50 protein-coding genes, 1 pseudogene and 1 riboswitch (2 of these 52 cut by a window edge) are annotated in these 57,083 nt (G+C 72.5%); of the genes and pseudogenes, 20 read left to right on the forward strand and 31 right to left on the reverse strand.

The window, feature by feature from the left end; genetic code table 11:
- Window positions 1–102: part of an MFS transporter coding region (locus ASD62_RS18395; RefSeq protein ID WP_157581654.1), annotated on the reverse strand (this coding region is incomplete at its 5' end). 1,100 nt of the annotated region lie to the left of the window's left edge; the window shows 102 of its 1,202 annotated nt.
- Between the two features lie 197 nt (window positions 103–299).
- Here ASD62_RS18395 and ASD62_RS18400 point away from each other — a divergent pair.
- The 4 genes from ASD62_RS18400 to ASD62_RS18415 all read left to right on the forward strand — a co-directional run bounded on the left by ASD62_RS18400 (window position 300) and on the right by ASD62_RS18415 (window position 3,932).
- Complete coding sequence (locus tag ASD62_RS18400) at window positions 300–1,235, forward strand: M48 family metallopeptidase (RefSeq protein ID WP_056917672.1); 936 nt, start codon at window positions 300–302, stop codon at window positions 1,233–1,235.
- The gene (locus ASD62_RS18405) at window positions 1,232–2,221 is read left to right on the forward strand and encodes a phosphotransferase family protein (protein ID WP_056917673.1); all 990 of its coding nucleotides are present in this window, start codon (window positions 1,232–1,234) and stop codon (window positions 2,219–2,221) included. The genes ASD62_RS18400 and ASD62_RS18405 overlap by 4 nt, the downstream gene beginning before the upstream one ends.
- A 30-nt stretch (window positions 2,222–2,251) precedes the next feature.
- Window positions 2,252–2,851 carry a type II toxin-antitoxin system PemK/MazF family toxin gene (locus ASD62_RS18410; RefSeq protein WP_056917674.1) on the forward strand — a complete coding sequence of 200 codons (600 nt, stop codon included), beginning with the start codon at window positions 2,252–2,254 and terminating at the stop codon, window positions 2,849–2,851.
- A gap of 214 nt (window positions 2,852–3,065) precedes the next feature.
- Entirely contained in the window at window positions 3,066–3,932 is an 867-nt protein-coding gene (locus ASD62_RS18415; protein WP_056917675.1) for a lysozyme, read from the forward strand.
- Window positions 3,933–4,057: 125 nt separating this feature from the next.
- On the opposite strand, the gene rpsT is transcribed toward ASD62_RS18415, so the two are convergent.
- From rpsT to ASD62_RS18430, 3 genes are all read right to left on the reverse strand, one after another.
- Entirely contained in the window at window positions 4,058–4,318 is a 261-nt protein-coding gene (gene rpsT / locus ASD62_RS18420) for a 30S ribosomal protein S20 (RefSeq protein ID WP_056917676.1), read from the reverse strand.
- A gap of 198 nt (window positions 4,319–4,516) precedes the next feature.
- Entirely contained in the window at window positions 4,517–5,488 is a 972-nt protein-coding gene (gene holA / locus ASD62_RS18425) for a DNA polymerase III subunit delta (RefSeq protein ID WP_235530792.1), read from the reverse strand.
- Window positions 5,489–5,519: 31 nt separating this feature from the next.
- Window positions 5,520–5,999, reverse strand: a complete 480-nt coding sequence (locus ASD62_RS18430) for an XdhC family protein (protein WP_056917677.1) — start codon at window positions 5,997–5,999, stop codon at window positions 5,520–5,522.
- 18 nt (window positions 6,000–6,017) lie between these two features.
- Here ASD62_RS18430 and ASD62_RS18435 point away from each other — a divergent pair, with 18 nt between their 5' ends.
- Window positions 6,018–6,368 carry a hypothetical protein gene (locus tag ASD62_RS18435; protein ID WP_056917678.1) on the forward strand — a complete coding sequence of 117 codons (351 nt, stop codon included), beginning with the start codon at window positions 6,018–6,020 and terminating at the stop codon, window positions 6,366–6,368.
- 24 nt (window positions 6,369–6,392) lie between these two features.
- Here the strand turns inward: ASD62_RS18435 and ASD62_RS18440 are convergent, their stop codons facing one another.
- Both ASD62_RS18440 and ASD62_RS18445 read right to left on the reverse strand, forming a co-directional pair.
- Window positions 6,393–8,675, reverse strand: a complete 2,283-nt coding sequence (locus tag ASD62_RS18440) for an ATP-dependent DNA helicase (protein WP_056917880.1) — start codon at window positions 8,673–8,675, stop codon at window positions 6,393–6,395.
- 57 nt (window positions 8,676–8,732) lie between these two features.
- On the reverse strand, window positions 8,733–9,782 hold the full coding sequence (locus ASD62_RS18445; RefSeq protein WP_056917679.1) for a GNAT family N-acetyltransferase: 1,050 nt from the start codon (window positions 9,780–9,782) through the stop codon (window positions 8,733–8,735).
- Between the two features lie 70 nt (window positions 9,783–9,852).
- Here ASD62_RS18445 and ASD62_RS18450 point away from each other — a divergent pair, with 70 nt between their 5' ends.
- On the forward strand, window positions 9,853–12,480 hold the full coding sequence (locus ASD62_RS18450; protein WP_082553373.1) for an RNA helicase: 2,628 nt from the start codon (window positions 9,853–9,855) through the stop codon (window positions 12,478–12,480).
- A 96-nt stretch (window positions 12,481–12,576) separates the two neighbouring features.
- On the opposite strand, the gene ASD62_RS18455 is transcribed toward ASD62_RS18450, so the two are convergent.
- Genes ASD62_RS18455 through hflX form a run of 3 tightly spaced genes read right to left on the reverse strand, consistent with a single transcriptional unit; the run spans window position 12,577 to window position 15,428 of the window.
- Window positions 12,577–13,452, reverse strand: coding sequence for an SDR family oxidoreductase (locus tag ASD62_RS18455; RefSeq protein WP_056917680.1), 876 nt, complete (start codon window positions 13,450–13,452; stop codon window positions 12,577–12,579).
- Window positions 13,453–13,474: 22 nt separating this feature from the next.
- Window positions 13,475–13,963: a GNAT family N-acetyltransferase gene (locus ASD62_RS18460; protein WP_056917681.1), complete on the reverse strand. Its 489-nt coding sequence runs from the start codon at window positions 13,961–13,963 to the stop codon at window positions 13,475–13,477.
- 13 nt (window positions 13,964–13,976) lie between these two features.
- The gene (gene hflX, locus ASD62_RS18465; RefSeq protein WP_056917682.1) at window positions 13,977–15,428 is read right to left on the reverse strand and encodes a GTPase HflX; all 1,452 of its coding nucleotides are present in this window, start codon (window positions 15,426–15,428) and stop codon (window positions 13,977–13,979) included.
- Between the two features lie 84 nt (window positions 15,429–15,512).
- Between hflX and ASD62_RS18470 the strand changes: the two genes are divergently transcribed.
- Window positions 15,513–16,133 (forward strand): class I SAM-dependent methyltransferase, encoded by a 621-nt coding sequence (locus ASD62_RS18470; RefSeq protein ID WP_056917683.1) that lies wholly within the window; start codon window positions 15,513–15,515, stop codon window positions 16,131–16,133.
- A gap of 52 nt (window positions 16,134–16,185) precedes the next feature.
- On the opposite strand, the gene dapF is transcribed toward ASD62_RS18470, so the two are convergent.
- From dapF to recA, 7 genes are all read right to left on the reverse strand, one after another.
- Window positions 16,186–17,049 carry a diaminopimelate epimerase gene (gene dapF / locus ASD62_RS18475; RefSeq protein ID WP_056917882.1) on the reverse strand — a complete coding sequence of 288 codons (864 nt, stop codon included), beginning with the start codon at window positions 17,047–17,049 and terminating at the stop codon, window positions 16,186–16,188.
- Window positions 17,042–17,983, reverse strand: coding sequence for a tRNA (adenosine(37)-N6)-dimethylallyltransferase MiaA (gene miaA, locus ASD62_RS18480; RefSeq protein ID WP_056917684.1), 942 nt, complete (start codon window positions 17,981–17,983; stop codon window positions 17,042–17,044). Before miaA ends, dapF begins: the two co-directional genes overlap by 8 nt.
- A gap of 10 nt (window positions 17,984–17,993) precedes the next feature.
- Window positions 17,994–18,590, reverse strand: a complete 597-nt coding sequence (gene def, locus ASD62_RS18485) for a peptide deformylase (protein WP_056917685.1) — start codon at window positions 18,588–18,590, stop codon at window positions 17,994–17,996.
- Window positions 18,591–18,611: 21 nt separating this feature from the next.
- A complete protein-coding gene (gene miaB, locus ASD62_RS18490; RefSeq protein ID WP_056917686.1) occupies window positions 18,612–20,129 on the reverse strand; it encodes a tRNA (N6-isopentenyl adenosine(37)-C2)-methylthiotransferase MiaB in 1,518 nt (505 codons plus the stop codon).
- A 97-nt stretch (window positions 20,130–20,226) separates the two neighbouring features.
- Window positions 20,227–21,015: a YoaK family protein gene (locus ASD62_RS18495; RefSeq protein ID WP_235530793.1), complete on the reverse strand. Its 789-nt coding sequence runs from the start codon at window positions 21,013–21,015 to the stop codon at window positions 20,227–20,229.
- 56 nt (window positions 21,016–21,071) lie between these two features.
- Window positions 21,072–21,719 (reverse strand): regulatory protein RecX, encoded by a 648-nt coding sequence (locus tag ASD62_RS18500; RefSeq protein WP_056917687.1) that lies wholly within the window; start codon window positions 21,717–21,719, stop codon window positions 21,072–21,074.
- A 33-nt stretch (window positions 21,720–21,752) separates the two neighbouring features.
- A complete protein-coding gene (gene recA / locus ASD62_RS18505; protein WP_056917884.1) occupies window positions 21,753–22,814 on the reverse strand; it encodes a recombinase RecA in 1,062 nt (353 codons plus the stop codon).
- 271 nt (window positions 22,815–23,085) lie between these two features.
- Between recA and ASD62_RS18510 the strand changes: the two genes are divergently transcribed.
- Both ASD62_RS18510 and ASD62_RS20530 read left to right on the forward strand, forming a co-directional pair.
- Window positions 23,086–23,493: a hypothetical protein gene (locus ASD62_RS18510; RefSeq protein ID WP_056917688.1), complete on the forward strand. Its 408-nt coding sequence runs from the start codon at window positions 23,086–23,088 to the stop codon at window positions 23,491–23,493.
- Entirely contained in the window at window positions 23,469–25,940 is a 2,472-nt protein-coding gene (locus ASD62_RS20530; RefSeq protein WP_056917689.1) for a caspase family protein, read from the forward strand. The genes ASD62_RS18510 and ASD62_RS20530 overlap by 25 nt, the downstream gene beginning before the upstream one ends.
- Window positions 25,941–25,948: 8 nt before the next feature.
- Here the strand turns inward: ASD62_RS20530 and ASD62_RS18520 are convergent, their stop codons facing one another.
- From ASD62_RS18520 to ASD62_RS19945, 7 genes are read right to left on the reverse strand one after another with little or no spacing between them, the layout of a single operon-like run.
- On the reverse strand, window positions 25,949–26,416 hold the full coding sequence (locus ASD62_RS18520; RefSeq protein WP_056917690.1) for a GNAT family N-acetyltransferase: 468 nt from the start codon (window positions 26,414–26,416) through the stop codon (window positions 25,949–25,951).
- Window positions 26,417–26,471: 55 nt separating this feature from the next.
- The gene (locus ASD62_RS18525) at window positions 26,472–27,326 is read right to left on the reverse strand and encodes an ABC transporter permease (RefSeq protein WP_056917691.1); all 855 of its coding nucleotides are present in this window, start codon (window positions 27,324–27,326) and stop codon (window positions 26,472–26,474) included.
- On the reverse strand, window positions 27,323–28,168 hold the full coding sequence (locus ASD62_RS18530; RefSeq protein WP_056917692.1) for an ABC transporter permease: 846 nt from the start codon (window positions 28,166–28,168) through the stop codon (window positions 27,323–27,325). Before ASD62_RS18530 ends, ASD62_RS18525 begins: the two co-directional genes overlap by 4 nt.
- Complete coding sequence (locus ASD62_RS18535) at window positions 28,168–29,103, reverse strand: ABC transporter ATP-binding protein (protein ID WP_056917693.1); 936 nt, start codon at window positions 29,101–29,103, stop codon at window positions 28,168–28,170. The genes ASD62_RS18530 and ASD62_RS18535 overlap by 1 nt, the downstream gene beginning before the upstream one ends.
- Window positions 29,104–29,136: 33 nt before the next feature.
- Entirely contained in the window at window positions 29,137–30,177 is a 1,041-nt protein-coding gene (locus ASD62_RS18540) for a nitronate monooxygenase family protein (RefSeq protein WP_235529271.1), read from the reverse strand.
- Window positions 30,174–30,395, reverse strand: coding sequence for a DUF3046 domain-containing protein (locus ASD62_RS18545; protein WP_056917694.1), 222 nt, complete (start codon window positions 30,393–30,395; stop codon window positions 30,174–30,176). Before ASD62_RS18545 ends, ASD62_RS18540 begins: the two co-directional genes overlap by 4 nt.
- Window positions 30,396–30,420: 25 nt before the next feature.
- The gene (locus ASD62_RS19945) at window positions 30,421–32,370 is read right to left on the reverse strand and encodes a glycoside hydrolase family 3 N-terminal domain-containing protein (protein WP_082581060.1); all 1,950 of its coding nucleotides are present in this window, start codon (window positions 32,368–32,370) and stop codon (window positions 30,421–30,423) included.
- Window positions 32,371–32,479: 109 nt separating this feature from the next.
- On the opposite strand from ASD62_RS19945, the gene ASD62_RS18555 reads away from it, so the two are divergent.
- Both ASD62_RS18555 and ASD62_RS18560 read left to right on the forward strand, forming a co-directional pair.
- A complete protein-coding gene (locus ASD62_RS18555; RefSeq protein WP_056917695.1) occupies window positions 32,480–37,267 on the forward strand; it encodes an ATP-dependent helicase in 4,788 nt (1,595 codons plus the stop codon).
- 69 nt (window positions 37,268–37,336) lie between these two features.
- Complete coding sequence (locus ASD62_RS18560) at window positions 37,337–38,203, forward strand: Fpg/Nei family DNA glycosylase (RefSeq protein WP_056917696.1); 867 nt, start codon at window positions 37,337–37,339, stop codon at window positions 38,201–38,203.
- A 22-nt stretch (window positions 38,204–38,225) separates the two neighbouring features.
- Here ASD62_RS18560 and ASD62_RS18565 read toward each other — a convergent pair.
- The 5 genes and pseudogenes from ASD62_RS18565 to rimO form a co-directional block, all read right to left on the reverse strand.
- A pseudogene (locus ASD62_RS18565) lies at window positions 38,226–38,675 on the reverse strand (GrpB family protein).
- 43 nt (window positions 38,676–38,718) lie between these two features.
- The gene (locus ASD62_RS18570) at window positions 38,719–39,018 is read right to left on the reverse strand and encodes a helix-turn-helix domain-containing protein (protein ID WP_056917698.1); all 300 of its coding nucleotides are present in this window, start codon (window positions 39,016–39,018) and stop codon (window positions 38,719–38,721) included.
- Between the two features lie 105 nt (window positions 39,019–39,123).
- Window positions 39,124–39,675, reverse strand: a complete 552-nt coding sequence (locus ASD62_RS18575; protein WP_369796246.1) for a CinA family protein — start codon at window positions 39,673–39,675, stop codon at window positions 39,124–39,126.
- 8 nt (window positions 39,676–39,683) lie between these two features.
- Window positions 39,684–40,346, reverse strand: a complete 663-nt coding sequence (gene pgsA, locus ASD62_RS18580) for a CDP-diacylglycerol--glycerol-3-phosphate 3-phosphatidyltransferase (protein WP_235529272.1) — start codon at window positions 40,344–40,346, stop codon at window positions 39,684–39,686.
- Window positions 40,343–41,902 (reverse strand): 30S ribosomal protein S12 methylthiotransferase RimO, encoded by a 1,560-nt coding sequence (gene rimO / locus ASD62_RS18585; RefSeq protein ID WP_056917887.1) that lies wholly within the window; start codon window positions 41,900–41,902, stop codon window positions 40,343–40,345. Before rimO ends, pgsA begins: the two co-directional genes overlap by 4 nt.
- A 33-nt stretch (window positions 41,903–41,935) precedes the next feature.
- Here rimO and ASD62_RS18590 point away from each other — a divergent pair, with 33 nt between their 5' ends.
- Window positions 41,936–43,138 carry a dipeptidase gene (locus ASD62_RS18590; protein WP_056917699.1) on the forward strand — a complete coding sequence of 401 codons (1,203 nt, stop codon included), beginning with the start codon at window positions 41,936–41,938 and terminating at the stop codon, window positions 43,136–43,138.
- On the opposite strand, the gene ASD62_RS18595 is transcribed toward ASD62_RS18590, so the two are convergent.
- On the reverse strand, window positions 43,135–43,797 hold the full coding sequence (locus tag ASD62_RS18595; RefSeq protein ID WP_056917888.1) for an ion channel: 663 nt from the start codon (window positions 43,795–43,797) through the stop codon (window positions 43,135–43,137). The genes ASD62_RS18590 and ASD62_RS18595 overlap by 4 nt on opposite strands.
- 88 nt (window positions 43,798–43,885) lie before the next feature.
- On the opposite strand from ASD62_RS18595, the gene kdpF reads away from it, so the two are divergent.
- From kdpF to ASD62_RS18630, 7 genes are all read left to right on the forward strand, one after another.
- A complete protein-coding gene (kdpF, locus tag ASD62_RS20870; RefSeq protein WP_235529273.1) occupies window positions 43,886–43,984 on the forward strand; it encodes a K(+)-transporting ATPase subunit F in 99 nt (32 codons plus the stop codon).
- On the forward strand, window positions 43,984–45,633 hold the full coding sequence (gene kdpA / locus ASD62_RS18605; protein ID WP_056917701.1) for a potassium-transporting ATPase subunit KdpA: 1,650 nt from the start codon (window positions 43,984–43,986) through the stop codon (window positions 45,631–45,633). Before kdpF ends, kdpA begins: the two co-directional genes overlap by 1 nt.
- The gene (kdpB, locus tag ASD62_RS18610) at window positions 45,630–47,657 is read left to right on the forward strand and encodes a potassium-transporting ATPase subunit KdpB (protein ID WP_056917702.1); all 2,028 of its coding nucleotides are present in this window, start codon (window positions 45,630–45,632) and stop codon (window positions 47,655–47,657) included. Before kdpA ends, kdpB begins: the two co-directional genes overlap by 4 nt.
- 5 nt (window positions 47,658–47,662) lie before the next feature.
- The gene (gene kdpC / locus ASD62_RS18615) at window positions 47,663–48,253 is read left to right on the forward strand and encodes a potassium-transporting ATPase subunit KdpC (protein WP_157581638.1); all 591 of its coding nucleotides are present in this window, start codon (window positions 47,663–47,665) and stop codon (window positions 48,251–48,253) included.
- A 51-nt stretch (window positions 48,254–48,304) separates the two neighbouring features.
- Complete coding sequence (locus tag ASD62_RS18620; protein WP_056917703.1) at window positions 48,305–50,815, forward strand: ATP-binding protein; 2,511 nt, start codon at window positions 48,305–48,307, stop codon at window positions 50,813–50,815.
- Complete coding sequence (locus ASD62_RS18625) at window positions 50,812–51,489, forward strand: response regulator (protein ID WP_056917704.1); 678 nt, start codon at window positions 50,812–50,814, stop codon at window positions 51,487–51,489. Before ASD62_RS18620 ends, ASD62_RS18625 begins: the two co-directional genes overlap by 4 nt.
- Before the next feature lie 109 nt (window positions 51,490–51,598).
- Window positions 51,599–52,240, forward strand: a complete 642-nt coding sequence (locus tag ASD62_RS18630) for a hypothetical protein (RefSeq protein WP_157581639.1) — start codon at window positions 51,599–51,601, stop codon at window positions 52,238–52,240.
- A gap of 66 nt (window positions 52,241–52,306) precedes the next feature.
- Here ASD62_RS18630 and ASD62_RS18635 read toward each other — a convergent pair whose 3' ends face one another.
- Both ASD62_RS18635 and ASD62_RS18640 read right to left on the reverse strand, forming a co-directional pair.
- The gene (locus tag ASD62_RS18635; protein ID WP_235530794.1) at window positions 52,307–53,647 is read right to left on the reverse strand and encodes a multidrug effflux MFS transporter; all 1,341 of its coding nucleotides are present in this window, start codon (window positions 53,645–53,647) and stop codon (window positions 52,307–52,309) included.
- Between the two features lie 11 nt (window positions 53,648–53,658).
- Window positions 53,659–56,430, reverse strand: a complete 2,772-nt coding sequence (locus ASD62_RS18640) for a DNA translocase FtsK (protein WP_082581061.1) — start codon at window positions 56,428–56,430, stop codon at window positions 53,659–53,661.
- A 431-nt stretch (window positions 56,431–56,861) separates the two neighbouring features.
- A riboswitch (SAM riboswitch) is annotated at window positions 56,862–56,974 on the forward strand.
- Window positions 56,975–57,016: 42 nt separating this feature from the next.
- On the opposite strand from ASD62_RS18640, the gene ASD62_RS18645 reads away from it, so the two are divergent.
- Window positions 57,017–57,083, forward strand: the 5' portion of a protein-coding gene (locus tag ASD62_RS18645) for an aminotransferase class V-fold PLP-dependent enzyme (RefSeq protein WP_082581062.1). Its footprint extends 1,415 nt past the window's final position; only the first 67 of its 1,482 coding nucleotides appear in the window; it begins with the start codon at window positions 57,017–57,019; the stop codon falls past the right edge of the window.

The raw sequence follows: 57,083 nt of genomic DNA on the forward strand, positions 1-57,083 counted from the left end.
CGTCGGCGACCTCGGGGAGCAGGCCCATCGTGACGAACTCGGTCGTCCCGATCGCGAACCCGCCGATGGCGAGCGCGAGCAGCGCCAGGTTGGTGTGGCTCGNNNGGACCCACCGGGTCGCTCGGCTCGGTGGTCAGTGCGGCGGGCACGGGCGGAGCGGACTCGGTCACAGCGGTGCAACGGATCGTGCGTCGTGGTGCATTCCCCGACTGTCCCACGACCTGTACCCGCCTCGACGCGAGCCGTCAGCGGTCGAGACATAGCATCGACCCCGACGCCGACCACACATCGAGGGGACCATGGCCGAGCAGACCCACGCACCACAGCCGCAGCCGAGCCAGCCGCACCCGCTGGACCAGTTCGGGTCACCCGCCGGTCCCACCGGCCCAGCGGGGCCGTTCGCTCCCCCGGGGTTCCGCCGTCGGGTGCGCTCCCACCTGCGCCACCCGCTGGAGAACCTCTGCCTGGTGCTGGTCATCATCGGTTCGGTCGTCGTCTGGTCGTTCTGCGCCTACGAGATCTCCTCGGCGATCATCGACCGCCGGAGCCCCGACCCGTATGCCGTGCTCCTCCTCGCCGCGCCGGTCCTCGTCTACTTCCTCCGTGGCCAGCTCTACGCCCAGCAGCGGCTGACCGGCGTGAAGATCAGTGAGACCCAGTACCCCGAGGCGCACCGGATGCTCCTCGACGCCTGCGCCCACTACGGCCTGCCGAAGGTCCCGGACGCCTACGTCGTGCTGGGCAACGGCATGATCAACGCCGCGGCCTCGGGACACGGGTTCAAGCGGTTCATCTTCCTGTACAGCGACCTGTTCGAGATCGGTGGCGAGGCCCGGCAGCCCGACGCGCTGCGCTTCATCATCGGCCACGAGGTCGGCCACATCGCCGCAGGTCACACCAGCTACTGGCGGGTCGTCGCGATCAGCGGCGCGCAGTGGGTGCCGTTCCTCGGGTCGACGCTGAGCCGCAGCCAGGAGTACACCGCGGACAACTTCGGCTACTCCCTCGTGCCGCAGGGCAGCGCCGGTGCGATGTCGACCCTCGCCGCCGGCAAGTACCTCAACCGCACCGTCGACGTGAACGCCTTCGCCGACCGCGCGACCACGGAGAAGGGCTTCTTCGTCTGGCTGGTCAACGCCCTGGCCAGCCACCCCGTCCTCGTCTGGCGCTCGCACGCGTTGCGGGACCGCCGTCGCCCGGGTCGGCTGCTGTGGCGCCCGAGGAGCAACGCGTGACGGTGCAGGTCGACTACCTGCGCACCTCCCGTCGCCCCCAGTTCGCCGACCTCCCCGCAGACGTCCGGGCCCTGCTCGCCGAGGTGGCCGGGTCACCGGTCGCGTCGGCACGGCCCAGCGTGACCTCGGGCTTCACCGGGGCGTTCGCCGCCCTGCTCGACCTCGCCGACGGCCGACGGGTGTTCGCCAAGGCGGCCGGGCCGGCGGCACCGCACGCGCGTGTGGCCATCCCGCAGGAGGCCCTGGTGCTGGGCCGGCTCGAACGCTTCGAGGGACGTCTGACCGCACCGGCCCTCGTCGGTGCTGCCGGCCTGGAGGACTGGCAGGTCGTGGTCGTCGAGGCCATCGACGGGCGGATGCCGGGCGTGCCCTGGACCGACGCCGAGGTCGACGTCGTCCACGACGCCTGCCTGCGCCTGGCCGCCGTCCCGCCCGAGGACGTCGCCGCCCTCACCCCGTCGTCCCTGGCCGCCGACGTCGGAGGTGACGAGGTGGCCCTGACCACGCTCGACGAGCTCGCCGCCGGCAGGCGGGACTGGCCCGAGTCCGTGCCGCCGGTTCGGCCCGAGCTGATGCGCGAGGTGGCCCGGCTCGGGCACCTCGCCCGCCGGCTGCTCGAGGGCGACCGGCTCGTCCACTGCGACCTGCGTCCCGACAACCTGCTGCTGGACACCGCAGGGCAGGTGCGCATCGTCGACTGGAACTGGGTCACCCGTGGTCCCGCTTGGACCGACTTCGTGAGCCTCTGGCCGCTGATGGCCAGGGACGGCATCGACGTGGACCGGCTCTGCCGGGAATCACCGCTCACCCAGGACACCGAACCCGAGGCCATCGACGCGTTCCTGGCCGTGCTGGCCGGATACCTCCTGAGCCACGCCGGGAACCCTGCCCCACCCGCCACCCTCAACGCGATCCGCGACCACCAGCGGTTGCTGGGGCGGCTGTGCCTCGACTTGCTCGCGCAGCGGCGCGGCTGGGCGGGCTGACCGAGCGCCCGTCCCGGTAGCGTGACGGCCATGGCACGACGCGGGCTCGGCGAACAGCTGGCACAGATCCTCGGGCGGGCGGTCGGCGACGGCGCCCGCAGCTGGCTGCGGAGCCGCACGGGATCCAGGAGCAGCACCCCCGGCCGCGGCACCACTGGTCGTACCCCCGCCCGCCGCACGCCCGGGGGCGGCACGGCCCGCGGAGGCACCGTCCCCGCCGCGGGCGGGTCCTACCCCGGGGACTTCAGTGGCGTCCCCGACCTGAGGTATGCCGCCAACCCCGATGGCCGACCGGACCCGGGTGAGATCGTGTGGACGTGGGTGCCCTACGAGGAGGACCACAGCCAGGGCAAGGACCGTCCGGTGCTGCTCGTCGGCCGTGACGGCGGGTGGCTGCTCGCCCTGATGCTCACGAGCAAGGACCACGATCGTGACGCCGCCCAGGAGTCACGCCGGGGTCGGCACTGGCAGGACATCGGCAGCGGAGCGTGGGACCGGGCCGGTCGCCCCAGCGAGGTGCGGCTCGACCGCGTCATCCGGGTCGACCCCGCCGCCGTGCGTCGCGAAGGCGCCACCCTGGACCGCGCCAGGTTCGACGCCGTGGCCGCCGCCGTGCGCGCCCTCGGCTGAGCCCGGAGCACCGCCGAACCCCTTTCGCCGCCCACCGGGCTCGGTCACCCCGGGCTCGGTCACCCCGTGCCCGGCCGCCCGGGGGCCGGTGCGGCCCACCTTGGGCGAGTCCTGACCTGCACCGGGGGAACCCCTCACGCTTCCTTGACCCCGTCGGAGCGCTGGCGTTTGTACCTTTTGCGGTGTTCGTCCACCTGCCACCGAGGGGAACCCCATGAAGCGTCTTCGCCGGCACCGAGCCATCGCCCTGGCTGCCGCGGCTGCTGCGCTGGTCGCGGCCACCGCCGCCACGGCCTCACCGTCGTCGGCCAGCCCGACCAGCACGCCACGGCCCACCGACCACGCCAGGGGAGCCGGCATAGTGCGCGGCGGTGACGCGTACATGGGGTGGTCGCAGGACTCCACGGGCAGGACCGAGCCCACCGCGCAGCAGGCTGCCCGGGCCTCGAGCCTGGCGGCCGCCACCCAGACGCCCGGCATCGACGGGTCCAAGTGGCAGGGCAACGTCGACTGGGCGAGCTACTGGGGCCAGGGGAAGAAGTTCGCCTACGTCAAGGCCACCGAGGGCACGACGTACCAGAACCCGTACTTCGCCCAGCAGTACAACGGGTCCTACGGCGTCGGGATGGTCCGCGGGTCCTACCACTTCGCCCTGCCGGACAACTCCTCAGGCACGGCCCAGGCGGACTGGTTCGTCGACGACGGCGGAGCCTGGTCCGGCGACGGGAAGACGCTCCCGGGCGTGCTCGACATCGAGTACAACCCCTACGGCGCCACCTGCTACGGGCTGAGCCAGGCCTCGATGAACAGCTGGATCGCCGCCTTCACCTCGCGCTACAAGGCACGGACCGGACGGGACGCGGTCATCTACTCGACCACGAGCTGGTGGAGCACCTGCACGGGCAACACGAGCCAGTTCGCGTCGACGAACCCGCTGTGGATCGCGCGGTACAACACCACCGTCGGGACGCTCCCGGCCGGCTGGTCCTACTACACGTTCTGGCAGTACAGCGACACCCCGGTCGACCAGGACTACTTCAACGGCGACCTCGCCGGCCTGCAGAGGCTGGCACTCGGCTGAGCCGGAACTCCGCTCCGGTTGGGTGCCCAGCCGGTCGTCCCGTCGGCTGGGCACTCCGGCAGGGACGACGAAGGGGCCCGGTCACCATGTGGTGACCGGGCCCCTTCGTGATGTCAGGGACTCGATCAGATCGAGTTGGCCTTCTTCGCCATGGCCGACTTCTTGTTGGCGGCCTGGTTGGCGTGGATGACGCCCTTGCTCACGGCCTTGTCGAGCTTGGTCGAGGCAGCCTTGAGCGCCTCCGCTGCCGCGTCCTTGTCGCCCGCAGCAGCGGCCGTCTGGAACTTGCGGATGAAGGTCTTGAGCTCGCTCTTGACGGCCTTGTTGCGCTCGGTCGCCGTGCGGTTCGTCTTGATCCGCTTGAGCTGGGACTTGATGTTTGCCACGTGTGTCTCTCTTGGTTGGTCGGTGGTTGCCGTTAGAGGGCGGCAGAAGCATCTCGGGACCGGGCGTGGGGCACCCGTGGTTGAGACGCTCTGGGTGGTGCTTGCATGCGCACACGACCATGCGCGCACGCGACGGGTAAATCTACCAGCGAGGAGCCTCCACCCCCAAAACGTCCCTCGGCCCGACGGACCCGCAGGTCAGCGGCCGTTCCGCGCGGAGGTGATGGTGAGGATGGCGCGCTCGACGGCGTAGACGGGGTCACGACCGCCGCCCTTGACCTCGAAGTCCGCCAGCGCGACGGCCTGGATCGAGTCGGCCAGGCCCTCCGGACCCCAGCCGGACAGTCCCCGGCGGGCCTTGTCGACCTGCCACGGCGCCATACCGAGGTCGCGCGCGACGTCGGCGGAGCGCCCGCGGCCGGCGGCGCCGACCTTGACCAGCTGGCGCAGCTGCTGGGCGAGGACCGCCACGATCGGGACGGGGTCGACGCCGGTGGCGATGGCGTGGCGCAGCAGGCGCAGGGCCTCCCCCGCGTTGCCGGCCACCGCGGCGTCGGCGACGCGGAAGCCGCTCGCCTCGACCTTGCCACCGTGGTACTTGGCGACGAGCTGGTCGTCGATGGTTCCCGTGGTGTCGGCGACGAGCTGCGAGCAGGCGGCAGCGAGCTCGCGGACGTCCTTGCCCACGGCCTCGATGAGCGCCCGCACGGCATCGGGCGTGGCCTTGCGGCCTGCCCGGCGGAACTCGTGCATCGCGAAGTCGGTCTTGTCGCGGTCGGACTTGATGGCCGGAGCCTCGACCAACCGGGACTGCGACTTCTTGATCGTGTCGAGCACCTTCTTGCCGCGCTGACCCGTCTTGTGGGTGACCACCAGCGTCACGTCCGCCTCCGGGGCGGCGAGGAAGGCGAGGAGGTCCTCCTGCAGCTCGTCCGGGGCCTCGTCGAGGTCGTGCACGACGATCGCCTTCGAGCCGCCGAACAGCGATGGGCTCGCATGCATGCCCAGCGAGCCTGCCTCGTAGGTGGCGGCGTAGAGACGCACGACCTCGAGGTCCGGGTCACCCTGGCGGAGCTCGTCGAGGGTCGAGGCGAGCGCGCGGTCGGCGATCACCTGCTCCGGGCCGGTGATGAGCACGAGCGGCGGCACGGAGGTCGCGGTGGTGGTCACGGGGTCAGCCTGCCACGGCCCGGGGACAGCCTCAGCCGCCCGGGCAGTACGCCTCGCCGGGTGCGAGCTCGGGGTGGATGGCCCCGTCCCGGTCAGCCACAGACGTGACCGCCGTGCCCGCGCCGCGGCGTACCGCCACGACCTCCGCGAGGATCGCCACGGCGATCTCCCCCGGCGCCTGCGCGCCGATGTCGAGGCCGATGGGGGCGTGCAGGGTCGCCAACGAGTCCTCGGACACGTCGTGGGCGAGCAACCACTCCCTGCGCCGCGCCTGGGTCTTCCGCGACCCCATCGCCCCCACGTATGCCGTGCCGGCTGCGAGCGCGTCGCGCAGGACCGGTCCGTCCACTCCTTCGTGGTGACTGGTGACCACGACGGCATCGTGCTCGGGTCCTACGGCCACCTGCTCGGCCGACACCGTGGTGGTCCAACCCATCGGCACGCACAGGGCGGTCAGGGCCTCGACGACCGGTCCGTCTCCGACGAGCAGCAGGTGCGGGGTGTCGTCCATGGGGCCAGTATCACCCGTATGGCGAAGTACACGGTGAACTCCGCGGCCGTCGACCACGTGACCCTCCTGATCGAGGCCCGGCAGTACGTCCTCGACAGCAACTGGGGGGACGTCCAGCCCGACGCCGAGGCCCAGAACGCCTACCTCGAGAAGCACGACTGGGAGGCCTACGGCGCCTGGCACCTCGGGCTCACCGAGGGGGCGAACGACGAGACGAAGGCGCGCTACGCGTTCGTGGCAGGCGACTTCCGACGGGTGCACCGCAGCGCGCTGATCGCCTGCGTGTACCGCGCCTCGGAGTGGCGGCACAAGGACGTCGAGCTTGCGGCCCACGACCTCCTGCAGCTCCTCGACCGCACCTCCGGCTGAGCCGGGTCCGAGCCCGTGCTCGGGTCAGTCGAACTTCATCGCGGCAGCGCCGGTCTCGAGGCCGAGCCCCTTGAGCCGGGCGGCGATGACGTCCTCGGGCAGCTCGAGGCTCTCGGCGAGCTCGGCGAGGTCCAGGCCCAGCTCGACCCCGTCGCGCAGCTCCTCGTCGGACTCCGGCGTCCAGGCGAAGCCCTGGGTCACCGCGGTCCGGGACGTGTCGGCGGGTGGCGGGTCCTGCGCGACCGGGCGGGGGTCCGCGGCCGGCTCGGCCGGACGCGGGTGCTCTGCCGCGTCCTCACCCGTGCGTCCCATCGTCGTCCCGGCGACCGCGCCGGTGACGCCGCGCAAGGCCGGCTCGTGCACGGTCAGCGGTGCGGCCGCCGTCTCGTCGAGGCGCTTGAGGGCGGCCAGCACCCGGTCGCGGTCGGTCGTCGGCCAGAACGGGGGCAGCGACTTCTGGAGGAACCCGGCATACCGCGCCGTGATCATGCGGGAGTCGAGGAAGGCGACGACCCCACGGTCGTCGGCGCGGCGGATGAGGCGACCGGCCCCCTGGGCGAGGCGCAGGGCGGCATGCGTCGCCGAGACGGCCATGAACCCGTTGCCACCCATGCGGGCAATGGCCTGCGAGCGCGCGGACGACAACGGGTCGTCGGGTCGCGGGAACGGGATGCGGTCGATGATGACGAGCTGGCACGACGACCCGGGGACGTCGACGCCCTGCCACAACGTCAGGGTGCCGAAGAGGCAGGTCTTCGGGTCGCGCGCGAACTGCCGCACCAGCGTGGTGATCTGGTCCTCGCCCTGGCAGAGGAACCCGATCTCGCCGTCGAAGCGCTCGCGCATCGCCTCGGTCGCGTCACGGGCCGCGCGCATCGACGAGAACAGGCCGAGCGCCCTGCCGCCGGAGGCGCGGATCAGCGCCTCGATCTCGTCGAGGGTCTGCTCGCTGATGCCGTCGCGCCCCGGCGCGGGGAGGTGCTGGGCGACGTAGGCAATGGCCTGCTGGGGGTAGTCGAACGGGCTGCCGACGTCGAGACCACGCCACTCGGGCGCCCCCTCGCCCCGCAGGCCCATCGTCCCGGCCACCGCGTCGAACGTGCCGCCGAGCTCGAGCGTCGCCGACGTCATGACGACGGTGCGGTCACCGAAGACCTTGTCGCGCAGCAACATCGCCACGCTCATGGGCGCCACCCGAAGGATCGATCCGCGGCGCGGGTCGCGGTTGAGCCAGACGACGTCGAGGTCCCGCTCCTCGAGGATGCGGGAGGAGTTCTCGAACACCTCCTCGATCGCGGCCTGCGCGACCTTGCGGGCCCCGTCGGCCTCCACCCCCTTCTCGGGCTTCAGCTCGGTCATCACCTGCCGTGAGGTGTCGCGCACCCGGGCGAGGGCCATGGCCAGCGAGTCCGGTATGCCGCCGAGCTTGCCCTCGGGCAGCTCGTCGAGGACCCCGGCGAGGTAGTCGGCCGCGTCGTCGACGGTCTCGGCCGAGTCGGCCATCCGACCGGCGCGCTTGGCGGCCGCTGCCACCATCGGGCCGGTGATCTCGTCGGTGATCGTGGAGGTGACGCGGTCGACGAGCTCGTGGCCCTCGTCGACGACGAGGACGTCGTGCTCGGGCAGCATCTGCCGCCCCTCGAAGGAGTCGATCGCCATGAACGAGTGGTTCGTGACGATGACGTCGCACTCCTTGGCCGCCTCCCGCGAGCGCTCGACGAAGCAGTCGGCCAGGGCGGGGCACTTGCTGCCCATGCACTCGTGCGCGCTGACCGACACCTGTCGCCAGGCCCGTTCACTCACGCCGGGGACGAGCTCGTCGCGGTCGCCGGACTCGGTCGTGTCGGCCCACTCGCGCAGCCGGACGACCTCCTGCCCGAGGCGGGAAGCGGCCTTGTCCACCTCGCCGACCCCGAACAGCCCCTCGTCCTCGTCGGGGAAGCCGCCCTCGAGCTTGTGGGCGCACAGGTAGTTGCGGCGGCCCTTGACCAGGCCGTAGGTGGGCTGGCGACCGAGGATCGGGGCGATGGCCTCGGCAAGGCGGGGCATGTCGCGGTCGACGATCTGGGCCTGCAGCGCCAGGGTGGCCGTCGCGATGACCGCGGGTTTGCCGGTCTTCTGGGCGTGCATCACCGCCGGAATCAGGTAGGCGAGGGACTTCCCGGTGCCGGTGCCCGCCTGCACGAGCAGGTGCTCGTCCTTCTCGATCGCGTCCGCGACCGCATGGGCCATCTCGACCTGGCCGGGGCGTTCGACTCCCCCGACTCCCTGGACGGCAGCGTGCAGGAGGTCGTCGAGGGAAGCCACCCGGACAGGGTATGCCGTGTCACCGACCACTCGTGCCAGGCGTCCCCAGCGTCCTGGTCAGGCTCCACCGTGCGGCACGAGGGGGCGGCCGTCGACCCGCCTGGCCATGGTCACGTCGTCGCGGTCGTCGCCCGGTGCCACCCGGATCGCCCCCGGGATGCGGCCGACCTCGGTGTAGCCGCACCGAGCGTAGAACCCGCTCGCCCCCGACCCGCTGCGCACCCCGAGCTGGAGCAGCTCGACGCCGTCCTCGCGCGCGATCCGGTGCATCCCCGCCATGAGCGAGAGGCCCAGCCCACGGCGCTGCCGGGTCGGGTCCACCATGACGCGGTAGAGCCAGCGCCCGTGGTGCAGGAGGGGGTTGGCGGTCCGCACCCACCAGGCCCAGCCCACCAACGTGCCGTCTGGTTCACGCAGCGCCCCGGCCACGGCGGCGCCGGCCGCCATCTGCTCCTCGTGGGCAGCCAGTGCGCTCGCCACCCGCTCGGACGGGGCGCCGGGCAGGAAGCCGACCGCTCCCCCGGCGTCGTTCACCGCCGTCCACAGGGCCAGCACCTCCGCCCGCACACCGTCGTCGAGCGTCTCGAGCCGGGACACCCGCGGCGCCTCGAACACCGCCGAGTCGGGCTCGTCCGGGAGGTCGTCGGCCAGCACCATCCGGGCACCGGTGCGGAGGAGTCCCGCGGACTCGGCCGTCCGGACCGAGGCGGGGTTGTGGTCCTTGACGACCGCACGGACGGGGTCGTGCGGATGCCACTCGGTCGCCATCGCGACGGCGGCCCGGGCTGCCTCCCGGGCCAGGCCACGGCCGTGTGCCTCGGGCACGAACCGGTAGTAGAGGTTGAGGTACCCGTCCTGCTGCTTCACGCCGACCCAGCCCAACGGCATACCGGAGTCGCGGTCCTGGGCGACCCAGTAGCCGAACCCGTGCTCCGCCCAGTGCGCGAGGATCGCCTCGAAGAAGGCGGCGTTGGTCGCGGGCGTCCCGAGCACGTGCGGGGCGTGCGCGTAGAGGCGCGGGTCGCTGTGCACGGTGGAGTGGAAGTCGCGGTCCGCCTCGGTCGGGCGCCGCAGGTGCAGGCGCGCCGTCGTCGTCTCGAAGGCCATGGGTCCAGCCAAGCACGCGCCCCCGACACGGTGGGGACGACCGGCGGCGCCCCCTGAGAGGATGGTGGCGATGAGCACCGACCAGGCAGCCGCCACCACCCCGTCCCTGCCTGACCTGCTCGATGGCGCCGCAGCCGGCCCCGACGAGGCGTATGACGCGTTCTCGGCGTGGGCGACGCAGCGGGGCCTCCCGCTCTACCCCCACCAGGACGAGGCGCTGATCGCCCTGCTCGCCGGGGAGAACGTCGTGCTGTCGACGCCCACCGGCTCGGGCAAGTCGCTCGTCGCGACGGGCGCGCACTTCGCCGCGCTCGCCGGCGACCGGGTGAGCTTCTACACGGCTCCGATCAAGGCCCTGGTGAGCGAGAAGTTCTTCGCCCTGTGCGAGGTGTTCGGCGCGTCCGAGGTGGGCATGCTCACCGGCGACGCCTCGGTGAACCCCGACGCCCCCATCATCTGCTGCACCGCCGAGATCCTCGCCAACATCGCGCTGCGCGAGGGCAAGGACGCCGATGTCGGCCTGGTCGTCATGGACGAGTTCCACTACTACGCCGAGCCGGACCGGGGCTGGGCCTGGCAGGTGCCGCTGCTCGAGCTCCCGCAGGCGCAGTTCCTGCTCATGTCGGCGACCCTCGGCGACATGACCGAGCTCGCCGAGGACCTGACGCGGCGCAACGGTCGTCCCACCGCCCTGGTCACCGGGACCGAGCGGCCCATCCCGCTGAGCTTCTCCTGGGCGATGACCTCCCTGCCGGAGACGATCGAGGAGCTCCTGACCACCCACCAGGCGCCGGTCTACATCGTCCACTTCACCCAGGTGTCGGCCCTGGAGCAGGCCCAGGCCCTCGTCGGGATGAAGTCCTCGCTCAAGGCCGACAAGGAGGCGATCGCCGAGAGGATCGCCGGGTTCCGGTTCACGGCGGGGTTCGGGAAGACCCTGTCCCGCCTCGTCCGCGCGGGGATCGGCGTCCACCACGCAGGGATGCTGCCGCGGTACCGGCGGCTCGTCGAGCAGCTGGCCCAGGACGGCCTGCTCAAGGTCATCTGCGGCACGGACACCCTCGGTGTCGGCATCAACGTGCCGATCCGGACCGTGCTGTTCACCGGGCTGGTGAAGTTCGACGGGTCCCGCCAGCGGATCCTCAAGGCGCGCGAGTTCCACCAGATCGCCGGCCGAGCAGGACGGGCCGGCTTCGACACGAGTGGATCGGTGGTCATCCAGGCGCCCGAGCACGTGATCGAGAACGAGAAGAACCTCGCCAAGGCCGGCGACGACCCCAAGAAGCGACGCAAGGTGCAGCGTCGCAAGCCTGCCGACGGCGAGGTGTCGTGGACCGAGCAGACGTACGACAAGCTCGTCGCCGCGGAGCCCGAGCCGCTCGTGTCCCGCATGCGGGTCGACCACTCGATGATCCTCAACCTCGTGCAGCGGCCGGGCGACCCGATCACGGCCCTCGCCCGGCTGCTCCGCGACAACCACGAGTCCCCGCGGAACCAGGCGCGTCTCGCGCGGCGAGCCATCACGTTGGGCCGCAGCCTGCTCGACACCGGTGTGCTCCACCGCGTCGACCCGCCCGGTCCCGACGGGCGCACCATCGCCGTCCGGGAGGAGCTTGCCGACGACTTCGCCCTCAACCAGCCGTTGGCGCCGCTCGCCCTGGCCGCGCTCGACGTCCTCGACCCCGAGTCGCCGACCCACGCGCTCGACATCGTGTCGGTCATCGAGGCGATCCTCGACGACCCGCGGCAGATCCTGATGCAGCAGCAGTACAAGGCCCGGGGCGAGGCCGTCGGTGAGATGAAGGCCGACGGCGTCGAGTACGAGGAGCGGATGCAGCTGCTCGAGGACGTGTCGTGGCCCAAGCCGCTGGCCGAGCTGCTCGACGCCACGTTCGAGATCTTCCGGCAGAGCCACCCGTGGGTCTCCGAGTCGGCGCTGTCACCGAAGTCGATCGTGCGCGACATGTACGAGCGTGCGATGACGTTCACGGAGTTCGTGGCGTTCTACCAGCTCGCCCGGTCCGAGGGCCTGGTCCTGCGCTACCTCACCGACGCCTACCGGACCCTGCGCCAGACGGTCCCCGAGGCACACCGCAGCGAGGCCTTCGAGGATCTGCACGAGTGGCTGGGTGAGACCGTCCGACAGACCGACTCCTCTCTGCTCGACGAGTGGGAGGCGCTCACCGACCCCGACGCGAACGCTCGGCTCGACGAGCTCGAACGCCTCGCGGCGCATGGTGGAACACGGGCCAGTCGCCCGATCACGTTCAACGAGAAGGCTTTCCGGGTCATGGTGCGCAACGCCATGTTCCGCCGCGTCGAGCTCGCATCCCGCGACCGGTTCCGCGACCTCGCCGCCCTGGAAGAGGCTGCGGCGTCGATCCCCGAGCCGCCGCGTCACGCGATCATGGACGAGGCTGCGTGGGACGAGGCGCTGGGCGCCTACTACGCCGAGCACGACACCATCGGCACCGACGGCGCGGCCCGCGGCCCGGCACTGCTGCACCTCTCCCCGGCCACGGGTCCGGCGCCCGGCGAGAACGAGCCCGAGGGCGACCACCGCCTGTGGCTGGCCCGCCAGACGCTCGAGGACCCCGAGGGCGACCACGACTGGGTGATCGAGGCGACCGTCGACCTCGACGCCTCGGACGAGGCCGGCGAACCGGTCGTCCTGACCACCGCCCTCCGCCGCCTCTGACGAAACACGGCAGCCACGCCGACCCCGGCCTTCGACCGATCCGACGCGCCCTGACCCGTGGGATCGCTCACAGACCCGGGGTCACCGGCGCATGGATCAGCCGCTGCGCGTGAGGAGCTCGCGCAGGCTCGTCGCCGGCCGCCCGGTGAGTCGTTCGACCGCGTCGCTGACCTGTTCGACCTCGCCGCGGGCGATCGCGGTGTACGTCGACACCCAGGCGTCGACCTGCCAGTCCGGCGCACCGTAGGACGCGCGCGACGCGTAGGCCTCGGGGATGGTCTCGTCTACGTAGCGCGTGGGGTTGCCGGTCACCTCGGTGACGATCTCGGCGGCCTCGGCCAGGCTGAGTGCCTCCGGGCCGGTGAGGTCGTAGGTCTCGCCCGCGTGGGCCGTCGGGTCTGCCAGCACCGCGGCGGCTGCGTCCGCGACGTCCTCCCGCGCCACCGCAGCCACGCGTCCGTCACCGGCCGGGCCACGGATGACGCCGTCGGTGGCCATCAGCGGCAGGAAGTCGGCGTAGAAGCTGTCCCGCAGGAACGTGAACTCCATGCCCGAGGCCCGGATCGCCTCCTCGGTCGCGAAGTGGTCGCGCCCGAGCGTGAAGGTGCAGTCGGCGGCGGCACCCTGGAACGACGTGTAGACGACGTGCCGGACCCCGGCGGCAGCGGCCGCGTCGACGAATGCGCGGTGCTGGCCGAGCCGGTCGACGTCCTCCGAGGCCGAGACCATGAGCAGGGTGTCGATGCCGGACAGCGCTTCCCGGACCGCGGGGGTGTCGGCGTAGTCCACCTGACGGACCTCGGCGCCCGGCACGGAGGGGGCTGCGTCAGGGCGCCTGGCCAGCAGGACGAGGCGCTCTCCCTGCCCGGCCAGCCGCTGGAGCACCGCCCCACCCAGCGCACCGGTCACCCCGGTGATCCCGAGGCGTCCGGCGGCTGTCGGTTCCGGGTGCTGCGATCGCTCGTCGGCCATGGCCCGAGCGTAGACCGCCGGATCAGGGGCGGTCCGGTGAGCGGTGCTGCTCGGCAGCCAGGTCGAGGGTCATGAACACGCTGAAGTCGTCCGCGGCATACGGGCCGAACGGGCCGCACTCGACGAAACCGCGGCGGGCGTAGAGGCGCCGGGCGGGGGCGAACTCCTCCGGTGAGCCGGTCTCGAGACTGAGCCGGGTGTAGCCGCGGGCCGTGGCCTCACCGACGAGGTGGTCGAGGAGGTGGGCACCGATGCCCCGACCCCGGTGCGCCGGGGCGGTCCGCATCGACTTGAGCTCCCCGTGACGGGGGTCGAGCTCGCGCAGCGCCCCGCACGCGAGCACCTCGTCGCCCTCCCAGACGCTCCAGAAGCTGAGGTCCGGGGTGCGCAGGCGGTCGAGGTCGAGGGTGTGCACGCTCTCGGGCGGGGAGTATCGCCGCATGTCCTCGACGTGGGCAGCGAGCAGCGCCGCCACCTGCGGGGTGTCCAGACCACCCGCACGCACCTGCACGACGCGCTCCCCGTCAGGCGGCGAAGTCCGCGAGCTCGGACGCGAGCTCGGGGTGGACGCGCGCCTTGACGTGCGTGCCGCGTTCGGTGTGCTCGCTGGAGAGCACCTCGGCCTCCTCGTGGAGGCGGCTCACCAGGTCACCGCGGTCGTACGGCAGCAGCACCTCGACGTCGATGTCGGGCCGGGGCAGCTCGTCGGCGATGAGGGCACGCAGCTCGGCGAGCCCGGCACCCGTGCGGGCCGAGACGACGATGCAGTGCTTCTCGTGGCGACGGAGCCGGTCGAGCACCTCCGGGTCGGCGGCATCGGCCTTGTTGACGACGATGACCTCCTTGACGTCCGCGGCGTCGACGTCGGCGAGGACCGCCCGCACGGCGCTGATCTGGCCCTCGGGGTCGGGGTGCGAACCGTCGACGACGTGCAGGAGCAGGTCGGCATCGGCCACCTCCTCGAGCGTCGACCGGAACGCCTCGACCAGCTGCGTCGGCAGCTGCCGGACGAAGCCCACCGTGTCGGCGAGGGTGTAGAGGCGACCGTCCTCGGTCTCGGCGCGACGGACCGTCGGGTCGAGGGTGGCGAACAGCTGGTTCTCGACGAGGACACCGGCCCCCGTGAGGCGGTTGAGCAGCGAGGACTTGCCGGCGTTGGTGTACCCGGCGATGGCGACGCTGGACACCTCGTGGGCCTTGCGGCTCAGGCGGCGCGTGTCGCGGCTGGTCTTCATCTCCTTGATCTCGCGGCGCAGCTTGGCCATCCGCGTGTTGATCCGGCGGCGGTCGAGCTCGATCTTCGTCTCACCGGGACCACGTGAACCCATGCCCTGGCCACCGGCCGCCTGGCCACCGGCCTGCCGGGACATCGACTCACCCCAGCCACGCAGGCGCGGCAGGAGGTACTGCAGCTGGGCCAGCTCGACCTGCGCCTTGCCCTCCTTCGACTTCGCGTGCTGGGCGAAGATGTCGAGGATCAGGGCGGTGCGGTCGATGACCTTGACCTTGACGACGTCCTCCAGGGCACGGCGCTGCGACGGCGTCAGCTCGGTGTCGCAGATGACGGTGTCGGCGCCCTCGGCGATGACGATGTCGCGCAGCTCGATGGCCTTGCCGGAGCCGAGGTAGGTGCCGGTGTCGGGCTTGGACCGGCGCTGGACGAGACCGGCGAGCACGGTCGACCCGGCCGTCTCGGCGAGGGCGGCCAGCTCGCGCAACGAGTTGTCGGCGTCCTCGGCGGAGCCCTCGGTCCACACGGCGGCGAGCACGACGCGCTCGAGGCGCAGCTGGCGGTACTCGACCTCGGTGACGTCCTCGAGCTCGGTGGACAGCCCGGCGACGCGGCGCAGGGCCGCGCGGTCCTCTCGGTCGTACTGGTCGCCGTCGAAGCCGTGCTCCTCACCGGTGACGAGCGTGTCGTCCTCGTCGGAGAGCGCGGTGGCGCGGAAGTCGAAGATGTCAGAGCGTGGTGTCATGTCTCCCTCAGGGTCTCACCGATTCAACGGCAGCGGCGACCCGTTTATGTCCCCACCCCCTCGGTGGCCCTAGCGTTGGCCCCGATGAACGACCACGACCACTACTTCACCGCCGAGCCGGTCAGCGCGGCGCAGCAGCGCTCCACGACCGTCGAGCTCGCCGGGCGCGAGGTCACCGTGCGCACCGCGGCAGGCATCTTCAGCCCCGACGGGATCGACAAGGGCACCGCTGTCCTCCTGCGGGAGGCACCGGCCCCGCCCACGACCGGGGCGCTGCTCGACCTCGGCTGCGGCTGGGGCCCGATCACCCTGACCCTGGCCCTGCGGTCGCCCGGGGCGACCGTGTACGGCGTCGACGTCAACGAGCGGGCCCTGGACCTGCTCCGCACCACCGCGGCGTCGCTGGACCTCGGTTCGGTGCACGCCTGCCGGCCCCAGGACGTGCCCGCCGACGTGGAGTTCGCCGCGATCTGGTCCAACCCACCGATCCGGGTGGGCAAGGCCGTCCTGCACGACATGCTGCTCACGTGGCTCCCCCGCCTCGCGGTGGGCGGCGCCGCCTACCTCGTCGTGCAGAAGAACCTCGGCTCGGACTCGCTCCAGAAGTGGCTCGGTGAGCAGCTCCCTGCCGACGCGTATGTGGTGGGGCGCTTCGCCCTCGACAAGGGCTTCCGGGTCCTCGAGGTCCGTCGCACCGCCACCTGACCATCCCCCGTCGCCGGACGCGATCAGGGCCGCGGCTGCCCCAGCGCCGAGGCTAGACGAGTGAGGTGGTGCCGTCCGCCACGAGCAGCGCCGGTCCGGCGAGCTCGACGTGACGGTCCGGCAGCATCCGTACCTGGAGGCGGCCGCCGGGGACGTCGACCGTCCACGAGTCGCCCCGGTCGCCGGCCCAGAAACGGGTCGCGAGGGCTGCTGCCGCCGCGCCGGTGCCGCACGAGCGGGTCTCCCCGACCCCGCGCTCATGCACCCGCATCCGGATGTGCCCGGCTCCCATGGGCCGGACGAACTCGATGTTCGTGCCGTGCTCCGGCTCCGGGTTGACCACGGGCCCGTGGAACAGGTCGAGCGCGTCGAGGTCGACCGCCTCGGGCAGGGCCACGACGGTGTGCGGGTTGCCGAGGTCGAGCGTCAGGGCCGACAGCGGTTCGTGTCCGTCGAGGTGCACCAGGGCGTCGAACCCCTCGGCGTCCGCGATCTGCGGCTGGGCGAGGCGCCACGTGCCGAGGTCGACGGCGATGAGGTCGGGTCGCTCGAACCGGACGACCTTCACCCCGGCACGGGTCGCGATGGCGAACTCGTCAGCCGTCTCCAGGCCTTCGCGACGCAGGTAGGCGGCGAACACGCGGGTGCCGTTGCCGCACATCTCGGCGATGCTGCCGTCGGCGTTGCGGTAGTCCATGAACCACCGGGCGGCACTCGCCTGCTCGAGCACCTCGGGTTCGGAGGCGAACGACGTCGGGACCACCCGGATGACCCCGTCGCCACCGATGCCGGCGCGGCGGTCGGCGAGCCGGGCGGCCTGCTCGGCGGTGATCGGGCGGGCCCCCTCGAGGTCGGGCACCAGGACGAAGTCGTTCTCGGTCCCGTGTCCCTTGGTGAAGGGGGTCTGGTCAGCCATGCCCACCATTGTCCCTGATCGCCGCCCGTACCGCGGCCAGCGCCCGCGCCGTGAGGTCCTCGCGGTCCGCGATCCCGGCGTCGAGCCAGTGGATCCGGTGGTCCGGACCGAACCACGACTCCTGGCGGCGCGCGAACCGGCGGGTGAGCGTGACGGTCTCCTCCCTCGCCTGGGCGCCGTCGAGCCGGCCGTCGAGCTCGGCGAGCGCCTGGGCGTACCCCAGGGCCCGTGACGCGGTCCGACCCTCCCGGAGCCCGACCCGGGCGAGGTCCCGCACCTCGTCGAGCAGACCGTGCTCCCACATGGCGTCCACGCGCGTGGCGATGCGGGCGTCGAGCTCGGGACGGGCCACCCTCAGGCCCACGACCACGGTGGGCTGCACGAACTCACGCCGCGGCATCGTCGCCGAGAACGGCCGTCCGGTGAGCTCCACCACCTCGAGCGCGCGCACCATACGGCGGACGTTGTTGGGCTCGATCTGTCGCATCGCCACGGGATCCACGGCACGCAGCCGCTCGGCCATCGCGGCGGCACCGAGCTCTGCCGCTTGCGCCTCGAGCCGCGCGCGCACTGCCGGATCGGTCGGAGGGATCTCGAGGACGTCGAGCGCCGCCCGGACGTACAGCCCCGACCCGCCGACGACGACCGGGTGGTGGCTACGCGACTGGATCGCGGCGAGGTCCTCGCGCGCCGACGCCTGGTACGCCGCCACCGAGGCCTCGTCGATCACCTCGAGGACGTCGAGCTGGTGGTGGGGTATGCCGCGCCGCTCGGTCGGAGCCAGCTTGGCCGTGCCGATGTCCATCCCCCGGTAGAGCTGGCTGGCGTCCGCGTTGACGACCTCGCCGCCGAGGGCTTCGGCCAGGTCGAGGCCGAGGTCGGACTTGCCGGTCGCCGTGGCGCCGACGACAGCGACGACCAGGGGTCGCGTCACCGGTACGACGTCACAGGTCGTGGTCGTCGGGTGCGTCGTGGCCGAAGGGGTCCGGATCGACCCCGGGCATCCAGCTGCTGCCGGGCTTGCCCCAGCCGGCCTTCTTCGTGGCCTTGCGCGCCTTCTTGCCCCACTTGTCGTTGAGCCGGTCGACGTAGAGGAAACCGTTGAGGTGGTCGTACTCGTGCTGCATGCACCGCGCGAACCATCCCGAGGCCTCGAACGCGATCTCGTTGCCCTCGCCGTCGAACCCGGTCACCGTGGCGAGCTCACCCCGCTTGAGCGGGAAGCTCTCCCCCGGTACCGAGAGGCAGCCCTCCACCTCCTCGTGCGGGTCGGGGTCCTCCTGGGCCGGCTTGCTCGGGCTGACGAACGGGTTGACGATCACGCCCCGCGTCGGGACGTCGTCGTCGTTGTCCATCTGCCAGGTGAACACCCGCAGCCCGACTCCGATCTGCGGAGCCGCGAGGCCGACACCGTTCGCGGCGTCCATGGTCTCGAACATGTCGGAGATGAGCTCGGCGAGGTCTGCGTCGAACGCCGTCACGGGTTCGGCACGTCGGTGGAGCACGGGCTCCCCGAGGATCACGATGGGCCGGATCGTCATGCGGAGGAGTCTTCCAGATCGTCAGCCGCAGGCGGGTGCGGGTGCCGCGGCGGGTCGGCCGACGCCGGGCATGCCGAGCGAGACCGCCGGCTTCCCGGGCACCGGGGAGTCCTGCAGCGCGGCCCACGCGTCGCCACCGGCGGTGCGGCGCACCGACCAGGCGCCCCCCTCCAGGGCGGCGTCGGCGACGAGGTGGTGCGGGGCGCCATACGTGACCCCGACGGTGACCAGGTCGCCCGGGCGGGGGCGCTCGGCACCCTCGGGCACGGCGAAGTGGACCAGGCGGTTGTCGCGTGCACGGCCGGACAGGCGGTGGGTCGCGGTGTCCTTGCGACCTTCGCCGGTCGCCACGAGCACCTCGACCTCACGGCCCTCGAGGCGACGGTTCTCCGCCCAGGAGACCTCCTCCTGCACGGCGAGCAGGCGCATGTAGCGCTCCTGCACCACGGCCTTCGGCAGCTGGTCGGGCATGGTCGCGGCCGGTGTGCCGGGGCGGATGGAGTACTGGAACGTGAACGCGCTCGAGAACCGTGACTCGCGCACGACGCGCAGGGTCTCCTCGAAGTCGGCCTCGGTCTCGCCCGGGAAGCCGACGATGATGTCGGTGGTGATCGCGGCGTCCGGGATCTGCGCGCGGACCTTGTCCAGGATGCCGAGGAACTTGGCGCTGCGGTAGGAGCGGCGCATCTCCTTGAGGACGCGGTCGGACCCCGACTGCAGAGGCATGTGCAGGCTGGGCATGACGTTGGGGGTCTCGGCCATCGCGGCGATGACGTCGTCGGTGAACGCAGCCGGGTGAGGGCTCGTGAAGCGCACCCGCTCCAGGCCCTCGATCTCGCCACAGGCCCGCAGGAGCTTGCCGAACGCCAGCCGGTCGCCGAACTCCACGCCGTAGGTGTTGACGTTCTGGCCGAGCAGCGTCACCTCGACGACGCCCTGCTCGACGAGCGCCTTCACCTCGGCGAGGACGTCGCCCGGACGGCGGTCGGCCTCCTTGCCGCGCAGGCTCGGGACGATGCAGAACGTGCAGGTGTTGTTGCAGCCCACCGAGATCGAGACCCAGCCGGCGTAGGCGGAGTCACGCCGCGTCGGCAGCGTCGACGGGAAGACCTCGAGGCTCTCGAGGATCTCGACCTGCGCCTCGCGGTTGTGGCGGGCCCGCTCGAGCAGCGCCGGGAGGCTGCCGATGTTGTGGGTGCCGAACACGACGTCCACCCAGGGCGCCCGCTCGACGATGGTGGCGCGGTCCTTCTGGGCCATGCACCCACCGACCGCGATCTGCATGTCGGGGTTCGCGGTCTTCTCGGGTCGCAGCTGGCCGAGGTTGCCGTACAGCTTGTTGTCGGCGTTCTCGCGCACGGCGCAGGTGTTGAACACGACCACGTCCGCGGCGGAGGGGCGGTCGCCCGCGGGCACGCTGTTGACGTCGACGTACCCGGCCGTCTCGAGCAGGCCGGCGAGGCGCTCGGAGTCGTGCACGTTCATCTGGCACCCGTGGGTGCGCACGTCGTAGGTCTTCTGCGTCGTCTGTGTGGTCATCGCACCGGCAAGGGTACGTGGTGCAGGCGTTCCCGGGCGCCGCGCTCCCCCGTGTCCACGGCGTGGGCTCCCCGGGTGGCCGGTTGACGACGGGCGGTCAGCTGCGGATGCGGCGCAGGTCGGCCAGGACGGGTGGCAGGGCCACCGCGAGCAGCACCACGGCCGGGACGAGCAGCACGGGAAAGCCGATCGCGAGGTAGCCCGCTGCACCGACGAGCCCGCCGACGAAGAACAGTCCGACGAGCACCGAGAGCATCGACAGCTTCGACAGGTCGGCCCGCACCGGCTCCAGCCCGGCGCGCCGGCTGCGGTAGACGAGCTTGCCGAGCTCGATCCCGATGTCGGTGACCATGCCGGTCACGTGCGTGGTCCGGATCTGGGCCTGCGAGATCTTGGTGATGATGGCGTTCTGCAGGCCCATGGTGAAGCAGAGCACGGCCACGAACACCATGGTGCGGTGGCGCCACACCAGCAGGTCGGCCGCGCCACCGAAGACGAGCACGAGCAGGGCCTCGACGACCAGGACGTTCGCGTACCTCCCCCGCAACCCGCGTCGACGGCCCCAGTTGAACAGGACGGCGCAGGCCATCGCCCCGAGGACGAACGACCCGATCGCCAACAGCCCCACCCCGACCACCGAGTAGGCCCCGAGCACGAGGTGGTCGGCCACCGATGCGGTGAGCCCGGTCATGTGCGAGGTGTAGACCGAGACCGCGACGAAGCCGACGGAGTTCAGCGTGCCTGCGATGAGGGCGAGCAGGTTGGCCAGGTGGCGGTTGGCCTGCTCGGAACGCGCGGCGTCGGCGGCCCCGACCAGGTAGGCCCGGGCACGCCGAGCCAGGCTCGACCGAGCTTGGCTCGGCCGGACGTGCGGCAGGGGCTCCACGACTGCAGCCTAGGTGCGTGCGCGGACCTGTCCGCCCACTCGCAGGACCTGGTCACTCAGTCGCGTTGGTGCTCCTGCGCCAGCGCCAGGGCGTCGCGGATGACGGCCATCGACAGGTCGGCCGGGTACCCCTTGCGGGCCAGCATCCCGGCCAGCCGGCGCTTCTGCACGAGCACGTCGAGCCCGTGCATGGAGCGCAGCTTCTTGGCGACGAGGCGCTCGGCCTGGTCGCGCTCGGCATTCGGGTCGATCGCGTCGAGCGTGGCTCGGGCGGTCTCGTCGTCGACACCCTTGGTCCGCAGCTCGCGGGCCAGGGCGCGCTTGGCCAGTCCACGGCCGGCCTGCTGCGACCGCACCAGCATGCCTGCGAACGCCTCGTCGTCGATCAGGCCGACCTCGGTCATCCGGTCGAGCACGGCCTCGGCGACGTCGTCGGGGCACTCCCGCTGCTTGAGCTTGTCGCGCAGCTGCTTGCGGCTCCGTGGCGCCATGGCCAGCTGCCGCAGCACGATCTGGCGGGCGACGTCGTGGGCATCCGGCTCGGAGTCGCGGGTCTGCAGGTCGCTCTCTGGGTCACCGGGGATGGGTTGCCAGGCCTTCGAGCGGCGCGGGCGGCGGGCGGGCTCGGGTGCTGCCGGGCCGGACGACGCTGCGGCAAGGGCGGCCTCGAGGGCAGCCCTTGCCGCAGCGTGTCGATCAGTCATGCGGGTTCAGTCGTCGGTCGGGTGAGCCGCGGCTCAGAACTCGACCGGGACCTCGGGGATCGCGTCGGCAGGCTTGTCGACCTGCGGTCCGATGCCGAGCTTCTCCTTGACCTTCTTCTCGATCTCGTTGCCGAGGTCGGGGTTGTCCTTGAGGAACTGGCGCGCGTTCTCCTTGCCCTGGCCGAGCTGGTCGCCCTCGTAGGTGTACCAGGCGCCGGCCTTGCGGACGAAGCCGTGCTCGACACCCATGTCGATGAGGCCACCCTCGCGGGAGATGCCCTGCCCGTAGAGGATGTCGAACTCGGCCTGCTTGAACGGCGGGGCCACCTTGTTCTTGACGACCTTGACGCGGGTGCGGTTGCCGACGGGCTCGCTGCCGTCCTTGAGCGTCTCGATGCGACGGACGTCCAGGCGGACCGAGGCGTAGAACTTCAGCGCCTTGCCACCCGTGGTCGTCTCGGGCGAGCCGAACATGACGCCGATCTTCTCGCGGAGCTGGTTGATGAAGATCGCCGTGGTGCCGGTGGTGTTCAGGGCACCGGTGAGCTTGCGCAGGGCCTGGGACATCAGGCGCGCCTGCAGGCCCACGTGGCTGTCGCCCATCTCGCCCTCGATCTCGGCGCGCGGCACGAGGGCTGCGACCGAGTCGATGACGATGATGTCGATGGCGCCGGAGCGGATCAGCATGTCGGCGATCTCGAGCGCCTGCTCGCCCGTGTCGGGCTGGCTGACGAGGAGGGCGTCGGTGTCGACACCGAGCTTCTTGGCGTAGTCGGGGTCGAGGGCGTGCTCGGCGTCGATGAACGCCGCGATGCCACCGGCTCGCTGGGCACTGGCCACGGCGTGCAGGGCGACGGTCGTCTTGCCGGAGGACTCCGGCCCGTAGATCTCCACGACCCGACCGCGCGGGAGCCCGCCGATACCGAGGGCCACGTCGAGCGCGATCGACCCCGTGGGGATCACGTCGATGGGCGGACGGACGTCGTCACCGAGGCGCATCACGGCGCCCTTGCCGAAGTTCTTCTCGATCTGCCCCATGACGGAGTCGAGCGACTTCGCCTTCTGGTCCACTGTTGCAGTGTTGCCACCGGACATCTTGGCCACCGTTCCTTCTTTCCATGTCGAGTCGGGCGCGCCTGCCTTCGACCCGGTCGCTGTCAGCTGCTGTCGGGTCAGACGCTAGGTGTCTCCACCGACAGCCGTCCCGGGCCGGTCTGCGGCCTGTGGACGGTGGTCCTGCGGGGGTTCCACCTGTGGACGAACATACCGAACATCTGTTCGAAGTCCGACACGACACGCGCGACACGCCGCGGGTCGGCAGCAGTAGCATCGGTGGTGCAGGGAACACGAGCCAGGAGGCGGGCCGATGGAGCCCACGGTGCACCTGACGCTGGCCGAAGCCGGGTCCGACCGGACCCGTCTCGACCAGCTCGCCCGGCTGCTGCGTGACGAGCTCGGGCAGCTCGACGGCGCGGACGTGCGCCCCGGCCCGTCGCAGCACGCTCCTCCCGGCGCCCGCGGTGTCGACGCCCCCACCGTGAGCACCCTCGTCGTGGCCCTCATGGGGTCCGGCGGCCTCACCGCCCTGGTCGCGGCGGTCCGGGCCTGGCTCGACCGCGGTCACGAGGCGCCGCGCAGCATCCACCTCGAGCTCGAGGGTGACGTCCTCGAGCTGTCCGGTGCGACCCCGGCCGAGAACGACCGGCTGGTCTCCCTCTTCCTGGCCCGCCACGCAGGGAAGGCGCCGTCGTGGACGGCCGACGCACCGCCCTGATCGTCGCGAGCGACGAGTTCGAGCACACCGGGCTGAGCCGGTTGCAGGCCCCCGCGGCGGACGCGGAGGCGCTGGCCGCCGTGCTGGGCGATCCCCAGGTCGGGGGGTTCGAGGTCCGCGTCGTGCACAACGCGCCCTCCCACACCGTGCAGGCCCAGGTGGAGGACCTGTTCGCGGAAGGACGGCCCGAGGACCTGCTCCTCCTGCACTTCTCCGGCCACGGACTCAAGAGCGACTCCGGGGAGCTGTTCCTCGCCGCCACCAACACCCGCCCGGACCGGCTGGCGTCCACCGCCGTCTCCGCCGACTTCGTCCAGCGGTGCATGCGGGGATCCAGGGCTCGCAGCATCGTGCTGTTCCTCGACTGCTGCTACGGCGGCGCCTTCGGGGAAGGGGTCGCGGTCCGGGCCGCCGGCCCGGCGAACGTGCTCGACAGCTTCCCCGCCGGGAAGCTGGGCGGCGGCCGCGGCCGCGCGGTCATCACCGCGTCCAGCGCGATGGAGTACGCCTTCGAGGGCAGCGCGCTGGCCACCGACGATCAGGTCCAGCCGTCGGTGTTCACCGCCGCGCTGGTCCAGGGCCTCAGCACCGGTGCCGCCGACCGGGACGAGGACGGTCTGGTCTCGCTGAACGAGCTCTACGACTACGTGTTCGACCAGGTCCGAGCGCAGAACCCGAACCAGACGCCCAGCCGGGACATCGAACTCCAGGGCGAGCTCTACGTCGCGAGGAGCCGGCGCAAGCGGGTCCGGGCGGTCCCGCTGCCACCAGACCTCCGGGCGGCCGTGGAGGACGACAACATGTACACCCGGCTGGGAGCGGTCGGTGAGCTGCGGGCGCGCCTCGCGAACGTCGACCCGGGGGTCTCCCTGGGTGCGCGCGAGGCGCTGGAGGACATCGCGCGCTCCGACACGTCCTACGTGGCCGACGCGGCCCGCGCCGCGCTCGACCCGGGTCACCCGACGGTGCCGACGCCTGTGACCGAGACCGTGACTGAGTCCCCGCCGCGGGATGACTCCCGACCCGAGGACACCGCGCCCCCGGCCACCCCGGCACGGGCCCCCGCCGCTCCACGGACGGAGCGGCGCGCCGCCACCGCCAGGGCCACCCCGTCCCCCGCCCCCTTGGCCACCCCGTCCGCCACGCCAGGGGTCACCGGGTCGGTCACGCCAGTGGTCACCGGGTCGGTCACGCCAGTGGTCACCGGGTCGGTCGCGGAGTCGGCGGGGTCGGCGGCGCACGACCCACGCGCGACCCGCCAGCGGGTCTCGGCCGGTCGGACGACCCTCACCGGTGGCGCCCTGACGCTGCTCTCCGCCCTCCTGCCGTACTTCGTCCGCGGCGACGACGCGCACGCGTTCGACCCGCGGCTGTCCACGGTCCTCCTCGTCGTGGGCGCTGTCTGCGTCGTCGTGGCGCTCGGCACCCTGTACCTCCGCGCACTCTTCGCGCCCTGGCGCTGGGTGGTGTCAGCCGCAGCGGTCGCAGCGGCGGTCGCCCTGGTGATGATCCTCGACGCGTCCTCCGACCTGGGGTCGAGCGAGGTCGACGTCGGGATCTGGGTCGCCCTCGCGGGCTGCCTGACGACCCTGGCTGCGGGGGTGACGGCGCTCCTGGGTCGACTCCGCGCCCCTGACAGCGCAGGAACGGGGCCGTCCCCGGCTGCCCCGTCGCCGCGGGCTCGGGCCGTCGGACGCGCAGCGGTCGTGAGCTCGGGGAGTGCCATCGTCGCGACCTTCGCGGTGCGGTTCACGGGTGGTACGCAGGCCCTGGTGGAGCCCGACCTCGTGTGGGCCTGGTTGTTCCCCGGCTTCGTCGGCCTGGCCGGCGGCATCCTCACCCTGCGGCTGCACCGGTGGACACACGTCGGACCTGCCCTGGTCACCGGCGCGGCGACGGCTGCCCTCTGGGGCGTGTGGGACCTGCCTCGCATCTGGCACGCCGAGGGCACCGCCAACCTCGGTGCAGGGTTCTTCCTCGAGTTCGGCGGCCTCATCGGCCTCGTGGTCGTCGGGGCCGGGGCCCTCGTCATCCTCCGCCGCGAGCACTCCCTGGTGGTGGCGCCGCCCGCGTGGAGCAGCGCCGCCCTGACGGGGGTGGTCGGGCTCCTCGCAGCCGTCCCCTTCGTGCGGGTGGCCGCGGCGAACGTGGGCAGCTCCCAACCGGGGAACGCCGCCCACGACATCGAGATGATCGTCCTCGTCGTGCTCGCCCCACTGCTGACCACCGTGGTGCGGCCCAGCGTGCTGGGACGCCTCCTGCTGGTCGGCTGGTCGTTCGCGGCCGCCGGCACGGTCGTCGCCTACTGGCGCCTGCTCAGGCGCGGGGGCTTCCCGCTGTATGGGGTGCCGTACGCCCTGCTCGCCCTCGCCGCCTTCGTGGTCATCGCGGTGGCCGTCCGCCCGGGAGGCGAAGACGGTCCGGTCGAGAACCAGGAGCAGGACTGACCTCCGGACTAGCCGCCGGCCCGCCGCATCGGCGTGTGCGGGATGCCGTCCTCGACGAACCCTCGCCCGCTCGGCACGAAACCGAAGGCGGCATACCAGTCGACGAGGTGGGACTGGGCGTCGAGCACCACGTCCCGCTCCCCCGCCCCGTCCAGGACTGCAGTGACGAGACGGGCGGCGAGGCCGCGGCCGCGCCAGGCGCGGGCCGTCGCCACCCTGCCGATGCGCAGGGCGCCACCGTCGGCCTCGTCGTCGAGCACCCGCAGGGTCGCCACCGGTGCACCGGCCCGGTCGATCCAGAGGTGACGCGTGCGGGGCGCGAGGTCGCGGCCGTCGAGGTCGAGGTAGGGACAGTCCTGCTCGACGACGAAGACCTCCGAGCGCAGGGCCCACAGCCCGTAGGCCGTCAGCGGGTCGAGGTCGGCGAAGGGCGCCGAACGCACCACGTCCGAGGCCTGGTCCACGGGTTCGTCCATGCGCCGATGCTAGGCGTCGAGGTCGGCCCCGCGAGGCCGCCCTCCCGTGACGAGCTCAGGACAGCAGCAGGCGCTCGAGCCGCCGGGAGGCCCCCACGACACCGAGGACCCCGAGGACCACGAGGTAGCCGACGTGGGCCAGCACGCCCCAGCCGACGTCGCCCAGCATGAGGGCGCGCTCCAGCGCGACCCCGTGGTAGAGCGGGGTGAGGCGCACGAACCACTGCAGGGCGTCGGGATAGGTCGACAGGGGGAAGAAGGTCGCCGAGAACAGGAACATCGGCTGGATCGCCAGGGTGATGTAGTCGAAGTCGACCCACGAGCGCATGAACGTCGTCGCGAACATCCCCACGGCCGCGAACGCGAAGCCGATGAAGATCGCGGCCGGCAGGGCGAGCAGGGCCCACCACGACCGCACCGCACCGGCGAGGAGGGCCACGACGAGGAACGCGGCGGAGTACATCCCGCCGCGGATGAGCGACCAGCTGATCTCGCCCACGGCGACGTCCCGCGGCCCCATGGGCGTGGCGAGGACTGCGTCGTAGAGCTTGGCGTACTTGAGCTTGAAGAAGACGTTGAACGTCGAGTCCATGACCGCTCCGTTCATCGCCGAGGCGGCCAGCAGGGCCGGGGCGACGAACTGCGGGTAGGTGACGGTCATCCCCGAGTCGGTCGTCACGGTGCGGACCAGGGCGCCGATGCCGATGCCGAGGGAGAACAGGTAGAACACGGGCTCGGCGAAGCCGGTGACGAGCGCGATCCAACCGTGTCGGAACGAGGTGATGTTGCGCTCGACGAGCATCCGCGCGAGTCCCGCACCCGCGGGCATGGGCAGCGCGCGGGCCAGCCGCCCGACACCTCCGGGACGGCCGCCGGGTCGCGCGGGTCGGGTCGTGCGCGTCGTCGTCATGAGGCCAACCTCCGCGTGAAGGTGCGTTCGGCGAGGAGCCAGCCCGCGGCGGCATACGCGAGCAGCACGAGCAGGTGGCCCACGAACGGCAGGACCGCGACCGAGCCCCCGGCCACCGCCCGGCAGGCCTCGACGCCGTGCCACAGCGGCGTCACCCAGGCGACCGGCTGCATCCACCCCGGGAGCTGGTCGACGGGGAAGAACGTGCCGGAGAAGAGCATGAGGGGGGTGATGATCCAGCGGTAGAGGATGTTGAAGCCGTTGTCACCCTCCTGGGTCGCCGTGAACGCGAAGATCGGTGTCGTGAAGGCCAACCCGGTGAGCACCCCGATCGGCAGGCACCCCACCGCCCACCAGGAGTCGAACCCGCCGAACAGCGCGGCCACCGCCATGAACAGCGTCGTCGCCACCACCAGGTGACCGGTGATCGCGAGGAAGTGGCCGGCCAGGACGTCACGCACGCGCAGCGGCGTCGCCAGCTGCGCGTGGTACCCCATGTTCCACTTGATGTAGCCGAGGACCTGGTAGCTCGACTCGCTCCACGCCACCCACATCGTCTGCGTGGCGACGATGCCCGGGACGACGAAGTGCAGGTAGGGGCGGCCGTCGATGCCCCCGGCCCGGTCGTCGACCAGCGCGCCCAGACCGATGCCCATGGACAGCATGAAGAGCACGGGCGACAGGAGCCTGGAGATGATGCTGCCGCGCCACGTCCGCGAGTAGACGGTCGCGTGGTAGCCGACGACGGCGAGGACGCGCTCGGTCGCCGACAGGGGTTCGCGCAGGCCGCGGGTGGAGCGGCTGAGCGCGTCGTCACGGGTCACCGGGTCGTCGAGTGCCATCAGTCCACCAGCGTCCGCCCGGTCAGGGTGAGGAACACGTCCTCGAGGGTCGAGCGCCGGACCAGGGACGAGAGCGGCTGGACGCCGCGGGCGTGCACCTGGGCGGCAGCGGCATCACCGTCGTCGGCGTAGACGAGCAACCGGTCGGGCAGCACCTCGACGCGGTCGCCGATCCCCGCGACCGCGTCGGCGTGGCCATGGTGGTCGTCGGCGTCGAACCGCAGCTCGAGCACCTCGCGGGTCGAGTGCTCGTCGATGAGCTGGCGCGGCGACCCCTCGGCGACGATCCGACCGTGGTCCATGACGACGAGCCGGTCGCACAGCTGCTCGGCCTCGTCCATGTAGTGGGTCGTGAGGACTAGCGTCACCCCCGACCGCTTGAGCCGGAACAGCCTGTCCCACAACACGTGTCGGGCCTGGGGATCGAGCCCGGTGGTCGGCTCGTCGAGCAGCAGGATCTCGGGTGAGTTGATGAGGGAGCGCGCGATGGTGAGTCGGCGCTTCATGCCGCCGGAGAGCGGCTCGACCTTGTCACCGGCCCGCTCGGTGAGCTGGGCGAAGTCGAGCAGCTCGGTCGCGCGGGACCGGACCTCCTTGCGGGACAGGCCGAAGTACCGCCCGTAGATCCAGAGGTTCTCCTGGACGGTGAGCTCCTCGTCGAGGGTGTCGCGCTGCGGGCAGCTGCCGAGGCGAGCGCGGATCGCCGGGCCGTCCGTGGCCGGGTCGAGGTCGAACAGCCTCAGCTCACCGCTGGTCACCGGCGAGACGCAGCCGACCATGCGCATCGTGGAGCTCTTGCCTGCACCGTTCGGGCCGAGGAACCCGAAGCACTCCCCCTTGCGGACCGCGAAGTCGATCCCGTCGACCGCCGTGAAGTCCCCGAACGTCTTGGTCAGCCCTCGCGCCCGCAGCAGGATCTCGTCGTCACCACTCACTCGCCCCAACCTAGCGAGGTCCCCCGACACCGCTCACCGGGTTTTCGGGTCGCGCGCCCCTTCGAGCTCGGCGACGAGGGTGCGAGCCAGCTCGGCCGCCGGCAGCGGCCGGACCTGCCGGTGCCCGGTGCCCGCCCACAGGTGGACGAGCTCGGCCTCCCCCGTCGCCTTCCCGTGCGCCCGCAACGGTGCGGTCACGTGGTGCACGTGCGGGTATGCCGCGGGGGCGGCCTCGGTGAACAGGTCCGTCCACGTGGTGGCGAGGGCCCGTGCGCTGCGACCGGTGAACGCCCGCGTGACCACGGTGCCGTCGCGGTGGGTCAGGGCGTGCACATGAACCGGCGCCGTACCCGCTTCCGGGCAGGCGAGGAACGCAGTGCCCAGGGCCACCGCGGATGCGCCCAGGGCCAGCAGGTCGGCCGCGCCGCGGCCGTCGACCACCCCTCCCGTCGCGACGACGGGCAGGTCGGTCCGGGCCACCAGGGCTGTCACGAGGTCGCGGACCGGGGGCTGCGGCTCGCCGGTGTCGACCGGCCCACCTCGGTGGCCCCCGGCCTCCCAGCCCTGCGCGACGAGGCCGTCGACCCCGAGCTCGCGGGCCCAGTCCGCCTCGGCGGGGTCGTTCACGGTCACCCACACCAACGTGCCGACCGCCTGCAGCCGCTCGACCACCTCGGCCGGTGGCCACCCGAACGCGAAGCTCACGACCGCCGGGGCCGCCTCGACGAGGAGGTCGACCTTCGCCGCGAAGGCGTCGTCGTCGTACCGCGGCACCCCCAGCCGCACCCCGGCGGAGGCGGCCCACGGAGCGAGCAGCGCGGCATACCGGTGGGCGTCCTCGAGCATCGAGGGATGGTCGGGGGACGGCGCGAAGACGTTGACCCCGAACGGGTGCGGCGACGCGTCGCGCAGCTCGTCGAGGTCGGTGGCGAGGCGGTCGGGAGCGAGGTAGGCCCCGGCGAGGAACGGGAACACGCCGCCCTCTGCGGCGGCCGCGGCGAGGGCCACCGTGCTCGGCCCGCCCGCCATGGGGGCGAGGACGAGCGGCCCGACCGCGGTGCGCCCGGACGTCACCGCGCGGGCTTCCGCTCCACCCCGAGGCGACGCGCCTCGGGCACGTCCATGGCGTCGCAGATCGCCGCCCAGACGTTGCGCGGGCTCTCGCCCGCCTCGATCGCCTCGAGCGCCGTGCGGTCACCGAGCACGCCCAGCACGTGGTGCCGGGCGAGGGAGCTGGCGTAGCCCTCGCCGAACTCGTCGTTCATCAGGTCCCAGAACTTGCTCAGTCGCACGTCGCGAGTCTAGGCACCCCCGCCGTCAGCCGAAGAGGGCCAGTCCCGCGGCGGTCCCTGCCGGCGTGCCCGGCCGCAGGCCCGACCTCGTGCCGCGGTAGAGGCTGAGGGCGCCCGAGGGCCGGCGTGCGAGCACGTCGGAGAGGCCGTCCCCGTCGAGGTCCCCGGGACCGACGAGGGTGTCGAAGCCACCCCAGCCGCTGCCGATGGTCACCGCGGAGTGGAACCCGCTCGCCCCTGTCCCCCGGTAGAGCCGGAGGCTGCCGTCGGAGGCGAGCCGTGCCACGAGGTCGGCGTGGCCGTCACGGTCGAAGTCACCCACGGCGAGGATGCGGTCCAGGCCGCCCCACCCCGTGCCGATGACGGTGGTCCCGGGCAGGAACCTGGCGCCCGTACCGAAGCGATAGAGGCGCAGGGCGCCGGAGGCGTCGCGGGCCAGCAGGTCGGGACGGCCGTCACCACTGACGTCACCGGGCGCGACGATCGCCGTGAGGCTGCTCCACCCCGTGCCGATGACCGTGCCGGAACCGAAGCCGCCCCGTCCCGTGCCCCGGTGGAACAGGAGTGCACCGTCGGACGAACGCCGTGCCAGCAGGTCGGTGTGGCCGTCGCCGTCGAGGTCACCCGCGCTCAGCACGAGGTCGGCGGCGGCGAACGACGGCGCGGCCGGTGTCGTCACGGCCTTCCAGCCCCCACGGTCGTCGCCGCGGAGCAGGCGCAGCGAGCCGTCCGTGGCCCGCCCGACGACGTCCGAGCCGGCGTCCTCGTCGACGTCGGTCGCCCGGACCGCCCCGGTGGGGCGCAGCAGGCCCATCCGCTGCTTGACCGTGAGGACCCTCAGGGCCGCCGTGTCCACCAGGGCCCGGAAGGAGGAGTCCGACGACGTCCTGGCCAGCACCGCCGACACCATCGCGGGGGCCTGGGCGGCATCGACGGTGAGCACCATGTCGCCGCCGGCCAGGATGAAGTCGACCGCCCGCTGCCCCAGGGTCCAGGCACCCACCGCCTGGGCGTGCCCGAGGTCGTCGGAGATCACGACGCCCTCGAATCCCAGGTCGTGGCGCACCATGCCCGTGACGACCGTGGGCGAGAACACCGCGGGCCGGCTGGCGTCGATCCTGGTGTAGATCGCCGAGGAGGTCATGAGGAACTCGGCCCCACCCGCGGCGGTGGTGCGGAACGGCGCGACGTACGGATCGGTGCGTGTCGTCGTCGTGTCCTTGACGTTCGCGGTCGTGTCCGTGTTGGCGGTGACCCGGCCGAGACCGGGGAAGTGCTTCGCCGTCGGCATCACCCCGGCAGCACGCATCCCCGCTGCGAACGCGGCCGCGTGGGAGCCCACCGTCGCCGGGGTGTAGCCGTACTCGCGGTCGAACGCGCCGATGGGGGCGTTGTGCGGGGCGAACGCCGCGCTCGGGACCGTGTCGGCGACCGGCCCCAGGTTCACGTTGACGCCTGCCGAGGCGAGCTGCCGCCCCCAGGTCGTCGCCGAGGCCTTGAGAGCCGTCGCGGTCGAGCGGCCCTGGTCCAGGGCGCTGGGCATCGCGGAGAACCCGGTGCCCTTGAGCACCTGCACGAGACCGCCCTCCTGGTCGGTGGCGACGGCGAGCGGAACCCCGGCCGTGGCTGCAGCGGTGGCCCGCGACTGCAGGGCGGTGGTGACGGACCTCGTGGCCGTGACGCCGGCCGTGCTGCGCCCGGTGAGGATGACCGAGCCCACGTGCTGGTTCGCGATGGCCGAGGAGACTGCCGAGCTGACCCCCGTGGCGGGCGTCCCGACCATGAACAGCTGACCCACCCGTTGGGCCGTGGTCATCCGGGCGAAGACCTCCTGGGCCGGTGCCGACCGCGTCGGCACCGTCGCAGCCGTGGCCGGACCGCTTCCCGCCAGCACCACCACGCCGCTCACCACACCCGCAACCAGCACCGTCGCCGTGCGCCGCACCCGCATGCCGTCCCCCTCGTCCTCGGTCACGTATGGCGACCGCTCGCCATACACAGTAGGACGCCGCGGGGGCGGCGAGGGTTGTCCCACGGGCCGGCCGGCAGCAGGTGTCGGTGGCCCGTGGCAGGCTGTCCAGCACATGGCTTCCGACGTCCTCGAGCGCTTCTCCCCCGCCACCGCGGAGTGGTTCCGCGGTTCCTTCAGCGAGCCCACCGCGGCGCAGGCCGGGGCCTGGGAGGCGATCAGCTCGGGGCAGCACGCCCTCGTCGTGGCCCCCACCGGTTCGGGCAAGACGTTGTCGGCGTTCCTGTGGGCGCTGGACCGGCTGGCGAGCACCCCGCCACCGCCCGAGAAGCTCAAGCGCTGCCGCGTCCTCTACATCTCCCCCATGAAGGCCCTCGCCGTCGACGTCGAGCGCAACCTGCGCTCACCCCTGGTCGGCATCGGTCACGCGGCCACCCGGCTCGGCCTCCCGCAGCCCGAGATCACGGTGGCGGTGCGCTCCGGCGACACCCCGGCCAACGAGCGGCGCGCGTTCGCCCGCACCCCGAGCGACGTGCTCATCACGACGCCCGAGTCGTTGTTCCTCATCCTCACCTCGCAGGCGCGCGAGGCCCTCGCCGGTGTGGAGACGGTGATCCTCGACGAGGTGCACGCCGTCGCGGGCACCAAGCGCGGCGCCCACCTCGCCCTGACCCTCGAGCGGCTCGACGCCCTCCTGGACGCACCCGCCCAGCGGATCGGGCTGTCCGCCACGGTCGAGCCCGTCGAGGAGGTCGCCCGTTACCTCGCCGGTGGCCGGCCGGTGGAGATCGTGCGACCGCCGTCAACCAAGGAGTGGGACCTCGACGTCGTCGTGCCCATCGCCGACATGTCCAGCCTGGGCGAGGTGATCGAGGACGACCTCTCCGGGCCCGCGGCGGGTGGCGAGCGCCGCGCCTCGATCTGGCCGCACGTCGAGGAGCGGATCGTCGACCTCATCGCCTCGCACCGCTCGACCCTGGTGTTCTCCAACTCGCGCCGCCTCGCCGAGCGGCTCACCAGCCGCCTCAACGAGATCTGGGAGGAACGCCTCGAGAAGGTCGCCGCGGAGCGCGCGGAGGCCGAGGAGTCGGGGAGCGAGCTCACGGGCGCTGCGACCACCGCCCCGTCGGCGGCGGAGCAGCGTCGAGGGGCTGCCGGGTCCCGCACCCCGGCCCAGATGATGGCCCAGGCCGGTTCGACGAACGGGGCGCCGGCCGTGCTCGCCCGCGCCCACCACGGGTCGGTGAGCAAGGAGCACCGGGCGCTCATCGAGGAGGACCTCAAGGCGGGTCGCCTCCCGGCCGTCGTGGCGACCTCGAGCCTCGAGCTCGGCATCGACATGGGTGCGGTCGACCTCGTCGTGCAGGTCGAGTCCCCACCGTCGGTGGCCAGCGGGCTGCAACGCGTGGGCCGGGCCGGTCACCAGGTCGGAGCGGTCTCCCGGGGCGTGTTGTTCCCGAAGTTCCGCGGCGACCTGGTCCAGACGGCGGTCGTCGTGGAACGCATGCGGGCGGGCGCCATCGAGTCCCTGCGCGTCCCGGCGAACCCCGTCGACGTCCTGGCCCAGCAGATCGTGGCCATGTGCGCCCTCGACGACTGGACCGTCGACGACCTCGAGAAGGTCGTGCGCGGAGCCACACCGTTCTCGTCGCTGCCGCGCTCGATCCTCGAGTCGGTCCTCGACATGCTGTCCGGCCGCTACCCCAGCGACGAGTTCGCCGAGCTGCGACCGCGCATCGTCTGGGACCGCGTCACCGGTGTCCTCAGCGGGCGCCCCGGCGCCCAGCGCCTCGCCGTCACCTCCGGCGGCACCATCCCCGACCGCGGCCTGTATGCCGTGTTCCTCGCCTCGTCCGAGGGTGCCGGTCGGCGCGTGGGCGAGCTCGACGAGGAGATGGTGTACGAGTCGCGCGTCGGCGACGTCTTCACCCTCGGCACGTCCACCTGGCGGATCGAGGACATCACCCACGACCGGGTGCTCGTCACCCCGGCCCCCGGGATGCCGGGCAAGCTCCCGTTCTGGAAGGGCGACCAGCTCGGTCGTCCGGCCGAGCTCGGTCGGGCCGTGGGGGCGTTCGTCCGCGAGGTGGTGGGCCTGAGCGACGCCAAGGCCAGGGAGCGCGTCACCGCGGCCGGCCTCGACGAATGGGCCACCGACAACCTGCTCGCCTACCTGCGTGAGCAGAAGGAGGCCACCGGCCACGTCCCCGACGACCGCACGATCGTCGTCGAGCGCTTCCGCGACGAGATCGGCGACTGGCGGGTCGCGGTCCACTCGCCGTTCGGCGGCCAGGTGCACGCTCCGTGGGCGCTGTGCGTCTCGGCGCGGATGCGTGAGCGGTTCGGCGTCGACGTGCAGGCGATGCACGGTGACGACGGGATCGTGTTCCGGCTGCCCGACCTGGAGTTCGAGGACGGGCGCGGGGTCGGCGCCGAGCTGATGGAGCTGGTGCGCCTCGACCCTGACGAGGTGCACGACCGCGTCACCTCGGAGATCGGCGGGTCGGCCCTGTTCGCCGCCCGGTTCCGCGAGTGCGCGTCGCGTGCCCTGCTGCTCCCCCGACGTCGCCCCGACCGCCGCCAACCGTTGTGGCAGCAGCGTCAACGAGCCGCCCAGCTGCTCGAGGTCGCCAGCCAGTACGCCTCGTTCCCGATCATCCTCGAGACCGTGCGCGAGTGCGTCCAGGACGTGTTCGACGTGCCCGGGCTCGAGACCCTGATGAAGGCCGTCGAGTCGCGCGAGGTCACCCTCGTCGACGTCGAGTCGCGCCAGCCCTCGCCGTTCGCCCGGTCCCTGATGTTCGGGTACGTCGCGCAGTTCCTCTACGAGGGTGACTCGCCCCTGGCGGAGAAGCGCGCAGCCGCCCTGTCCCTCGACCCCACCCTGCTCGCCGAGCTGCTCGGGCGGGGTGAGGGCCTGTCGCTGCGCGACCTGCTCGACCCCGAGCAGGTCACCCGCACCGAGAACGAGCTCCAGCGCCTCGTGCCCGAGCGCGCCTGCCGGGACGCCGAGGACATCGCCGACCTGCTCCGCGTGCTCGGTCCCCTGTCGTTGTCCGAGATCCAGCGTCGGTCGCAGGAGGCCCTGTCCCACAAGGACATCGGCGGCTGGCTCGTCGACCTCGAGGGTGCGCGCCGCCTGATCCGGGTCCGTGTTGCCGGCGAGGAGCGCTGGGCCGCCATCGAGGACGCCGGTCGACTTCGCGACGCCCTCGGCGCCTCGCTGCCCGTGGGCGTCCCCCAGGCCTTCCTCGAGCCCGTCCCCGACCCGCTCGGTGACCTCGTCGCCCGGTTCGCCCGCACCCACGGCCCGTTCCCCGTGTCCACGGTCGCCGCGTGGTGGGGGGTGGGACCAGCCGTCGCGCTCGACACCCTGCGCCGGCTCGTGGCCTCCGGCCGCGTCGTCGAGGGTGAGCTGCTCCCGCTGGAGAACGGCGGCGGCCGGCACGGCCTGGACTACTGCGACGCCGAGGTGCTGCGGATGCTGCGCCGTCGCTCGCTGGCAGCGCTGCGCGCCGAGGTCGAGCCGGTCGCGACGGTCGAGCTCGCGCGGTTCCTGCCGCAGTGGCAGGGCGTCGGTGGTGGGTTGCGCGGTCGCGACGGACTCATCCGCGCCGTGGAGCAGCTCGCCGGTGCGGTGCTCCCGGCGAGCGCACTGGAGACCCTCGTCCTGCCGACCCGCGTGGCCGGGTACACCGCGTCCCTGCTCGACGAGCTGACCAGCAGCGGCGAGGTGCTGTGGCGCGGTCACGGGTCGCTCCCCGGCGACGACGGCTGGGTCTCCCTCCACCTCGCCGACACGGCGCACCTCACGATGCCCCCGCCGGCGGACGAGACCCTGAGCGAGTCGCAGCAGGCCATGGTCGAGGCGCTGTCGGGGGGCGGCGCCTACTTCTTCCGCACCCTCTCCGACGCCGTCGGCAGCACCGACGACGAGCAGGTGCTCACCGACCTCTGGGCGCTGGTCTGGGCGGGGCACCTGAGCGGTGACACCATCGCTCCGCTCCGGGCGCTGCTCTCCGGCGGCCGCACGGCCCACCGCCGCAGCACGTCCGGTCCCCGTTCCTCGCGGTATGCCGGGCGGCAGGGTTCGCTGGGCACCCTGTCGGGACGACGCGGCCTGGGTCGTCCGTCCCTGCCGGCCCGTTCCGGCCCACCGGCCGGCGCCGGGCGCTGGTCGCTGCTCCCCGAGACCGAGGGCGATGCGACGGTGCGGGCCTACGCCACCGCCGAGGTGCTCCTCGACCGGTACGGCGTCGTCACCCGGGGTTCGGTCGTCGCCGAGGACGTCCCCGGCGGGTTCGCCGGGGTCTACCGGGTGCTGGCTGCTGCGGAGGAGTCCGGGCGGGTGCGGCGCGGGTACTTCGTCGAGTCCCTCGGTGCGGCCCAGTTCTCGACGACCGGGGCCATCGACCGGATCCGTGCGGGTGCACGGCAGCCGGGCGGCGACCCCGACGAGCAGCAGGGTCCCGCCCTGGTGCTCGCTGCGACCGACCCTGCCAACGCCTACGGCGCGGCCCTCCCATGGCCCGACCGCGTCACCCGGGACGAGGACGACCCGGCCGACAGCGAGGCGGGCAAGGCCGCCCGCGGGTCAGCCGGAGGCCGCAAGGGTCACCAGCCCGGTCGCAAGGCCGGAGCCCTGGTGGTGCTCGTCGACGGCGAGCTGGTGCTCTACGTCGAGCGCGGTGGCAAGACGCTCCTGTCCTGGACCGACGACCCGATGCGCCTCCAGGGAGCAGCCGACGCGCTGGCCCTCGCGGTACGGGAAGGTGCCCTCGGCCGGCTGACGGTCGAGAAGGCCGACGGCGGGGCCCTGCTGGGGTCCGAGCACCCGCTCGTGGCGGCCCTGGCCAACGCCGGCTTCCACGCCACCCCTCGCGGGCTGCGGTTGCGGCGATGAGCCGTTCCGCTGGTGGGCGCGTCGGCGTCGTCACCTCCTTGGCCACCGCTCTCGTGAACGGGTCCGTGCGTGCCTGAGGGCGACACGGTCTGGCGCACGGCGACGCGGTTGCACCGGGCGGTGGCGGGTCAGGAGATCACGCTCTGGGACGTGCGGTTCCCGGGGATCGCCACGACCGACTTCCGTGGCGCGACGACCACCGAGGTGGTCAGCCGTGGCAAGCACGTCCTGCACCGGCTCGACAACGGCGTCACGATGCACTCGCACCTGCGCATGGAGGGACAGTGGCGCGTCGAGGCGCCCGCGGACAACGGACGCTGGCTGCGCAGGGCCGACCTGCGGGCGGCCGTCGGCACGCACGAGTGGACGGCACTGGGGCTGCGTCTCGGCGTGCTCGAGCTGCTGCCCACCAGTCGTGAGTCGGACGTCGTGGGCCACCTCGGGCCCGATGTCCTGGGGCCGGACTGGGACGCCGTCGTGGCGGTCTCGAACCTGCGCTCCTCCCCCACTACCATCGGGGCCGCCCTGCTCGACCAGCGCAACCTCGCCGGGGTCGGCACGCTGTGGGCCTCGGAGAGCCTGTTCATGGAGAAGGTGCATCCGTGGACCGCGGCCGCCGACCTGCAGGCCGACGTCGTCGAACGTCTCGTGGACCGGGCCCACCGGCTCCTTGACACCGCCCGCCACCACGCCCTGCAGTCGAGCACCGGGGTTCGGCGGCGGGGCGAGGAGAGCTTCGTCCACGCCCGGTCCGGACGGCCCTGCCGACGCTGCGGCACCGGCATCCGGGTCGCGATGATCGGACAGGCGCCGCAGGAGCGCACGATGTTCTACTGCCCGAGCTGTCAGGGCGGTCTCGGACCGACGGACGACGGGCGGCCGCAGCGCCCCATGGGTTCGTCGGGCGGTCGGGCCACGCCGTACCGCCGCGCCTGACCCTCCTGGCGGGCAGAGGCCCTCAGGGAGCATCGGGCGCGCCCCCGCGAGGCAGGATCGACTCGACGACCTCCGTCTTGGCGTCGGCGTAGTCCTGGACGTACCGCCACCGGCGGGTCGCCGGATCGCGCTTTGTCGCGGCATACCGCTCACGGTCGTCGGGGTGGCCGCGCAGCCAGTCCCGGAAGCGGCGCATCCGGGCGACCTCCGCGTCGGCTGCCCCGGGCGAGGAGATGTGCAGGTTCACGTCGAACGGGGCCCCGCTCTCACGACGCCGGGAGAGGACCCGGTGCTCCAGCCAGTCGGGCTCGCGGATGCGCAGCATGCAACCCAACGCCTTGAGGACCGGCACGTGGGCTCACTCGTCCGAATCGGGTCCGAGCAGCAGGATGTCGATGACGGGCTTGGCGGGCAGCGCCGGAACCGACGTGGAGCCGACGTGCTCGACGGACAGGCAGAGAGCACTCACCACGGCCTCGGGAGGCGGCCGCTCGTCGTCCCCGCGGACAGGTGCGTCAGGCGGCGGAGGCCGAGACCAGCGCGGTGGCCGGCAGCGGCAGCGACACCGGAGCGGTCAGCGCCTCGGTCTCGGCGACCCGCTCGGAGACCTGGCCGAGGACCTCGGACAGGGGCAGGTGCAGGGCGCCACAGATCGACGACAACAGCTCGGACGAGGCTTCCTTCTCACCGCGCTCGACCTCGCTGAGGTACCCCAGCGACACCGAGGCCGCGGCAGACACCTCGCGGAGCGTGCGGCCCTGGGACTGGCGCTGCTCACGGAGGACGTCACCGAGTTCGCGACGGAGCAGGATCATGACGCCTCCTTCAGCTGGTCGTCACCGGGACGGGTACGGGACCACGGTACCCCGCAGCCCTGACGCTGCGCGCGCAGGATTCGGGAATCACGAGGTTCGCACGGGTCAACGACGGGCACGGCCGGAATCTTCCGCCCCACCGACCCCACGCGTCCACCCCGACGCGCCGTCCACGTCCGCCGACCTGCCCATGATCTCGCTCACGAGGGCGAGGGCGGCGGCGACGGTCGCAGCCCTGATCGCCGCACGGTCGCCCGTCAGGGCGAGCTCGCGGACCTCGACGCGGTCGAGCTCCTGACCGGCCCGGGCGACCGCGACGAAGACCGTCCCCACCGGGCGGCCGTCCTGCGGATCGGGTCCGGCCACGCCGGTCGTCGCGACGCCGAGGTCGGCGCCACACACGCGGGCGGCACCCAGCGCCATCTCGCGGGCCACCCTGTCCTGGACGGCGCCACCCTCGGCGAGGACGGCCGGGTCGACACCCAGCACGGACGCCTTGACGTCGGTCGCGTAGCTCACCACCCCGCCGCGGACCACGGCGGAGGCTCCGGGCACGTCGGTGAGGGCCGCGGCGACCAGGCCGCCGGTGAGCGACTCGGCGGTGGCGACCGTCGTCCCGGCCGCGCGCAGCGCAGCGACGACGTCCGCGGCCGACACGGCCCCGGTCATCGGCGTCGGGCGGCCCGGGCGGCGCGCTTCATGGCGGCACGTTCGCTGGTCTGGCGCAGGCGGTGGGCCTTGTAGGCGATGTCGAGCCCGGTGACGACGGTGACGAGCACGGCCAGGCCCAGCACCAGCCAGGCCACGAGGTGCCAGACGTCGGAGCCGGGGAACGTGGACAGCGGCAGCGTGAACAGGGTCAGGCCCAGGCTCTGCAGGGCCGTCTTGACCTTGCCGCCGCGCCCGGCGGGCATGACCCCGTGGCGGATCACGACGAAGCGCATCGCGGTGACGCCCCACTCGCGGACCAGCACGACCAGGGTCATCCACCACGGGAGGTCACCGAGGGAGGCGAGGCCGATGAACGCCATGCTCATCAGCGCCTTGTCGGCGATGGGGTCGGCGATCTTGCCGAAGTTGGTGATGAGCCCCCGGCTGCGGGCGATGTCGCCGTCCACCCGATCGGTCGCCGTGGCGATGACGAACACGGCAGCCGCCCACCACCGCATCGTCGGGTTGTGGCCGCTGCCGGCGAGCAGCAGCCAGCCGTAGACGGGCACGAGCAGGATCCGCGAGACCGTCAGGGCGTTCGCGATGTTCCAGGCGCTCGGTGTCGGCGTCGAGACCGGCTCGGTCATCGGGTCCGGCAGCGGGGCCGACTCGCTCATGCCGGCTCTGCCACGAGGTCGATGCCCTCGGTTGCCACCACCACCGCGTGCACGATGTCGCCGACGGCCAGGCCGGGCCAGTCCTCCGGCGCGAGCAGGGTGACGCCGTCCACGTCCGGACCCTGGTGCACCGCGCGACCGACCACCATCGGCTCGTCGTCGTCACCGTCGCCGAGGTCTCCGCTCGGGACCGACTCGACGAGCACGTCGACCGTCTCACCGATCCGCTCCTCGGCGCGCTGGAGGTTGAGCTCCTCGATCAGGGCGGTGAACCGTGACACGCGCTCGGCGACGACGTGCTCGGGCAGCTTGTCGCCGTAGGTCTCCGCCTCGGTGCCGTCCTCGTCGGAGTAGCCGAACACACCGACGACGTCGAGCCGCGCTGCCACGAGGAACGCCTCGAGCTCGTCGAGGTCGGCCTCGGTCTCACCCGGGAACCCGACGATGACGTTGCTGCGGATGCCGGCCTTCGGCGCCCGCGCGCGGACCTCGTCGATCAGGCCGAGGAACGCCTCCCGCCCACCGAACCGGCGCATCGAGCGCAGGAGGGTGGCCGAGGCGTGCTGGAAGCTGATGTCGAAGTACGGGACCACGCCGGGGATCGACGCCATCGCGTCGAGCAGGTCGGGGCGGATCTCGGCGGGCTGGAGGTAGGAGACACGGACCCGCTCGATGCCGGGCACGGCGGTGAGCTCGGGGAGCAGCTTCTCGAGCAGGCCGATGTCGCCGAGGTCCTTGCCGTAGGACGTGGAGTTCTCGCTGACGAGGAAGAGCTCCTTGACGCCGCGCTCCCCCAGCCAGCGGGCCTCCGCCACGATGTCCATCGGTCGGCGCGAGACGAAGGCCCCACGGAACGACGGGATGGCGCAGAACGCACAGCGCCGGTCGCAACCGCTGGCGATCTTCAGCGGCGCCCACGGGCGGCCGTCGAGGCGGGCGCGGATGACGCGCGGGCCGGAGGCCGGCACCGGACCCTCGATGGTGACGTCGACCGGTTCGCTGGGGGCGACCTGCTCGGGCGACGTGCCGTCCTGGGACGGCACGGCAGCTGCGGCGGACACGGCAGGGCCGGAGGGCCCACCGTGACCGGGCAGCGCGACTCCGACCGAACCGGCCTGGCGCTGCACGGGCGACAGGGGCAGCAGGCGTCGGCGGTCACCGGGGGTGTGCGACTCGGGGGCGTTGCCGTCGAGGATCGCGCGCAGGTGGCTGGACATGTCGGCGTAGGAGTCGAAGCCGAGCACCGCGTCGGCCTCGGGCAGCTCGGCCGCCAGCTGCTTGCCGTACCGCTCGGCCAGGCACCCGACCGCGACGACCTTCTGGGTCTTCGAGTGGCCCTTGCGCGCAGAGGCCTCGAGGAGCACGTCGATGGAGTCCTTCTTGGCCTGCTCGACGAACCCGCAGGTGTTCACCACTGCGACGTCTGCGTCGTCCGCGTCGTCGACGAGGAGCCACCCCTCGGCAGCGAGCCGGCCGGCCAGCTCCTCCGAGTCGACCTCGTTGCGGGTGCACCCCAGGGTCACCAGGGCCACGCTGCGCTGCTCGGTCGAACTCATGGCGCCCACTCTACGGTGAGTAGCGTGGGCGCCATGACCGCCGTGACGACCACCGCCGACCGCGTCGCCGCCGTGCTGCGCCAGCACCCCGTCATCGACGGGCACAACGACCTCCTGTGGGAGGCCCGCGAGCAGGTGGGCTACGACTTCGACCGCCTCGACCTCGCTGCCGGTGGCACGCCGACCCACACCGACCTGCCCCGCCTGCGGGCCGGCGGGGTGGGCGGCCAGTTCTGGTCGGTGTTCGTGCCCGCCGAGCTCTCGGGAGACGACGCCGTGAGCGCCACGCTGGAGCAGATCGACGCGGGTCACCAGATGGTGGCCCGGTATGGCGCCGACCTCGCGTTCGCCCGGACCGCGGACGACATCACGGCCGCCTGGGGGTCCGGGCGGATCGCCTCGCTGCTCGGCGCCGAGGGCGGTCACTCGATCAACAGCTCGCTGGCGACGCTGCGGATGCTGCACGTCCTGGGGGTGCGCTACATGACGCTGACGCACAACAGCAACGTGCCCTGGGCCGACTCGGCCACGGACGCACCCGTCCTCGGCGGCCTGTCGGCGTTCGGGGTCGAGGTGGTGCGCGAGATGAACCGCATCGGCATGCTCGTCGACCTCTCCCACGTGTCCCCCGGCACGATGCGCGATGCCCTCCGGGTCGCCGAGGTGCCGGCGATCTTCAGCCACTCCTCCGCCAGGGCGGTGGCCGACAGCCCGCGCAACGCCCCCGACGACGTGCTGGAGTCGCTGCGCGACAACCGCGGGGTCTGCATGGTCACCTTCGTGCCCAAGTTCGTGAACCCCGACGCCGCGGCCTGGCAGGCCGAAGCCGTCGCCGCGGCGGCGGAGGCAGGCGTCACCCAGGGCGATGGTCCGGCCTTCGAGGCCTGGGGCAAGGACTACGTCCGACGGACGTCACCCGCGCCGGGGGCCACCCTCCAGGACGTCGTGCGCCACTGCGAGCACATCCGCGAGGTGGCAGGCGTCGACCACGTCGGGGTCGGTGGCGACTACGACGGCGTCGGTCAGCTGCCTGACGGCCTCGAGGACGTCAGCTGCTACCCCGCCCTCCTCGAGGCCCTCGCGGACCGCGGGTGGTCCGACGACGACCTCGGAAAGCTCACGAGCGGCAACATCGTCCGGGTGCTGGGCGAGGCGGAGGAAGTCGCTCGGCGGTTGCAGGCGGAGCGCGGCCCGAGCCTGGCCACCATCGCCGAGCTCGACGGGGTCCGCGCCTAGTTGCGCCAGCGGGTGATGGTCAGCCCGACGACCCGGGCGATGATCAGCGCGACGTACATGACGCCCGCGACCTGCTCGATGATGACGACCGAGCGGGCGTGGGGCAGGACCGCGGTGACGTCGGACAGCCCGACGCTCGTGAGGTTGGCGAACGACAGGTAGAGCAGCTCCAGGAAGGTCCGGTGGCCCTCGCCCTGGAAGGCGATGAAGGACCCCGGCCAGACGACCTGCACGGCCATGAACAGGTAGGCGAACATCCACGACACGACGGTGAAGTTGGCTCCGACGGCGAAGATCTCGTCGCGGGTGACCCACGAGTCGTCGAACAGGTAGCGGATCAGCCCGTACCCCGTGTAGCCGTAGAACGCCGCGTGGAGCAGGGAGGACCACAGGACCACCTGCTGGTTCCCCGGGGCGAACCCCTCGGCGATCGTCAGTGCGACGACGGGCACGCCGAGCACCACGGCCACCCAGGTGAGCGCCGGCGTGGCGCGCACGGCATACACGGCCACGGCCAGGACGAGGACGCCGAAGAGGCCGATGACGGTCCGGCCGAGCGGGGTGTCGCCGGCGAACGGGTAGGCGAGCACCTCGAGGAGCTGCGCCGCGAGCAGGACCCCGCTCGGGTGGCTCTTGACGGCGTTCAACCAGTCGCGCATGGCGACCACCCTAGGGTCCGCCCGTCAAGATCGCGTCAACGCCAGTCAAGGCGCCGTCAACGCGAGGAGGTGCCCCGGTCGGGCGACCTTGACTGACACCGTGATCGAGAACCTCGTCGCCGCCCTGCTCGGCCTCGCGCTGCTGGCCTACCTGGTCTACGCGCTCGTCCGCCCGGAGCGGTTCTGATGTCCGAGGCAGCAGCCGGGCTGCTGTCCCTCCTGACCCTGGTGGTCGCCCTCGTCGTGGTCTGCGTCCCGCTCGGGACGTGGATCGCGAAGGTGTTCACCGACACGCGGCACTGGCGGGTGGAGCGGGTGCTCTACCGCGTCGCCGGAGTGGACCCCGAACGCGAGCAGGGATGGCGCGCGTATGCCGTGAGCGTGGGTGCCGTGAGCGTGGTGGGCTTCGTCCTCCTGCTCGGCCTGATCCTCCTGCAGACCTCACTGCCCCTGCGCCAGGGATCGGACGGCATGGGGGTGACGACCGCCGTCAACACCGCGGTGTCCTTCGTGACCAACACGAACTGGCAGAGCTACGCCGGTGAGGCGGGTGTGACGCCCCTCGTGCAGACGCTCGGGCTCACCATCCAGAACTTCGTGTCCGCCGCCGTGGGCCTCGCGGTCTGCATCGCCCTGACCCGGGCGCTGCTGCGCGACGGGACGGGGCGCATCGGCAACTTCTGGGTCGACCTGGTGCGCGGCACGGTCCGCGTCCTCCTGCCCGGCGCCGTGCTCGCCGCCGTCGTCCTCCTCGTCGGCGGGGTCGTCCAGAACCTGGCCGCGCCGTCCACCGTGACCGGCCTCTCCGGCGCGGAGCAGGTCATCCGCGGAGGCCTGGTCGCGTCGCAGGAAGCCATCAAGGAGCTCGGGACCAACGGTGGCGGGTACTTCAACGCCAACTCCGCCCACCCGTTCGAGAACCCCAACCCCTTCACCAACCTCTTCGAGGTCTTCCTCCTGCTCGTCGTGCCGTTCGCCCTCCCCCGCGCGTTCGGGATCATGGTGGGCGACCGCCGACAGGGACGCGCCCTGCTCGGCTTCGCCTCAGTGCTGTTCGGCGCGGGCGTCGCGCTGACCACCTGGGCCGAGGTCGCTGCCGCCACCGCGTCGACGGGTTCGATGGAGGGCAAGGAGCAGCGGTTCGGCGTCTGGGCCTCGGCCCTGTTCGGCGCGGCGACGACGAGCACCTCCACCGGTGCGGTCAACTCGCTGCACGAGTCCTACAGCCCGCTCGGCGGAGGGGTGGTCCTCACCAACATGCTGCTCGGCGAGGTCTCGCCCGGCGGAGTCGGCTCGGGCCTCTACGGCATCGTCGTCATCGCGATCCTGTCCGTGTTCGTCGCAGGGCTCATGGTGGGTCGTACCCCCGAGTACCTGGGCAAGACCATCGGCCGGCGTGAGATCACGATGGCAGCGCTGTACTCGCTCGTGATGCCCGTCCTCGTCCTCGGGTTCACCGGCGCGGCCCTGTCCATGGACGGCCCCCGGAGCACCATGCTCGCGAGCGGGCCGCACGGGTTGACCGAGGTGCTCTACGCGTATGCGTCGGCCGCGAACAACAACGGCAGCGCCTTCGCCGGCCTCAGCGCCGACAACCCCTGGTTCAACCTGACGCTCGCCTTCTGCATGGCCGTTGGTCGGTTCGTCCCGATGATGCTGGTGCTCGGCCTGGCGGGTTCCCTTGCAGCGCAACGGCGTCGGCCCGAGACCGCCGGCACCATGCCGACCCACACACCTCTCTTCACCGGCCTGCTCGTCGGCATCGCCCTGGTCCTCGCCGGCCTGACCTTCTTCCCCGCCCTCGCCCTCGGACCCCTCGCGGAGGCCCTGTCATGAACCGCACCACCATCCTCGCGGCCCTTCCCCAGGCCGTGACCAAGCTCGACCCCCGCCACCTGGTTCGGACCCCGGTGATCTTCGTGGTGTGGATCGGCTCGGTCCTCACGACGGTCCTGGCGGTCCTGGACCCCTCGGTCTTCGGCTGGGGCGTCGCCTTCTGGCTCTGGGCCACCGTGCTGTTCGCGAACGCCGCGGAGGCTATCGCCGAGGGCCGTGGCCGGGCCCAGGCCGCTACCCTGCGGGCCACGCGGACGGAGACCCTGGCGGTCCGGCTCAGGGAGGATGGCGGCACCGAGACCGTTCCCGGCACGGCGCTGCGGATCGGCGACCGGGTGCGCGTCGTCGCCGGTGAGGTGATCCCGGGCGACGGGGACGTCGTCGAGGGCGTCGCCACGGTCGACGAGTCGGCGATCACGGGCGAGTCCGCCCCGGTGGTCCGTGAGTCCGGTGGCGACCGGTGCGCCGTCACCGGTGGCACGACGGTGCTCTCCGACGCCATCGTCGTGCGGATCACGTCCCGTCCCGGCGAGACCTTCATCGACCGGATGATCGCGCTCGTCGAGGGCGCCTCGCGGCAGAAGACCCCCAACGAGATCGCCCTCACGGTCCTGCTGACCACCTTGACGATCCTCTTCCTCGTCACCGTCATGGCGATCCAGCCGCTGGCGTCGTACTCGGGCGGGTTGCAACAGGTCATCGTCCTGGTCGCCCTGCTCGTCTGCCTCATCCCGACGACGATCGGCGCCCTGCTCTCCGCCATCGGCATCGCCGGCATGGACCGGCTCGTCCAGCGCAACGTCCTGGCCATGTCCGGCCGGGCCGTCGAGGCGGCGGGCGACGTGTCGACGCTGCTGCTCGACAAGACCGGCACGATCACGCTGGGCAACCGGCGCGCCAGCGAGCTCACCCCGGTCATCGGTGCGGCGGACGGCGAACTGGCACAGGCGGCATACCTGTCGTCGCTCGCGGACGGGACGCCCGAGGGGCGCTCCATCGTCGAGCTGGCCACCTCCCTGGAGCACTTCGGGGGTGTGACGTCGGCGGACGTGCTCGCCTCGCAGGGAGCGGAGTTCGTGGAGTTCACGGCGCAGACGCGCATGTCCGGCGTGGACCTCCCCGACGGGACGCGCATCCGCAAGGGCGCGGCGTCGGCAGTCACCGCGTGGGTCACCCAGGAGGGGGGCGAAGTTCCGGACGAGACCGGACGGCTCGCCGACGCCATCGCCGGGGACGGTGCCACGCCGCTGGTGGTGGCCCTGGCTGCCGCCGGCCGGGCGCCACGGGTCCTCGGCCTCGTCCGGCTCAAGGACGTCGTGAAGCCGGGCATGGCCGAACGCTTCGAGGTGTTGAGGCGCATGGGGATCCGCACCGTCATGATCACCGGCGACAACAAGCTCACTGCGGCGGCGATCGCCACGGAGGCGGGGGTCGACGACTTCCTCGCCGAGGCCACACCCGAGGACAAGATGGCCCTCATCGTCAAGGAGCAGGAGGGCGGTCGGCTCGTCGCGATGACGGGCGACGGCACCAACGACGCGCCTGCCCTCGCCCAGGCCGACGTCGGACTGGCCATGAACACGGGCACGTCGGCGGCCAAGGAGGCCGGCAACATGGTCGACCTCGACTCGGACCCGACCAAGCTCATCGAGGTCGTCGCCATCGGGAAGCAGCTGCTGATCACGCGCGGAGCGCTGACGACGTTCTCGATCGCCAACGACATCGCCAAGTACTTCGCGATCATCCCGGCCATGTTCGTCGTGCTGTTCCCCGGACTCGACGCCCTCAACATCATGCGTCTCGGGTCGCCGCAGTCGGCCATGCTCTCGGCCGTCATCTTCAACGCGCTGGTCATCGTCGCGCTCGTGCCGCTCGCCCTGCGCGGCGTGCACTACCGCCCCGGCGGCGCGGCCGACCTGCTGCGCCGCAACCTGCTCGTCTACGGCCTGGGCGGCGTCGTCGCACCGTTCGTCGGCATCAAGGTGATCGACCTCCTCGTGTCCCAACTCCCCGGATTGAGCTGACCAGCATGACCTCACTCACGCGCCAGTACGCCGCCGCGCTGCGGCTCCTGCTCGCCCTCACCGTCCTGCTCGGGGTGGTCTACCCCGCCGTCGTGTTCGGCGTCGGCCGACTCGGCCTGAGCGCCCGGGCGGACGGCTCCCTCGTCGAGCACGACGGGAAGGTCGTCGGCTCGTCCCTGCTGGGACAGTCCTTCACCGGCGACCGGTGGTTCCACGGTCGTCCGTCCACCAGCGACTACTCCGGCGACACCAGCGGCGGCTCCAACCTCGCCGCCTCGAGCGACGCCCAGGCCAAGGCGGTCGCCGAACGCCGAGCGACGGTGGCGCAGGCGGACGGTGGCGCGGGCACCTCGCGGGGCGCAGGCGGCATACCGGCCGACGCCCTGACCGCCTCGGCGAGCGGGCTCGACCCCCACATCTCGCCCGAGTACGCCGCGCTCCAGGTGCCGCGCGTCGCCAGGGCGACCGGGCTGGGCACGGACCTGGTTGCGTCACTGGTGGCGAAGCACACCCAGGGGCGCACCCTCGGGTACCTCGGCGAGCCACGGGTGAACGTCCTCGAGCTCAACCTCGCGCTGGCCCGCGCCGCCGGCTAGGAACGGCACGGCGATGGCCCCTCGACCCCCCGATGACGCGAGAATGTCGTCATGACCCCCGGCCGGCTGCGCATCTACCTCGGCGCGGCCCCCGGGGTGGGCAAGACCGTCGCGATGCTGTCCGAGGGGCACCGGCGGGCCGAACGCGGCACCGACGTCGTGGTGGGGCTGGTCGAGACGCACGGTCGCGCCCACACGGCCCAGGCCCTGGGCGGGCTCGAGGTGGTGCCGACCCGCGAGGTGGTGCACCGCGGCAGCACGCTGCGCGAGATGGACGTCGATGCCGTCCTCGAGCGCGGGCCCGAGGTCGTCCTCGTCGACGAGCTCGCGCACACCAACGCCCCCGGCAGCCGGCACGCCAAGCGCTGGGAGGACGTCCGCGACCTGCTCGCCGCAGGCATCGACGTCGTCTCCACCGTCAACGTCCAGCACCTCGAGTCGCTCAACGACGTCGTGGAGGCGATCACGGGGATCCGTCAGCAGGAGACCGTCCCGGACGAGGTGGTGCGGACGGCCGACCAGATCGAGCTCGTCGACATGTCGCCACACGCACTGCGCCGACGGATGGCCCACGGCAACATCTACGGCCCCGACCGGGTGGACGCCGCGCTGGCCAACTACTTCCGCGAGGGGAACCTCACCGCCCTGCGCGAGCTGTCGCTGCTCTGGCTGGCCGACCGCGTCGACGAGGGCCTCGAGCGCTACCGGCGCGACCAGGGGATCACGTCGTCGTGGCCGGCCCGCGAGCGCGTCGTCGTCGCCGTGACCGGAGGGCCCGAGTCGGCGGCACTGGTCCGGCGCGGCGCCCAGATCGCCGCGCGGGGCGCCGGCGGCGAGCTCGTGGTCGCCCACGTCACCCCTGCCGACGGCCTCATCGACGCCCGGCTGGAGAGCATCGGCGAGATCCGGACGCTGGTCGCCGAGCTCGGCGGCACCTTCCACACCGTGGCCGGCGACGACGCGGCGGCCGCGATCCTCGACTTCGCGCGAGGGGTCAACGCACGCCAGGTGGTCCTCGGCGCCTCCCGACGGACCTGGTGGCAGGCGCTGCGCGGCCGCGGGGTCGGCAGCCACGTGGTCGAGGGCGCGGGGGGCGACATCGACACGGTCATCGTCACCCACGAGCAGGCCCACCGCGGGCAGTCCCGGCGCGGCCGTGGGGCGCTCGCGGGGCGCAGGCGGCTGGCGGGCTGGCTGCTCGCGACCCTCGGCACGGTGGTGCTGACGGCCCTGCTCATCGCGACCCGGGAGTCGCACGACCTGCCGCTGGAGGTGCTGCTGTTCCTCGCCCTGACCGTCGGCTGCGCCCTGGCGGGAGGGCTCGGGCCGGCCGTCGTGTCCGCCCTGCTGGGGTCGCTCAGCCTCAACTGGTTCTTCACCGACCCGGTGGGGACGTTGACCATCACCAACCCCCAGAACGCTGCTGCCGTCGTCGTCTTCCTCGTCGTCGCCGTCTCGGTGGCCTCCGCGGTCCACCTCAGCGACCGCCGGGCCGCCGCCGCGCGCCTCGCCCAGCGCGAGTCGCTCGCGCTGGAGCGTTCGGCGCAGACGCTGCTGGGCGAGCAGGACCCGCTCACCGCGCTGCTCGAGCAGGTCGCCGACCTGTTCCACCTGACGACGGCCGGACTCGTGCGACGACCCTCGGTGCGGGCGCCGTGGCAGGTGGTCGCGGCGCTGCCGGGGTTCGACGTGGACCAGCTGGACCGGGCCGCGGTGCTGGCACCGGTCGACGACACGACGACCCTGGCCCTGTTCGGGCCGGTCCTGGCCGCCGACGAGCGCCGCCTCGTCTCCGCGTTCGCCGCGCACGCCGAGGCCGTCCTGCGGCGGGCGGACCTCGCCGAGCAGGCCCGCCGGGCCGGGGCCCTGGCCCGCGACAACCGGGCCCGCACCGCCCTGCTCAGCGCCGTGTCGCACGACCTGCGGACCCCGTTGGCCGGCATCAAGGCAGCGGTCTCGACGTTGCGCCAGCCCGGTGCGGCGTTCGACGCCCAGGACGAGGCCGACCTGCTCGAGACGATCGAGGAGTCCTCCGACCGGCTCACCACCCTGGTCGCCAACCTCCTCGACATCTCCCGGCTGCAGAGCGGCGTGGTCGCCGCGCAGGTCAGCGAGGGCGCCGTGGTGGAGACCATCCGGCGCACCGTGTCGACGGTGTCGGCACCGGACCGCGTCCGGGTCCTGGCCGCCGACGACCTCCCGCTGGCCCTCTACGACGAGGTCCTCCTCGACCGCGTCGTGGCCAACGTCGTGGAGAACGCCCTGCACCACTCGGGCGGCCGCCAGGAGGTCGTCGTCAAGGCCTACGCCACCGGTCACCACCTCCAGGTGAGGGTCGTCGACCGGGGTTCCGGCGTCCCGGACTCCTCGAAGGCGGCGATCTTCGCCCCGTTCCAGCGCCTCGACGACGCACCGCGCGGGTCCGGCGTCGGACTCGGGCTGGCGGTCGCCCGTGGCCTCATGGAGACCATGGACGGCACCATCGCCGCGGAGGACACCCCCGGTGGCGGCCTGACGATCGTCCTCGAGCTCCCCCGCGCCGATGGCAGGATGCCCGCATGAGCGTGGTCCTGGTCGTCGACGACGAACCCCACCTGCGCCGCACCCTGGCGATCAGCCTGCGGGCGCGTGGGTACGAGGTCGAGACCGTCGGCGACGGCCGTTCCGCCCTCCAGTCGATCGCCGAACGCTCCCCCGACGTCGTCGTCCTCGACCTCGGCCTGCCCGACCTCGACGGCATCGACGTCCTGCGCCGGCTGCGGGCCACCTCGAGCGTTCCCGTCATCGTGCTCTCCGCCCGCACCGACTCCGCCGACAAGGTCGAGGCGCTCGACGTCGGCGCCGACGACTACGTCACCAAGCCGTTCGGCATGGAGGAGTTCCAGGCGCGGGTCCGCGCCGCCCTGCGGAGGGCCGGCGAGAGCGAGAACCACCCGCCCGCCCTGCGCACCGAGCACTTCGCCCTCGACTTCGCCGAGCGCACGGCCACGATCGGCGGCGACGTCGTGCGCCTCACGCCGACCGAGTGGCGCCTGCTCGCGGTCCTCGCCCGCCGTCCGGGACACCTCGTCTCGCAGAAGGACCTGCTGCACGAGGTGTGGGGTCCCGGGTACGGCCGCGAGTCCAACTACCTGCGCGTCTACGCCAACCAGCTGCGGCGCAAGCTCGAACCCGACCCCACCCACCCGCGCTACCTCGTCACCGACCCCGGTCAGGGCTACCGCCTCGAGGTATGACGCGGGGTCGCCGCGCGCGGCCATGTCCGGGCCCGCGGGTGCCGGACCGCCGGGGACCCGGGCCCGAACCGGGCGGCGGCCTCGACCCGGCGCTGGCATGCTGGCGGCCATGTCCGGGCACCGGGTGGTGGTCCTGCTCGAGGGCCAGAGCGACGTCGCTGCCGTGCGCGCGCTGCTGGGCGTGCGTCCGGTCACCGTGCAGCCGGACCGGCTCGACCTCGTCGACATGGGTGGCGTCACCAACATCCGACGCCACCTCGCCGACCTCGTTGCGCAGAGTGCGCGCGCCAACGGTGACGCCCCTGCCCGGCTGCGCGTCCTCGGGCTCTGCGACGTCGGGGAGGCCGGCTACTTCGCCCGTGCACTGGCGTCGATCGGTCACCCGGTGGGCTCGGCCGACGACATGGCCGCCCTCGGCTTCCACGTCTGCGACCAGGACCTCGAGGACGAGCTGATCCGGGCGCTGGGGGTCGAGCGGGTCATCGAGGTGCTCGACCGGCTCCGGCTCTTGGACCGCTTCGTGACGTTCCGGCGCCAGCCCACGTGGGAGGGTCGGCCGGTCACCGACCAGCTGCGCCGGTTCTCCGGGACGACGTCGGGGCGCAAGGCGCTCGTCGCGCAGGCCCTGGCCGCGGCGACGACGGCGGAACAGGTCCCGCCTCCGCTCGCTGCGCTGGTGGCCCACATCGCGGCGGCTGCCGCGGACGACGAGCCGGGCCCGGCGGTCCGGCCCTTCTCCACCGAACCCTGAGCGCTCGACCCGATGAGGACGGGGTCGAGCGCTCGAGGTGGGGCGCGCTGTGCGCGGTGCCGCCGGTCAGGCGGTGGCGTCCACCGGAGCCAGCCGCCCGCGCAGGGTCAGGGTCGCGACGACCAGCGCCAGGGAGGCCGTCAGGGCCATCACCAGGGTCATCGGCACGGCCGAGCCCGAACCCATCGCGCCGATCAGGGGAGCCGCGGCTCCACCGATGACGAACTGCGAGGCACCGAGCAGCGCAGCCGCCGTGCCCGCCGCCTCGCCGTGGCGGGTGAGCGCCAGCGCCGGGGTGTTCGGCAGGGTCAGGCCGCAGGCGAACAGGATGAACCAGAGCGGCACGAGGATCAGGGTCAGGCCCCCGAAGCCGGTGGCGGCCGACGCGAGCGTCAGCAGGGCGGCCACTGCACCGATGGTGACCCCGGCACGCACCAGCACGCGGGGCTCGAACCGCTTGAGCAGGAACGGGTTGAGCTGCGAACCGGTCAGGAAGCCCAGCGAGTTCATCCCGAAGACCAGGCCGAACTGCGCGACGCTCAGGCCGTAGATGTCCTGCAGCACGAACGACGAGCCACCGATGTAGGAGAACAGCGTCGCGAACATCAGGCCGCTGATCAGGACGAGCCCGACGAAGGTGCGGTCCTTGAGCAGCGACCCGTAGGTCGCCACGACGGGCTTGAACGCGAGCTTGCGGCGACGCGCCGGTGGCAGCGTCTCGCGCAGGGCGAACGACGCGAGCGTCACCATCATCGTCCCGGCGATCGCGAGCAGGACGAAAACCCCGCGCCACGAGGTGAGCTGGAGGATGAAGCCACCGAGGGTCGGTGCGAGCACCGGCGCGAGGCCCATGACCAGCATCAGGCGCGAGAGCATCGTCGCGGCGGCGGAGCCGGCGAACTGGTCGCGCACCATGGCCATGGAGACCACGGCCACCGCGGCGTTGCCGAGGCCCTGGAGGACACGACCCACGGTCAGTAGCTCGATGCTCGGCGCGAACGCACAGAAGATCGACGCAGCGATGTGCAGCGCGAGCCCGGCGATGAGGGGGCGGCGGCGGCCCACCGCGTCGGCGAGGGGGCCGACGAGGAGCTGGCCGAGCCCCATACCGAGCAGGATGCCGGTGAGGGTGAACTGGACGGCCGACTCGGACGCGGCGAGGTCACGCGTGATCGAGGGCAGGGCCGGCAGGTAGGTGTCGATGGTCAGCGGCCCGATGGCGATGAGGGCGCCGAGGACGAGGACGAACCGCACGTAGGCGCGACCCGTCGGGGCGGGAGGCATGGCCTCGTCGGAGGAGCGGGAGGAGTCGACGGAGGTCTGGGGAAGCGTCTGGGTACGGTCGTCGGTCACGGTCTGGGGCGCGGCGGTCACGGGGAGGGCAACACCGGCCCACCCCGGATCCATTCCGACGGACCTCAGTCGCGCCCGGTGAGCTCCCAGGCGTCGCCGGACTCCTCGACCTCCTCGCGGCCCGCGAACTGCGCGGCCACCGGGTCGTTGTCGTAGCGGTCGTCGGGGGCGTAGCCGGGCCGGTACGACGGCGCCGGTGCGCCGACCGGCACCTCGTCGGTGTGCTCCACTCCCCCAGCCTCGTCGGCCAGGGCCTGGCCGTCGAACACCGGCTCGGCGTCCGGGACCTCGTCGCCGCGCATGAGGGCGAGCGTCGTGGGCAGGTCGTCCGGCTTGACCAGCACGTCGCGGGCCTTGGAACCCTCGGACGGACCGACGACGCCGCGTGACTCGAGCAGGTCCATGAGGCGACCGGCCTTGGCGAACCCGACGCGCAGCTTGCGCTGGAGCATCGACGTCGAGCCGAACTGCGTCGTGACGACGAGCTCGGTCGCCTGCAGCAGCAGGTCGAGGTCGTCACCGATGTCGTCGTCGACGTGCTTCTTGGCGGCGACGACGGTGACGTCGTCGCGGTAGTTCGGCTTGAGCTGGTCGGTGACCGCCTTGACGACGTTCTGGATCTCGGACTCGGTGACCCAGGCGCCCTGGACGCGCATCGTCTTGCTCGAGCCCATCGGCAGGAACAGCGCGTCGCCCTGGCCGATGAGCTTCTCGGCGCCGGGCTGGTCGAGGACGACCCGGCTGTCGGCGAGCGACGACGTCGCGAACGCCATCCGCGACGGGACGTTGGCCTTGATCAGGCCGGTCACGACGTCGACCGACGGACGCTGCGTCGCCAGCACGAGGTGGATGCCGGCGGCCCGGGCGAGCTGGGTGATGCGGACGATCGACTCCTCCACGTCACGCGGGGCGACCATCATCAGGTCGGCGAGCTCGTCGACGATGACGAGCAGGTACGGGTACGGGTGGATGACCCGCTGGCTGCCCGGCAGCGGCTTGACCTTGCCGGCCTTGACCGCCTTGTTGAAGTCGTCGACGTGCTTGAAGCCGAACTGGGCGAGGTCGTCGTAGCGCGTGTCCATCTCCCGCACGACCCACTGGAGGGCCTCGGCGGCCTTCTTGGGGTTCGTGATGATCGGGGTGATGAGGTGCGGGATCCCCTCGTATGCCGTGAGCTCCACCCGCTTGGGGTCCACCAGCACCATCCGGACCTCGTCGGGCGTCGAGCGCATGAGGATCGAGGTGATCATGGAGTTGACGAAGCTCGACTTGCCGGCGCCGGTGGCCCCCGCGACGAGCAGGTGGGGCATCTTGGCGAGGTTGGCGATGACGTAGCCGCCCTCGACGTCCTTGCCGACCCCCATGACCATCGGGTGGTCGTTGCCGCGGGCGGCCTGGCTGCGCAGGACGTCGCCGAGGCTGACCTTCTCGCGGTCGGTGTTGGGGATCTCGATGCCGATGGCGGACTTGCCGGGGATCGGGGAGAGGATCCGGACGTCGGCCGAGGCGACGGCGTACGCGATGTTCTTCGAGAGGGCGGTGACCCGCTCGACCTTGATGCCGGGACCGAGCTCGACCTCGTACCGCGTGACCGTCGGGCCGCGGCTGAAGCCGGTCACCTGTGCGTCGATGTCGAACTGGTCGAGCACCTGGGTGAGGGACTCGACGACGCGGTCGTTCGCGGCGCTGCGGGCCTTGTGCGGCGAGCCGGGCTCGAGCAGGGCGTTGTCGGGCAGCGTGTAGGTGATGTCGCCGGCGAGGGCGAGCTGCTCCACCCGCTGCGGCAGGGGGGTCGTCGGCGGCGCCTCGAGGGCGACCTTCTCGGCGACCTGGCGGGCGGGAACCACTGGTGGGGCGCCCGAGGCGCCGGCGCTGGTGGAACTGTTGGCCCCGGTGGCACCGGGGGCGAGGACGCCCGGGGCGGTCGGGCGCTTCTGCCCGGGACGCAGGCCGTCCTTGCCCTCGGGCACGACGACCGCAGCCTTCTCGAACGCCTCGTCACCGTCGAACGGCCCCTCGGGCTCGATCACCCTGCGGCGGCGCCGGGGCTTCTCGGCCTCCTCGGCGGCCGGCTCGTCGACGTCGACCCCGCGGTGCAGGAGGTGGTCGCGCAGCTCGGCGAGGCGCTCGGGGATCATGTGGACCGGGGTCGCGGTCATCACGAGGAGACCGAAGAAGCCGAGCATGAGCAGGATCGGCACGGTGCCGTAGACCGAGACCGCCGCCTTGAGCGGGCTGGAGGCGAGGAAGCCGATAATGCCGCCGCCGTCGCGCATGCCCTCGGCACCCGCCGGCGGGGTGGGGATGCCGGCCGCCACGTGGGCCAGGCCCGACGCCGCGAACGCGAGCGCGCCGAGGCCGACCCCGATGCGCGAGTTGGCGCCGTCGTCCTGGGGGGCGCGCAGCAGCCGGACGCCGAGGTAGAGCAGCGCGAGCGGCACGGCGTACGCGACCCGGCCGAAGGTGCCGGCCACGACGGCGTGGATGACGTCGCCGACCGGGCCCTCGAGGGCCCACCACTCGCGGGCGGCCACGACGATGGCCAGGCCGAGGAGGAGGAAGCCGACGCCGTCGCGACGGTGTTCGGGCTCGAGGTCGCGGGCCCCGTTGCCGACGCGGCGGACCGCGCCACCGGCTACGTGCGCCATACCCATCCACGTGCCGCGGACCGCACGCAACGGCAGGGGCAGGCCGCCACCGCTGGCCTTGCCGCGGGAACCCCGGGCGGGGCTCTTGCGGGGCGTGGTGGTGCGACGGTTGGCGGGGCGGGTGGCGGTGCCCTTGCGCGCCTGCCCAGCCGAGGAGGTGCGCGTCGGGGTGGACGGACGTGTGGCCATGGTCCGCAGGCTACGCGAAGGTCACACCGGACACACGCGTCACACGCGTTCCACGTGGGCGGATCTGACGCCGACCCGGAGCCGACCCGGAGCCGACACGGAGCCGTCACCCGCGCCGTTCGGGGCGGACCCGCTCCCCCGAACAGGTGGAGGGGTCCCCCCGGTTCGGGCAGCACGGGCCGGTCCACCCGACGCGACGGGTGCGGCCCTGCCACGCTGAGCCTGCGTCTGGCGGGGCCCGCACCGGCGACCACCCCTCGGGGAGGTCGCCGGTGCAGGCGTACCAGGACATCGGGGGCAGGGGGTGCGCCGGTCCCGCCAGATCACCTGCACCACCGTTTCCGGCGCGACCTCCCCCGAGGTCTCAGATGGCGAGAAGGTCCGTCCGGCTGGTGGAGGGACGACCCGACCGCCGCTACCTTCGTCGTCAAGGTCATGAGTGTCAGCGCACAGCCCCGGCTTGCTGACCAGCAACCCTCCACCGCGGTGGGGTGCTCCGGGTGACGACCGGGTCGACTGCACCCGCAGCCGGCAAGCGCGGACCCGAGCACAGCCCGGGTCCCACCGGACCCAGGAGCTGACCTCCATGTCGATCGCGAGCACCCCACCGACCACTCCCGAGAGCACGCCGGACCACGCGTTCCGCCGCACCG

This window comes from Phycicoccus sp. Root563, from assembly GCF_001427915.1.
Taxonomy (GTDB): Bacteria; Actinomycetota; Actinomycetes; order Actinomycetales; family Dermatophilaceae; genus Pedococcus.

Coding starts and splice junctions, on each gene's coding strand:
- ASD62_RS18400 (WP_056917672.1), top strand. CDS start 300: ATGGCCGAGCAGACCCACGCACCACAGCCGCAGCCGAGCCAGCCGCAC.
- ASD62_RS18410 (WP_056917674.1), top strand. CDS start 2,252: ATGGCACGACGCGGGCTCGGCGAACAGCTGGCACAGATCCTCGGGCGG.
- ASD62_RS18415 (WP_056917675.1), top strand. CDS start 3,066: ATGAAGCGTCTTCGCCGGCACCGAGCCATCGCCCTGGCTGCCGCGGCT.
- ASD62_RS18430 (WP_056917677.1), bottom strand. CDS start 5,999: ATGGACGACACCCCGCACCTGCTGCTCGTCGGAGACGGACCGGTCGTC.
- ASD62_RS18435 (WP_056917678.1), top strand. CDS start 6,018: ATGGCGAAGTACACGGTGAACTCCGCGGCCGTCGACCACGTGACCCTC.
- ASD62_RS18445 (WP_056917679.1), bottom strand. CDS start 9,782: ATGGCCTTCGAGACGACGACGGCGCGCCTGCACCTGCGGCGCCCGACC.
- ASD62_RS18450 (WP_082553373.1), top strand. CDS start 9,853: ATGAGCACCGACCAGGCAGCCGCCACCACCCCGTCCCTGCCTGACCTG.
- ASD62_RS18455 (WP_056917680.1), bottom strand. CDS start 13,452: ATGGCCGACGAGCGATCGCAGCACCCGGAACCGACAGCCGCCGGACGC.
- hflX (WP_056917682.1), bottom strand. CDS start 15,428: ATGACACCACGCTCTGACATCTTCGACTTCCGCGCCACCGCGCTCTCC.
- ASD62_RS18470 (WP_056917683.1), top strand. CDS start 15,513: ATGAACGACCACGACCACTACTTCACCGCCGAGCCGGTCAGCGCGGCG.
- dapF (WP_056917882.1), bottom strand. CDS start 17,049: ATGGCTGACCAGACCCCCTTCACCAAGGGACACGGGACCGAGAACGAC.
- def (WP_056917685.1), bottom strand. CDS start 18,590: ATGACGATCCGGCCCATCGTGATCCTCGGGGAGCCCGTGCTCCACCGA.
- miaB (WP_056917686.1), bottom strand. CDS start 20,129: ATGACCACACAGACGACGCAGAAGACCTACGACGTGCGCACCCACGGG.
- ASD62_RS18500 (WP_056917687.1), bottom strand. CDS start 21,719: ATGACTGATCGACACGCTGCGGCAAGGGCTGCCCTCGAGGCCGCCCTT.
- recA (WP_056917884.1), bottom strand. CDS start 22,814: ATGTCCGGTGGCAACACTGCAACAGTGGACCAGAAGGCGAAGTCGCTC.
- ASD62_RS18510 (WP_056917688.1), top strand. CDS start 23,086: ATGGAGCCCACGGTGCACCTGACGCTGGCCGAAGCCGGGTCCGACCGG.
- ASD62_RS18520 (WP_056917690.1), bottom strand. CDS start 26,416: ATGGACGAACCCGTGGACCAGGCCTCGGACGTGGTGCGTTCGGCGCCC.
- ASD62_RS18525 (WP_056917691.1), bottom strand. CDS start 27,326: ATGACGACGACGCGCACGACCCGACCCGCGCGACCCGGCGGCCGTCCC.
- ASD62_RS18530 (WP_056917692.1), bottom strand. CDS start 28,168: ATGGCACTCGACGACCCGGTGACCCGTGACGACGCGCTCAGCCGCTCC.
- ASD62_RS18555 (WP_056917695.1), top strand. CDS start 32,480: ATGGCTTCCGACGTCCTCGAGCGCTTCTCCCCCGCCACCGCGGAGTGG.
- ASD62_RS18570 (WP_056917698.1), bottom strand. CDS start 39,018: ATGATCCTGCTCCGTCGCGAACTCGGTGACGTCCTCCGTGAGCAGCGC.
- pgsA (WP_235529272.1), bottom strand. CDS start 40,346: ATGAGCGAGTCGGCCCCGCTGCCGGACCCGATGACCGAGCCGGTCTCG.
- rimO (WP_056917887.1), bottom strand. CDS start 41,902: ATGAGTTCGACCGAGCAGCGCAGCGTGGCCCTGGTGACCCTGGGGTGC.
- ASD62_RS18590 (WP_056917699.1), top strand. CDS start 41,936: ATGACCGCCGTGACGACCACCGCCGACCGCGTCGCCGCCGTGCTGCGC.
- ASD62_RS18595 (WP_056917888.1), bottom strand. CDS start 43,797: ATGCGCGACTGGTTGAACGCCGTCAAGAGCCACCCGAGCGGGGTCCTG.
- kdpA (WP_056917701.1), top strand. CDS start 43,984: ATGTCCGAGGCAGCAGCCGGGCTGCTGTCCCTCCTGACCCTGGTGGTC.
- kdpB (WP_056917702.1), top strand. CDS start 45,630: ATGAACCGCACCACCATCCTCGCGGCCCTTCCCCAGGCCGTGACCAAG.
- kdpC (WP_157581638.1), top strand. CDS start 47,663: ATGACCTCACTCACGCGCCAGTACGCCGCCGCGCTGCGGCTCCTGCTC.
- ASD62_RS18620 (WP_056917703.1), top strand. CDS start 48,305: ATGACCCCCGGCCGGCTGCGCATCTACCTCGGCGCGGCCCCCGGGGTG.
- ASD62_RS18625 (WP_056917704.1), top strand. CDS start 50,812: ATGAGCGTGGTCCTGGTCGTCGACGACGAACCCCACCTGCGCCGCACC.
- ASD62_RS18630 (WP_157581639.1), top strand. CDS start 51,599: ATGTCCGGGCACCGGGTGGTGGTCCTGCTCGAGGGCCAGAGCGACGTC.
- ASD62_RS18635 (WP_235530794.1), bottom strand. CDS start 53,647: ATGGATCCGGGGTGGGCCGGTGTTGCCCTCCCCGTGACCGCCGCGCCC.
- ASD62_RS18640 (WP_082581061.1), bottom strand. CDS start 56,430: ATGGCCACACGTCCGTCCACCCCGACGCGCACCTCCTCGGCTGGGCAG.